Annotated in this window: 51 protein-coding genes and 2 pseudogenes (1 of these 53 only partly in view); 30 read left to right on the forward strand and 23 right to left on the reverse strand. The window is 66.1% G+C overall.

The window, feature by feature from the left end; genetic code table 11:
• Nucleotides 1–713: potassium transporter TrkG (locus DN824_RS14945; RefSeq protein WP_138409204.1), on the reverse strand; the 713-nt coding region annotated here is incomplete at its 3' end.
• A 199-nt stretch (nt 714–912) separates the two neighbouring features.
• Here DN824_RS14945 and DN824_RS14950 point away from each other — a divergent pair.
• Together DN824_RS14950 and DN824_RS14955 are read left to right on the forward strand one after the other, a co-directional pair.
• Nucleotides 913–1,284, forward strand: coding sequence for a YkgJ family cysteine cluster protein (locus DN824_RS14950; RefSeq protein ID WP_138409205.1), 372 nt, complete (start codon nt 913–915; stop codon nt 1,282–1,284).
• A 68-nt stretch (nt 1,285–1,352) separates the two neighbouring features.
• Entirely contained in the window at nt 1,353–1,913 is a 561-nt protein-coding gene (locus tag DN824_RS14955) for an NAD(P)H nitroreductase (protein ID WP_138409206.1), read from the forward strand.
• An 11-nt stretch (nt 1,914–1,924) separates the two neighbouring features.
• On the opposite strand, the gene DN824_RS14960 is transcribed toward DN824_RS14955, so the two are convergent.
• From DN824_RS14960 to DN824_RS14980, 5 genes and pseudogenes are all read right to left on the reverse strand, one after another.
• Nucleotides 1,925–3,259 carry a sensor histidine kinase gene (locus DN824_RS14960; protein WP_138409207.1) on the reverse strand — a complete coding sequence of 445 codons (1,335 nt, stop codon included), beginning with the start codon at nt 3,257–3,259 and terminating at the stop codon, nt 1,925–1,927.
• An 86-nt stretch (nt 3,260–3,345) separates the two neighbouring features.
• Nucleotides 3,346–3,768: a Spy/CpxP family protein refolding chaperone gene (locus DN824_RS14965; protein ID WP_138409208.1), complete on the reverse strand. Its 423-nt coding sequence runs from the start codon at nt 3,766–3,768 to the stop codon at nt 3,346–3,348.
• A gap of 138 nt (nt 3,769–3,906) precedes the next feature.
• On the reverse strand, nt 3,907–4,584 hold the full coding sequence (locus tag DN824_RS14970) for a response regulator transcription factor (protein WP_138409209.1): 678 nt from the start codon (nt 4,582–4,584) through the stop codon (nt 3,907–3,909).
• A 48-nt stretch (nt 4,585–4,632) separates the two neighbouring features.
• Complete coding sequence (locus DN824_RS14975) at nt 4,633–4,932, reverse strand: YciI family protein (RefSeq protein WP_138409210.1); 300 nt, start codon at nt 4,930–4,932, stop codon at nt 4,633–4,635.
• A 6-nt stretch (nt 4,933–4,938) separates the two neighbouring features.
• Nucleotides 4,939–5,073, reverse strand: a pseudogene (locus tag DN824_RS14980) (septation protein IspZ); the annotation flags it as partial.
• 178 nt (nt 5,074–5,251) lie between these two features.
• Here DN824_RS14980 and DN824_RS14985 point away from each other — a divergent pair.
• Genes DN824_RS14985 through DN824_RS15010 form a run of 6 tightly spaced genes read left to right on the forward strand, consistent with a single transcriptional unit; the run spans nt 5,252 to nt 9,869 of the window.
• Entirely contained in the window at nt 5,252–6,133 is an 882-nt protein-coding gene (locus tag DN824_RS14985) for a PHP domain-containing protein (RefSeq protein ID WP_138409212.1), read from the forward strand.
• Nucleotides 6,130–6,759, forward strand: coding sequence for an L-threonylcarbamoyladenylate synthase (locus DN824_RS14990; protein WP_138409213.1), 630 nt, complete (start codon nt 6,130–6,132; stop codon nt 6,757–6,759). The genes DN824_RS14985 and DN824_RS14990 overlap by 4 nt, the downstream gene beginning before the upstream one ends.
• Nucleotides 6,760–6,814: 55 nt before the next feature.
• Nucleotides 6,815–8,020, forward strand: coding sequence for a tryptophan--tRNA ligase (locus tag DN824_RS14995; protein ID WP_138409273.1), 1,206 nt, complete (start codon nt 6,815–6,817; stop codon nt 8,018–8,020).
• A 34-nt stretch (nt 8,021–8,054) separates the two neighbouring features.
• Nucleotides 8,055–8,864 carry a segregation and condensation protein A gene (locus DN824_RS15000; protein WP_138409214.1) on the forward strand — a complete coding sequence of 270 codons (810 nt, stop codon included), beginning with the start codon at nt 8,055–8,057 and terminating at the stop codon, nt 8,862–8,864.
• Complete coding sequence (gene scpB, locus DN824_RS15005) at nt 8,865–9,668, forward strand: SMC-Scp complex subunit ScpB (protein ID WP_138409215.1); 804 nt, start codon at nt 8,865–8,867, stop codon at nt 9,666–9,668. It begins immediately after the preceding gene.
• 15 nt (nt 9,669–9,683) lie between these two features.
• Nucleotides 9,684–9,869, forward strand: coding sequence for a DUF1289 domain-containing protein (locus tag DN824_RS15010; protein WP_138409216.1), 186 nt, complete (start codon nt 9,684–9,686; stop codon nt 9,867–9,869).
• 9 nt (nt 9,870–9,878) lie between these two features.
• Here the strand turns inward: DN824_RS15010 and DN824_RS15015 are convergent, their stop codons facing one another.
• Both DN824_RS15015 and gap read right to left on the reverse strand, forming a co-directional pair.
• Nucleotides 9,879–10,343, reverse strand: a complete 465-nt coding sequence (locus tag DN824_RS15015; RefSeq protein ID WP_138409217.1) for a methylglyoxal synthase — start codon at nt 10,341–10,343, stop codon at nt 9,879–9,881.
• 57 nt (nt 10,344–10,400) lie between these two features.
• Nucleotides 10,401–11,402: a type I glyceraldehyde-3-phosphate dehydrogenase gene (gap, locus tag DN824_RS15020; protein WP_138409218.1), complete on the reverse strand. Its 1,002-nt coding sequence runs from the start codon at nt 11,400–11,402 to the stop codon at nt 10,401–10,403.
• Between the two features lie 116 nt (nt 11,403–11,518).
• Between gap and edd the strand changes: the two genes are divergently transcribed.
• The 9 genes from edd to DN824_RS15065 all read left to right on the forward strand — a co-directional run bounded on the left by edd (nt 11,519) and on the right by DN824_RS15065 (nt 22,548).
• Entirely contained in the window at nt 11,519–13,348 is a 1,830-nt protein-coding gene (gene edd / locus DN824_RS15025) for a phosphogluconate dehydratase (protein WP_138409219.1), read from the forward strand.
• Nucleotides 13,345–14,307, forward strand: a complete 963-nt coding sequence (locus DN824_RS15030) for a glucokinase (protein ID WP_138409220.1) — start codon at nt 13,345–13,347, stop codon at nt 14,305–14,307. Before edd ends, DN824_RS15030 begins: the two co-directional genes overlap by 4 nt.
• A 132-nt stretch (nt 14,308–14,439) precedes the next feature.
• Entirely contained in the window at nt 14,440–15,171 is a 732-nt protein-coding gene (locus tag DN824_RS15035) for a response regulator (RefSeq protein ID WP_138409221.1), read from the forward strand.
• On the forward strand, nt 15,161–16,627 hold the full coding sequence (locus tag DN824_RS15040; RefSeq protein WP_138409222.1) for an ATP-binding protein: 1,467 nt from the start codon (nt 15,161–15,163) through the stop codon (nt 16,625–16,627). Before DN824_RS15035 ends, DN824_RS15040 begins: the two co-directional genes overlap by 11 nt.
• 152 nt (nt 16,628–16,779) lie before the next feature.
• Complete coding sequence (locus DN824_RS15045; protein ID WP_138409223.1) at nt 16,780–18,033, forward strand: ABC transporter substrate-binding protein; 1,254 nt, start codon at nt 16,780–16,782, stop codon at nt 18,031–18,033.
• Nucleotides 18,034–18,206: 173 nt separating this feature from the next.
• Nucleotides 18,207–19,115, forward strand: a complete 909-nt coding sequence (locus DN824_RS15050) for a carbohydrate ABC transporter permease (RefSeq protein ID WP_138409224.1) — start codon at nt 18,207–18,209, stop codon at nt 19,113–19,115.
• Nucleotides 19,108–19,953 (forward strand): carbohydrate ABC transporter permease, encoded by an 846-nt coding sequence (locus tag DN824_RS15055; RefSeq protein ID WP_138409225.1) that lies wholly within the window; start codon nt 19,108–19,110, stop codon nt 19,951–19,953. The genes DN824_RS15050 and DN824_RS15055 overlap by 8 nt, the downstream gene beginning before the upstream one ends.
• An 8-nt stretch (nt 19,954–19,961) precedes the next feature.
• Nucleotides 19,962–21,122: an ABC transporter ATP-binding protein gene (locus tag DN824_RS15060; protein WP_138409226.1), complete on the forward strand. Its 1,161-nt coding sequence runs from the start codon at nt 19,962–19,964 to the stop codon at nt 21,120–21,122.
• Between the two features lie 196 nt (nt 21,123–21,318).
• A complete protein-coding gene (locus DN824_RS15065; RefSeq protein WP_138409227.1) occupies nt 21,319–22,548 on the forward strand; it encodes a maltoporin in 1,230 nt (409 codons plus the stop codon).
• A gap of 71 nt (nt 22,549–22,619) precedes the next feature.
• Here the strand turns inward: DN824_RS15065 and DN824_RS15070 are convergent, their stop codons facing one another.
• Nucleotides 22,620–23,480, reverse strand: coding sequence for a MurR/RpiR family transcriptional regulator (locus DN824_RS15070; protein ID WP_138409228.1), 861 nt, complete (start codon nt 23,478–23,480; stop codon nt 22,620–22,622).
• Nucleotides 23,481–23,668: 188 nt separating this feature from the next.
• Between DN824_RS15070 and zwf the strand changes: the two genes are divergently transcribed.
• The 4 genes from zwf (at nt 23,669) to rluB (ending at nt 27,849) form a co-directional block, all read left to right on the forward strand.
• Nucleotides 23,669–25,138: a glucose-6-phosphate dehydrogenase gene (gene zwf / locus DN824_RS15075; protein ID WP_138409229.1), complete on the forward strand. Its 1,470-nt coding sequence runs from the start codon at nt 23,669–23,671 to the stop codon at nt 25,136–25,138.
• Nucleotides 25,125–25,838: a 6-phosphogluconolactonase gene (pgl, locus tag DN824_RS15080; protein ID WP_138409230.1), complete on the forward strand. Its 714-nt coding sequence runs from the start codon at nt 25,125–25,127 to the stop codon at nt 25,836–25,838. Before zwf ends, pgl begins: the two co-directional genes overlap by 14 nt.
• Before the next feature lie 17 nt (nt 25,839–25,855).
• Nucleotides 25,856–26,500, forward strand: a complete 645-nt coding sequence (locus DN824_RS15085) for a bifunctional 4-hydroxy-2-oxoglutarate aldolase/2-dehydro-3-deoxy-phosphogluconate aldolase (protein ID WP_138409231.1) — start codon at nt 25,856–25,858, stop codon at nt 26,498–26,500.
• Between the two features lie 188 nt (nt 26,501–26,688).
• The gene (rluB, locus tag DN824_RS15090) at nt 26,689–27,849 is read left to right on the forward strand and encodes a 23S rRNA pseudouridine(2605) synthase RluB (protein WP_138409232.1); all 1,161 of its coding nucleotides are present in this window, start codon (nt 26,689–26,691) and stop codon (nt 27,847–27,849) included.
• 79 nt (nt 27,850–27,928) lie between these two features.
• Here rluB and DN824_RS15095 read toward each other — a convergent pair whose 3' ends face one another.
• The 5 genes from DN824_RS15095 to DN824_RS15115 form a co-directional block, all read right to left on the reverse strand.
• Nucleotides 27,929–28,843 carry a GGDEF domain-containing protein gene (locus DN824_RS15095; protein WP_138409233.1) on the reverse strand — a complete coding sequence of 305 codons (915 nt, stop codon included), beginning with the start codon at nt 28,841–28,843 and terminating at the stop codon, nt 27,929–27,931.
• A 197-nt stretch (nt 28,844–29,040) separates the two neighbouring features.
• Nucleotides 29,041–29,781: a YciK family oxidoreductase gene (locus tag DN824_RS15100; RefSeq protein WP_138409234.1), complete on the reverse strand. Its 741-nt coding sequence runs from the start codon at nt 29,779–29,781 to the stop codon at nt 29,041–29,043.
• Between the two features lie 49 nt (nt 29,782–29,830).
• Entirely contained in the window at nt 29,831–30,502 is a 672-nt protein-coding gene (gene mupP / locus DN824_RS15105) for an N-acetylmuramic acid 6-phosphate phosphatase MupP (protein WP_138409235.1), read from the reverse strand.
• Nucleotides 30,502–31,200 carry a bifunctional 2-polyprenyl-6-hydroxyphenol methylase/3-demethylubiquinol 3-O-methyltransferase UbiG gene (gene ubiG, locus DN824_RS15110; RefSeq protein ID WP_138409236.1) on the reverse strand — a complete coding sequence of 233 codons (699 nt, stop codon included), beginning with the start codon at nt 31,198–31,200 and terminating at the stop codon, nt 30,502–30,504. Before ubiG ends, mupP begins: the two co-directional genes overlap by 1 nt.
• A 118-nt stretch (nt 31,201–31,318) precedes the next feature.
• Complete coding sequence (locus DN824_RS15115) at nt 31,319–32,647, reverse strand: TRZ/ATZ family hydrolase (RefSeq protein ID WP_138409237.1); 1,329 nt, start codon at nt 32,645–32,647, stop codon at nt 31,319–31,321.
• Nucleotides 32,648–32,801: 154 nt separating this feature from the next.
• On the opposite strand from DN824_RS15115, the gene mtnA reads away from it, so the two are divergent.
• The 8 genes from mtnA (at nt 32,802) to rpsA (ending at nt 45,126) form a co-directional block, all read left to right on the forward strand.
• Nucleotides 32,802–33,878, forward strand: a complete 1,077-nt coding sequence (gene mtnA / locus DN824_RS15120; protein WP_138409238.1) for an S-methyl-5-thioribose-1-phosphate isomerase — start codon at nt 32,802–32,804, stop codon at nt 33,876–33,878.
• Between the two features lie 142 nt (nt 33,879–34,020).
• A complete protein-coding gene (gene gyrA, locus DN824_RS15125; RefSeq protein ID WP_138409239.1) occupies nt 34,021–36,840 on the forward strand; it encodes a DNA gyrase subunit A in 2,820 nt (939 codons plus the stop codon).
• Nucleotides 36,841–36,937: 97 nt separating this feature from the next.
• Nucleotides 36,938–38,023, forward strand: coding sequence for a 3-phosphoserine/phosphohydroxythreonine transaminase (gene serC, locus DN824_RS15130; RefSeq protein WP_138409240.1), 1,086 nt, complete (start codon nt 36,938–36,940; stop codon nt 38,021–38,023).
• A complete protein-coding gene (pheA, locus tag DN824_RS15135; protein WP_138409241.1) occupies nt 38,023–39,120 on the forward strand; it encodes a prephenate dehydratase in 1,098 nt (365 codons plus the stop codon). The genes serC and pheA overlap by 1 nt, the downstream gene beginning before the upstream one ends.
• Before the next feature lie 118 nt (nt 39,121–39,238).
• On the forward strand, nt 39,239–40,348 hold the full coding sequence (hisC, locus tag DN824_RS15140; protein ID WP_138409242.1) for a histidinol-phosphate transaminase: 1,110 nt from the start codon (nt 39,239–39,241) through the stop codon (nt 40,346–40,348).
• 8 nt (nt 40,349–40,356) lie between these two features.
• Complete coding sequence (locus DN824_RS15145) at nt 40,357–42,588, forward strand: bifunctional prephenate dehydrogenase/3-phosphoshikimate 1-carboxyvinyltransferase (RefSeq protein ID WP_138409274.1); 2,232 nt, start codon at nt 40,357–40,359, stop codon at nt 42,586–42,588.
• Nucleotides 42,585–43,271 carry a (d)CMP kinase gene (gene cmk / locus DN824_RS15150; RefSeq protein ID WP_138409243.1) on the forward strand — a complete coding sequence of 229 codons (687 nt, stop codon included), beginning with the start codon at nt 42,585–42,587 and terminating at the stop codon, nt 43,269–43,271. Before DN824_RS15145 ends, cmk begins: the two co-directional genes overlap by 4 nt.
• Nucleotides 43,272–43,443: 172 nt before the next feature.
• Nucleotides 43,444–45,126, forward strand: coding sequence for a 30S ribosomal protein S1 (rpsA, locus tag DN824_RS15155; RefSeq protein WP_138409244.1), 1,683 nt, complete (start codon nt 43,444–43,446; stop codon nt 45,124–45,126).
• Nucleotides 45,127–45,244: 118 nt separating this feature from the next.
• Here rpsA and cobA read toward each other — a convergent pair whose 3' ends face one another.
• From cobA to DN824_RS15170, 3 genes and pseudogenes are all read right to left on the reverse strand, one after another.
• Entirely contained in the window at nt 45,245–45,982 is a 738-nt protein-coding gene (gene cobA, locus DN824_RS15160) for a uroporphyrinogen-III C-methyltransferase (protein ID WP_138409245.1), read from the reverse strand.
• Between the two features lie 48 nt (nt 45,983–46,030).
• On the reverse strand, nt 46,031–48,730 hold the full coding sequence (locus tag DN824_RS15165; RefSeq protein WP_138409246.1) for a nitrate reductase: 2,700 nt from the start codon (nt 48,728–48,730) through the stop codon (nt 46,031–46,033).
• A gap of 131 nt (nt 48,731–48,861) precedes the next feature.
• Nucleotides 48,862–50,124, reverse strand: a pseudogene (locus DN824_RS15170) (NAD(P)/FAD-dependent oxidoreductase); the annotation flags it as partial.
• A gap of 480 nt (nt 50,125–50,604) precedes the next feature.
• Here DN824_RS15170 and DN824_RS15175 point away from each other — a divergent pair.
• Nucleotides 50,605–50,907, forward strand: a complete 303-nt coding sequence (locus DN824_RS15175) for a class I SAM-dependent methyltransferase (protein ID WP_138409248.1) — start codon at nt 50,605–50,607, stop codon at nt 50,905–50,907.
• Between the two features lie 2 nt (nt 50,908–50,909).
• On the opposite strand, the gene DN824_RS15180 is transcribed toward DN824_RS15175, so the two are convergent.
• The 6 genes from DN824_RS15180 to DN824_RS15205 form a co-directional block, all read right to left on the reverse strand.
• Complete coding sequence (locus DN824_RS15180) at nt 50,910–52,583, reverse strand: bifunctional protein-serine/threonine kinase/phosphatase (RefSeq protein ID WP_138409249.1); 1,674 nt, start codon at nt 52,581–52,583, stop codon at nt 50,910–50,912.
• A 51-nt stretch (nt 52,584–52,634) separates the two neighbouring features.
• The gene (locus DN824_RS15185) at nt 52,635–53,846 is read right to left on the reverse strand and encodes a NarK family nitrate/nitrite MFS transporter (RefSeq protein ID WP_138409250.1); all 1,212 of its coding nucleotides are present in this window, start codon (nt 53,844–53,846) and stop codon (nt 52,635–52,637) included.
• 307 nt (nt 53,847–54,153) lie between these two features.
• Nucleotides 54,154–54,597 carry a thioesterase family protein gene (locus DN824_RS15190; RefSeq protein ID WP_138409251.1) on the reverse strand — a complete coding sequence of 148 codons (444 nt, stop codon included), beginning with the start codon at nt 54,595–54,597 and terminating at the stop codon, nt 54,154–54,156.
• A gap of 120 nt (nt 54,598–54,717) precedes the next feature.
• Nucleotides 54,718–55,509 (reverse strand): ABC transporter ATP-binding protein, encoded by a 792-nt coding sequence (locus DN824_RS15195; protein WP_138409252.1) that lies wholly within the window; start codon nt 55,507–55,509, stop codon nt 54,718–54,720.
• Between the two features lie 52 nt (nt 55,510–55,561).
• Nucleotides 55,562–56,413, reverse strand: a complete 852-nt coding sequence (gene ntrB / locus DN824_RS15200; RefSeq protein ID WP_138409253.1) for a nitrate ABC transporter permease — start codon at nt 56,411–56,413, stop codon at nt 55,562–55,564.
• Nucleotides 56,414–56,428: 15 nt separating this feature from the next.
• Nucleotides 56,429–56,670, reverse strand: partial view of a CmpA/NrtA family ABC transporter substrate-binding protein gene (locus DN824_RS15205; RefSeq protein WP_138409254.1) — the 3' portion only. The gene runs 1,042 nt beyond the window's last position; the window shows 242 of its 1,284 coding nt (coding positions 1,043–1,284); its start codon lies off the right edge, out of view — the gene reads right to left on this strand; its stop codon occupies nt 56,429–56,431.

Genomic DNA, 56,670 nt, shown 5'->3' on the forward strand with positions numbered 1-56,670 from the left:
TGGGCGGCCGGGCTGAAATTGCCCATCGAGCTGTCGGAGGTGGAATAGCCGCCGGTGGCGATGGTGGTCATCGCGTGGTTGACCGCCTCGAAGGGCGTCATGCCGCTCAGCCAGTAGGCCAGGCCGCAGAGGAAGGTCAGCGCGACGTAAATCAGCAGGATCGACTGGGCCATCATGTGCGAACGCGGCATGGCTTTCTGAGACCAGTCCGAGGACTCGGTCTGGAACAGCCGCATGCCGCCGACACGTAGCAACGGCAGAATCGCGACCGCCATGCCGATGAAGCCGATACCGCCGAGCCACTGCAGCATCGAGCGCCACATCAGCAGCCCGGGCGAGGCGCTGTCCAGGCCGGACAGCACGGTGGAACCGGTGGTGGTGATCCCTGACATGGTCTCGAAGAAGGCATCGGTGTAGCTGATGTGCTGGATCAGCATCATCGGCAGCGCCGCGAAGCAGCACACCACCAGCCAGCTCATGGTCGTCAGGAAGTACATGTCCCGCGGCCGCAGCTGCGTCAGCGCCGGGCGCCCCGGCATCACCAGCGCCACGCCGCAGCTGACGGTGATCAGACTGGCCCAGACGAATGCCTGGAGATCGTCGGTTTGTTCGAACACCAGCAGCGTGAACATCGGGATGAGCATGCTGGCTGCGAGCGTGACCAGGAATATGCCGAGGATGAAACCGATGATGCGCAGTGTCGGCAGGGCCATGTGGTGCTCGGCTCGAGGGTCGAAAAGAGGGCGTCATTCTACGCTCGCCGTCGCGGCTGTAAACCGCGCCAGTGCGAGGCTACAGCCGTTTGGCAGGGGGCCTGCCTATTTGTCGTGGCGCCCCTTCACAAGCGATGGGCGATGCATAGAATAGCCGCCTGGGCGCCGGCCTATTCCGGTTCTTGAGTGTGTCCTGTCCATGTCCATCGACAATCCCTGCCTGACGTGCGGCGCCTGCTGCGCATACTTCCGAGTGTCCTTCTTCTGGGGCGAGTGCGCATCGTCCGGCGGCCTGGTGCCGGATGAGCTGACCGTGCAGGTCAGCCCGTTCCACGTTGCCATGAAAGGCACTGAAGCCAAGCCGGCCCGTTGTGTCGGTCTGCTCGGCGATGTGGGGTGCGGCGTGCGCTGCACCCTGTATGAGCAGCGCTCGAGCACCTGCCGGGAATTCGAGGCGTCCTGGGCCAATGGCGAACACAACATCCATTGCGACACCGCGCGTGCGGCCCATGGCCTGCCTCCGCTCACGCCGCCTCTGCAGCCCGAGGTCTCGCCGGTTCGCGTCGCCTGACGCTCGGGCATTAGGCGCCAGGGCAGGCTGCCCCTAGAATGGGTGGTCCGGCCACTGGAGATCACCGAATGCAAGCTATCGATCTGCTGCTCAACCGCGTTTCCGTCGCGCGTCTCTGCGAACCCGCCCCCAGCGCCGAGCAGCGAGAGCTGATCTTTCGCGCGGCGCTACGGGTTCCGGATCACGGTCAGCTACAGCCCTGGCGTTTTCTGACGGTGGAGGGACAGGGCCGCGAGCGGCTGGGTCAGCTGTTCGTCGAAGCGCTGGAGCGCCGCGCGTCCGCCGCCGCCCCCGAGGCGCTGGAGAAGGCCGCGCGGATGCCGTTGCGCGCGCCGTTGCTGATCGTCGTCGTCGCCCGGTTGCAGGATCATCCCAAGGTGCCGCACAGCGAGCAGCTGCTGGCAGCCGGCTGCGCCGCCCACGCCATGTTGCTCGCGGCCCATGCGCAGAGCATCGGTGCGGTATGGCGAACCGGCGATTTCTCCTATGACCCCCATGTGGCTGAGGGCCTCGGGCTGGGGCCGGGCGAGCAGATCATCGGCTTTCTCTACATGGGCACGCCCGAGGGGCGGGTGCGGGCCGCACCCGAGCCTGCAACGGAGCCGTTCGTCCAGCGCTGGGGCGACTAGCCCGAGTCGCCTCAGCCGCGCTCTGCCGGAGTCAGCGGCAGCTCGAGGGTGGCGACGAAGCCGCCTTCCGGGTGATTGGCCAGGATCAGACGCCCGGCATGGCGCTCGATGGCGCGGCGCGCGATGGCCAGGCCCAGACCGTGGCCGTTCGCACTTTGTCCTGGCGCGCGGAAGAAGGGTTCTCCCAGTTGCGCCAGATGCGCCTGGTCGACACCGGGACCATGGTCGCGAATGCTCAGCGACAGCCAGCCGTCGTTCTCCCTGGCACGAATCTCGATCGGCTGGCCCGCCGGGTTGAAACGCAGGGCGTTGCGCAGCAGATTGTCCACCGCGCGCTCGAACATATCCGGCCAGCCCTGCAATTCGAGACGCTCCGGCGCGTCGAGCTGGATGCTCTGTTCCGGCGCCAGGAGCGTTGCGTTGTCGCGCAGTTGTTCGAGCATCGGCAACAGGGCGATGGGGCGTGAGGCGCCGGGTTCCGCGTCCAGTCGGGCGAGCTCGAGGATCTCGGCGATCAGGGCTTCGAGTCGATCGCATTCCTGTGCCAGCCTCGGCCAGATCGCTTCGCGTTCCCGTGGCCCGGCGCGCTCGGCGAGCGCCAGGGCCACACGCAGGCGAGCAAGGGGCGAGCGCAGTTCGTGGGAGACGTCGCGCAGCAGCTGGCGCTGGCTGCCGATCAAGGTCTGCAGGCGCGCGCCCATCCTGTTGAAGTCGTTGGCCAGCACGCCGAGTTCGTCGCGGCGCTTGGCCAGCCGTGCCAGCGAGTTCTGCTGGTAGGCGGTCTGGCCCAGGTCGTGAACGGCGCTGCGCAGGCGGTCCAGGGGGCGGGTGATGGAAATGGTCAGCAACAGGCTGAAACCGGTCAGCACCACCAGCGCGATCGCCAGCGCGCTGATCGGGAAGATCAGGTTCTCCCGCTGCCAGTCGCGAAGATCCTGATGGGGAATCCGGTAGATGAACAGGTAGGTTTCGCCCGTGAGCGGGCTGGTGTAGTCGGTACTCAGGCGGCGCCAGGGCAGGCGGCGTTCGTCGTTCTGCTGGCGGGCCTCGAACGCGGCCGAGCGGGCGGGGAAGGTACCGCGTACGACGGGATGGCCGGTCTCGCCGAGTACCTGGACGTCGATGCGAAAGCGCCGGCGGTATTCCTCCAGCGCCAGCTGGGCGGCGATCGGTCCCTGGCGTTCATAGACGCGGGTCCAGTTCTCGGCCAGCCGATTGACCGCCGGGTGGCGGCTGAGAATCCAGGCGTCCTGGTTGAGCACCTGGCCGAGCAGTACGGCAAGCCCTGCCGCCAGGGCGATGGCCAGCCAGAAGGTGGCGAGGATGCGCCAGAACAATGACCGCACCGGAAATCTCCATGGCAAAGCCCGGCAGGCTTCGCGAAGGGCGGTTCGCGAACGCTGCCGGGCAGGTTAAGGGTGGGCGTCGGCGATCAGCTCTTCTTGCTGTCGCGCTCGGCTTTCCACTGCTTGAATTCAGCGCGCTCGGCGCGCTTTGCTTCCATCTTCTTCTGCATTTCGTCGAACTGCTTCTGCTGCTCGGGGTTGAGCAGGGCGCGGATGTCGTTGCGGCGTTTTTCCGCGGCGGCCTTGAGTTCGTCCTGCATCGCCTTCTGCTCGGCTTCGGGCAGCTTGGCGAGGTAGCGCTGGGTGATCTCGTGGCGGTTCTTCATCTGCTCGCCCATCAGGGTGCGCATCTGGCGCTGCTGGTCCTTGGTCAGGTCCAGTTCTTTCATCATCATGTGCGGCGCGTGGTGCTTGCCACGCGGGCCTTCGTGCTTGCCGTCAGCGGGCATGGCCAGTGCGAGGGCCGGGAGGGTGCTGGCGAACATCACTGCGATCAGAGTCTTGCGCATGGTAGGTCTCTCCTGGTTCCTGGGGACCGGCTGGCTATCGAACCGTTCGAAGCCCTCTGTGGTTGCCGGATGTGCCCAGTCTAGGGCGCGCAAGGTCAAGGGCGGTCAGCCGAGCGTAAAGCATCGGTAAACCTGGTTTCAGGAGGCGTACAGGTAGCCCCGGCTGCGCAGCGCGACGATGCGGGGCCTGCCGTCGGCGTGGGGGCCGAGTTTGCGCCGGAGGTTGCTCACGTGCATGTCCAGGCTGCGGTCGTAGAGCGTCAGCTTCCGGCCCAGGGCCAGCTGAGCCAGGGATTGCTTGTCGATGGGCTCTCCCGGATTGCTCAGGAGCGCTTCGAGGATGCGACCTTCGGACAGGGTCAGGCTGACCTCGACATTGCCCAGCGTGGCGATGCCGCGGGCGGGGCTGTAGCTGAGGTCGCCCAGCCCGAGCTGGCTGGGCGTGGTGGGGTTGAGGCTGCGACGCAGCACGGCCCGCAGGCGTGCGGTCAGTTCGCGCGGGTCGCAGGGTTTGGCCAGGTAGTCGTCGGCGCCGAGTTCCAGGCCGAGGATCCGGTCGAGGGGCTCGCCCCGGGCCGAGAGCATCAGCACCGGCAGCTCCGGGTGTTCGCTGCGCAATTGCTTGAGCAGTTCCAGGCCGCTGCCGTCGGGCAGCATCACGTCGAGGATCACGGCCGCGGGCTGGCTGCTGGCCAGGGCGCTGCGGGCGCTTTGCCCGTCGTGGCAGGCCTTGGTGTCGAAGCCCTCCTGGCCGAGCCAGCTGACCAGCAACTCGCACAGTTCCTGGTCGTCGTCGATCAACAGCAGTTCACTCATGATTCGTCCGTTGCGGCTCGGTTGGTTCAGGATGAGAAGCGGGGCCGGTCAGGGCAGGACTTTCTTGAACGGCTTGACCGTCACCGACGCGTAGACGCCGGCATCATTGTACGGATCGGCCTTGGCCCATTGCTCGGCGGCCTGGAGCGACTCGAACTCGGCCACGACCAGGCTGCCGGTGAAGCCGGCTTCGCCCGGGTCGTTGCTGTCGATCGCCGGGTGCGGGCCGGCCAGCACGAGTCGACCTTCCTGCTTGAGCTGCTCCAGGCGCGCCAGGTGGGACGGACGGGTGGCAAGGCGCTTTTCGAGGGAGGCGGGGGCGTCGGTGGCAATGATGGCGTAGAGCACGGGCGTTTACTCCTTGAGATCTTTCGTTTGGGGTTCTTGAACGTAGCGATACAGAGACAGACCCTGGCCGAGCATGAACAGCAGCGTCATGCCGAGGCTGCCGAATACCTTGAAGTCGACCCAGATGGCGCGGTAGGCGAATTGTTTCACTGCGGACGCCACGGGAACGGGAGTGGCCGGCATAATAGCAAACCGCGTCCGGGGCGAAACGGGCGTGGCGGCACCGTCGCCGCATGCCGGTCGAGCGCCGTGCCGGGGCACGAGCCGCTGCCGCGGTTGTCTGAACCTTGACCGTCGTCCACCCTCGCTGGAGCTCGTATTGACCACCGTTGACCTGCATTGCCACAGCACCGCTTCCGATGGCGCCCTCGCGCCTGCCGTACTGGTGGAACGCGCCCATTCGCGAGGCGTGCAGCTGCTGGCGCTGACCGACCATGACACCCTCGACGGCCTCGACGAGGCGGAGCGGGCGACCCGGGAGCGCGGTATGCGACTGGTCAATGGCATCGAGCTGTCGTGCCTGTGGGGCGGTGCGACCATTCACGTGCTGGGCTACGGCTTTTCCCGCGAGGCGCCGGCGCTGCGGGCGTCCATCGAAGCCCTGCGCCAGGGGCGCTGGCAACGTGCGCAGCTGATCTCCGAGCGGCTGGCGGCCAAGGGAATGCCGGGCGCGCTCGAGGGTGCCCGGGCCTATCAGCAGGAGCTGGGCGACAGCGAGAACGCGCCGGCTCGCCCTCATTTCGCCGAGTTCCTGGTGCGCGCCGGGCATGTGCGCGACCGTGCCGAAGCGTTCCGCAAGTGGCTGGGGTCGGGCAAGCTCGGCGACGTGAAGCAGCACTGGCCGTCGCTCGAAGAGGTGGTGAACACGCTGCGCGAGGCCGACGCCTGGGTGAGCCTGGCGCATCCCTGGCAGTACCCCTTCACCCGCAGCAAGCGGCGCAAGCTGGTGATCGACTTCGCGCGGGCCGGAGGCCATGCACTGGAGGTGGTCAACGGCATGCAGCCGCTCGAGCAGGTCGGTGGCCTGTCGACCCTGGCACGCGAGTTCGGGCTGATGGCCAGTGTCGGCAGCGACTTCCATGCGCCGGGCGAATGGTCTGAACTGGGTCTGTATCGCACCCTGCCGGAGGACCTGCCCCGGTTGTGGGAACGTTTCAACCAGAGCCCTGCCGGCGTGCCGGCAACGAGCGAGGCGACATGAGCCAATTTTTTCAGATCCACCCCGAGAACCCGCAGGCGCGCCTGATCAAGCAGGCCGTGGAAATCCTGCGCAATGGCGGAGTGGTGATCTATCCCACCGACTCCTCCTACGCGCTGGGCTGCTCGATCGGCAACAAGACGGGCATCGAGCGTATCCGCCGGCTGCGCCAGCTCGACGACAAGCACAATTTCACGCTCGCCTGCCGCGATCTCTCCCAGCTGGGGCTGTTCGCCAAGGTCGACACCCAGTCGTTCCGCCTGCTCAAGACCCACGTGCCGGGCCCCTACACCTTCATCCTCAATGCGACGCGGGAAGTGCCGCGCATGCTGCTGCATCCCAAGCGCCGCACCATCGGGCTGCGCGTGCCGGCATTGCCGATCGCCCAGGCGCTGCTCGCCGAGCTGGGCGAGCCCCTGATGAGCGTCAGCCTGATCATGCCGGGCGAAAGCCTGCCGATGAGCGATCCGTACGAGATGCGCCAGCTGCTCGAGCATCAGGTGGACCTGATCATCGATGGCGGTTACGGTGGGCTGGAAGCGTCCACGGTGATCAACCTGGCCGACGGCGAGCCGGAGGTGGTGCGCGTCGGTTGTGGCGATCCCCAGGCGTTCGTCGAGTCGGCGTGATTGGCGCCGTGACGCACGTTCTCTCATCTTTGCAAAGGAATCTGCCTTGAGCGCCATGGATTCTCAGCGTCGGGTCGTTTCCGGCATGCGCCCGGTGGGACGGCTCCATCTTGGCCAGTACCTGGGGGTGCTCAAGAGCTGGGTGCGGCTGCAGCACGAGTACGACTGCTACTTCTGCATCGCCGACTGGCATGCACTGATCGGCTACCCCGAGCAAGCCGCGACCGTCGCGGACGATGCGCTGGAAATGGCCATCGACTGGCTCGCTGCCGGCGTCAGCCCGAGTTCGGCGGTGCTGTTCATCCAGTCCCAGGTGCCCGAGCACGCCGAACTCCACCTGCTGTTGTCGGCGCTCTGCCCGGCGCCCTGGCTCGAGCGCATGCCGGTTTACCGCGAGACCCATGCCGAGCGCCATGAGCAGGGCGCCGACAGCTATGGCTTCCTGGGTTATCCGCTGCTGCAGGCGGCCGATATCCTGCTGTATCGCGCCGGGGTGGTTCCGGTCGGTGCCGATCAGCTGCCCAACCTGGAGTTGGCGCGGGATGTCGCGCGACGCTTCAATCACCTGTTCGGACGCGAAGCGGATTTCGAGGCCAGGGCCGAGGCGGCCATCCTCAAGCTCGGCAAGAAAACCTCGCGGCTCTACAACTCCCTGCGCAAGGCCTACCAGGAACAAGGCGATCTCGAGGCGCTGAACACGGCGAGGGCGCTGCTCATGGAGCAGTCGACCATCACCCTGGGTGACCAGGAGCGCCTGTGGGGATACCTCGAAGGGGGAGGCCGGGTAATACTGCCCGAGCCCCGGCCGCTACTCGGCGAGACGCCGCGTATCACCGGCCTGGACGGTGGCAGGATGGCCGAGGCGGCCGGCAATGCGATCTACCTGCGCGACACGCCGCAACAGATCGAAGACAAGATCATCCACATGCCCACCGATCCCACGCGGGTGCGCCGCGAGGACCCGGGCGAGCCGACGCGCTGCCCGGTCTGGTCGCTGCACCAGGTCAACAGCGACGAGGCGGTGTGCCGCTGGGCCGAGCAGGGCTGTCGCAGCGCGGGCATCGGCTGCCTGGAATGCAAGGGCGCGCTGGTCGATGCGATCAGGACCGAGCTCGCACCCTTGCAGGAGCGCGCCGAGGACTACGAGCAGAACCCCGATCTGGTCCGTAGTATCCTTGGCGAAGGCGCCGAGCGCGCCCGCGACGAAGCCCGGGAAACCCTGGCCGAGGTTCGTCGCGCCATGGGCCTGCACTATCGCTAGTCGCCCGCCGTTCCCCGCTTCGCCGAGAGCTTCCATGCAGCAGGACCCCAACACCCAGACGCCCCCCGAGCAGCTGCCGCTGGCGCTGGTTTACGGCGAAGCCTTCACCGAGGTGCCGCTGGACCTCTACATCCCGCCGGACGCGCTCGAAGTCATCCTCGAGGCGTTCGAAGGGCCGCTCGACCTGCTGCTCTATCTGATCCGCAAGCAGAACATCGACATTCTTGACATCCCGGTGGCCGAGATCACCCGGCAATACATGGGCTACGTCGAGCTGATGAAGACGGTGCGTCTCGAACTCGCCGCCGAGTACCTGGTGATGGCCGCCATGCTCGCGGAGATCAAGTCGCGGATGTTGCTGCCGCGGTCGGCCGAAGCCGAGCAGGAGGAAGAGGACCCGCGCGCCGAGCTGATCCGCCGCCTGCAGGAGTACGAGCGCTTCAAGACGGCGGCCGAAGACCTCGATGGCCTGCCCCGGCTGGGCCGCGAGCTGCACGTCCCGCAGATCGAGGCACCGGAGGCGAGGGCGCGCAAGCTGCTGCCCCAGGTCAGCCTCGAAGAGCTGCTGTTGTCGATGGCCGAGGTGTTGCGCCGTGCCGACATGTTCGAAAGCCACCAGGTCACCCGGGAGGCGCTGTCCACCCGCGAGCGCATGAGCGAGGTGCTCGAGCGCCTCAAGGGCGGCGGCTTCGTCGCCTTCGTCGCCCTGTTTCGCGCCGAGGAGGGCCGGCTCGGCGTGGTGGTCACCTTCATGGCGGTGCTGGAGCTGATCAAGGAATCGCTGGTGGAACTGGTGCAGAATGAGCCCTTCGCCCCGATCCATGTCAGAGCCCGAGCCGAGTAGATGAACCTCTCCGACCCCAAAGACCTTGCCTCCCTGCTCGAAGCCTACCTGCTGGCCTCGGGCAAGCCGTTGTCGCTCGAGCGTCTCGGCGAGCTGTTCGAAGAGGTGGAGCGGCCGGAGCCGGCGCTGCTGCGCAAGGCGCTGGAGGTGCTCGACAAGTCCTGCAAGGGGCGCGCCTTCGAACTCAAGGAAGTCGCCTCCGGTTATCGCCTGCAAGTGCGTGAGCGCTATGCGCCCTGGGTCGGCCGGCTGTGGGAGGAGCGCCCGCAACGCTATTCGCGGGCACTGCTCGAAACGCTGGCCCTGATCGCCTACCGGCAGCCGATCACTCGCGGCGAGATCGAGGATATCCGCGGCGTCGCGGTGAACAGCCAGATCGTCAAGACGCTGCTCGAGCGCGAGTGGGTCCGGGTCGTTGGCCATCGCGACGTACCCGGGCGCCCGGCGATGTTCGCCACCACCAAGGCCTTTCTCGATCATTTCAACCTCAAGAGTCTCGACCAGCTGCCGCCGCTCGCGGTGCTGCGTGAGATGGAGCCCGAGCCGACGGGCGTGCTCGAAGACGACGCGCCGGTGCCCGAGTCCCTGCAGGCGCGCGCCGACCTGGCCACCGATGAGGAGGCGCCGGCGCCACGGGGCGAGCAGACCAGTTTCCGCACCCTGCTGGCCGAGCTCGACTCCATGGAACAGGGCCTGAAGATCGACTTCGAGGACCTGGCTCGCGACGAGCCCGAAGCCGACGAGGCCGATCAGGATCGCGACGCCTCCGTCTCTCTGGACGAGGACGACTCGTCGCATCGCTAACCCGGGAGGTCGACGGTGAAGAGCCCCTGCATCAAGGTCTGCGAGTTCGATCAGGACGTTTGCCGCGGTTGCGGCCGTACCCGCCAGGAAATCAAGGGCTGGAAGAAGCTCGACAAGAGCGAGGCGCGCCGGGTGCTGGCCGAGGCGGACATGCGCCTGTTGGTGCTCGAGGCCTCGGGGCGACGCAAGCGCAAGCGGTAGGCGGGCGGGTCAGTGCCTTCCGCTCAGGTAGCTGGCGTAATCGGGTATCCGATACTCGTGGGCCTGTTCGAAGAGCGGGCTGCTGAGCAGGTAGTCGGCGCTGCTCTCGTTGCTGGCCACCGGAATGTTCCATACCGCGGCTATGCGCAGCAGGGCCTTCACGTCCGGGTCGTGCGGTTGAGGCTCGAAGGGGTCCCAGAAGAAGATCAGGATGTCGATGCGCTGCTCGGCGATGCGCGCGCCGATCTGCTGGTCGCCGCCCAGCGGGCCGCTGAGCATGCTTTCCACCGGCAGCCCCAGCGCCTCGCTCACCAGCATGCCGGTGGTGCCGGTGGCGATCAGTTCGTGGCGCAGCAGCTGCTCGCGCTGGCGTTGTGCCCAGGCGAGCAGGAACGACTTGCAGTGATCGTGGGCGACCAGGGCGATGCGTTTGCGCGCCGGAAGCTCGGCATGGGTGAAGGCGATGCGGTTCATGGTGTCCCTCCCCGGGAAAAACGGGGTGGCCTGGTCGGTCGCCCCGTCTTGCCCGCTTCATGCAGCCTCGTACAGGGCCTTGCAGCTGTCCAGCATGCGGTTGGAGAAGCCCCATTCGTTGTCGTACCAGGCCATGATCTTGAGCATGCGGCCGCTGGCCTTGGTGTGGTTGGCGTCGAAGATCGACGACAGCGGGTTGTGGTTGAAGTCGCAGGAGACCAGCGGCAGGCTGTTGTAGCCCAGTACCGGCGATCGCTCGCTGGCGGCCTTGAGCATGGCGTTGACTTCGTCGGCACTGGCCTCGCGGGTGGTCATCAGGGTCAGGTCGACCAGCGACACGTTGATCACCGGGACGCGCACCGCCATGCCGGTGAACTTGCCGGCGAGCTCCGGCAGCACCAGGCCGACGGCTTCGGCCGCGCCGGTCTTGGTCGGGATCATCGACTGGGTGGCCGAGCGGGCGCGGAACGGGTCGCTGTGATAGACGTCGGAAAGGTTCTGGTCGTTGGTATAGGCGTGGATGGTGGTCATCAGGCCTTGCTCGATGCCCAGTTCCCGCTGCAGCACCTGGGCGACCGGGGCCAGGCAGTTGGTGGTGCAGGAGGCGTTGGAAATGATCTGGTGCGACTGGCGCAGGCTCTGGTGGTTGACGCCGTAGACGATGGTGGCGTCGACGTCCTTGCCGGGTGCGGAAATGATCACCTTGGAGGCGCCGGCTTCCAGATGCGCGGCCGCCTTGTCGCGCGAAGTGAACAGGCCGGTGCATTCGAACACCACGTCCACCCGGTGCTCGCGCCAGGGCAGTTCGGCCGGGTTGCGCAGCGCGGTCACCGCGATGCGGTCGCCATTGACCACCAGGTGTTGCTCTTCGACCCCGATGGTTGCGTCGAAATGGCCATGGACGCTGTCGAACTCCAGGAGATGGGCATTCATGGCCGGGCTGCCCAGGTCATTGATGGCCACGACCTGCATATCCTGGCGGTAGCTCTGGGTGTACAGGGCGCGAAGAACGTTGCGTCCGATACGGCCGAAGCCGTTGATGGCGATTCGAATGGTCATAGGCATCCGGGACGAGATTTGTTGTGGGAATTACAAGATTATTCCTGTCAAAATAGAAATCAAGGCTGAGGTTATGCGATTTTGTTGTTAAAACCATGATTAGCAGGAGTGATGACATGCACCCGCGAGTTATAGAGGTCACCGAGCGGCTCATCGAGCGCAGCCGCCCGACCCGGCAGCGCTACCTGGCGATGATGGCCGCCGCGGCCAGCGACGGGCCGCAGCGCGGCGCGCTGCAATGCGCCAATTTCGCCCATGGCGTGGCCGGTTGCGGTTCGGCCACCGACAAACAGCGCCTGCGGCTGATGGACGAGGCCAACGTGGCGATCGTGTCGGCCTATAACGACATGCTTTCGGCCCATCAGCCGTACCAGTACTTTCCGGACGTGATCAAGGAAGCGCTGCGCGAGATGGGCTCGGTCGGCCAGTTCGCCGGTGGCGTTCCGGCGATGTGCGACGGGGTGACCCAGGGCGAGGCCGGCATGGAGCTGAGCCTGGCCAGTCGCGAAGTCATTGCGCTGTCCACCGCGGTGGCGCTGTCGCACAACATGTTCGATGCCGCGCTGATGCTGGGCATCTGCGACAAGATCGTGCCGGGGCTGATGATCGGTGCGCTGCGCTTCGGCCATCTGCCCACCGTGTTCGTCCCGGGCGGCCCGATGACATCCGGCATCCCGAACAAGGAGAAGGCCGAGGTTCGCCAGCGTTACGCCGAAGGCAAGGCCAGCCGCGAAGAGCTGCTCGAATCGGAGATGAAGTCCTACCACGGGCCGGGTACCTGCACCTTCTACGGCACGGCCAATACCAACCAGGTGGTGATGGAGATCATGGGGCTGCACCTGCCCGGGTCGTCCTTCGTCAATCCGTACACGCCCCTGCGCGACGAACTCACCCGCGAGGCGGCACGCCAGGTCACGCGGATGACCAAGCAGAGCGGCAACTACCTGCCGCTGTGCCAGGTGGTCGATGAAAAATCGATCATCAACTCGGTGGTGGCCCTGTGCGCCACCGGCGGCTCGACCAATCACACCCTGCACATCCCGGCTTTCGCGCAGGCGGCCGGCATCCAGCTGACCTGGCAGGACATGGCCGACATCTCGGCGGTGGTGCCGACCCTGGCCAAGGTCTATCCCAACGGCCAGGCGGACGTGAACCACTTCCATGCGGTCGGTGGCGTGCCTTTCATGGTGCGCACCCTGCTCGAAGCCGGCCTGCTGCACGAGGATGTCTACACGGTTCTCGGCAAAGGGCTGTCGCGCTACACCCGGGAGCCCTTTCTCGAAGACGGCAGGCTGGTCTGGCGCGAAGGGCCGCTGCAAAGCCTGGACGAGGCGATCCTGCGGCCTGTGGAGCGGGCCTTTTCGCCGGAGGGCGGCTTGCGCGTGCTCGAAGGCAATCTGGGACGCGGCGTGACGAAAATTTCCGCCGTGGCGCCCGAGCACCGTGTCGTCGAGGCGCCATGCCGGGTCTTTTCCGATCAGACCGAACTGGCCCAGGCGTTCAAGGCCGGCGAGCTGGAGCGCGACTTCATCGCGGTGGTCCGCTTCCAGGGCCCCAAGGCCAACGGGATGCCGGAACTGCACAAGCTGACGCCGTTCCTCGGCGTGCTGCAGGACCGCGGCTACAAGGTCGCGCTGGTGACCGACGGACGCATGTCGGGCGCTTCGGGCAAGGTTCCGGCGGCGATCCATGTGAGCCCCGAGGCCATCGATGGCGGACCGCTCGCACGGCTTCGCGACGGCGACGTCATACGCGTCGATGCCGCGACGGGCGAATTGCGCGTGCTGGTCGACCAGGCCGAGTGGGAAGGTCGCGAAAACGCGGCGGCGCCGAGCGATCTGGGCCTGGGATGCGGACGTGAACTGTTCGGCTTCATGCGCGCGGCGTTCAGTCCGGCGGAGCGGGGCGCCAGCGCATTCACCGAGGGCTTGGAGGCACTCAAGTGAGCATTGCTCTGGTAGGAGATATCGGCGGGACCAATGCCCGCTTCGCGTTGTGGCGGGATCAGAGACTGGAGTCGATCCGCGTGCTGTCGACTGCCGCCCATGCCAACCCGGAAGCGGCGATCCGGGCCTACCTCGACGAGGTCGGGCAGTCGGTCGACTCGCTGCGGGCGGTTTGCCTGGCCTGTGCCGGGCCGGTGGAGGGCGAGGAGTTTCGCTTTACCAACAACCATTGGCGCCTGAGCCGGCGTGCGTTCTGCGAAGACCTCGGCCTGGCGGAGCTGCTGCTGGTTAACGACTTCAGCGCCATGGCGCTGGGCATGACCCGTCTGCACGAGGGTGAGCGTGTCACCGTGTGCGAGGGGGAACCGGAGGCCGGGCGCGCCCGGCTGGTGATCGGGCCAGGCACCGGGCTCGGCGTGGCCACGCTGCTGCCGCTTGAGGGTGTCGGCTGGCGGGCGCTTCCGGGCGAGGGTGGGCACGTCTGCCTGCCGATCGGCTCGCCACGCGAAGCGGCGCTGTGGGGGCTGCTGCACGAGGAGCTGGGACACGTCAACGCCGAGGCGATCCTCAGTGGAAGCGGGCTGCAGCGCCTGTACCGGACCAGCTGCCGCCTCGATGGCCGCAAGGCCGAGCTGGAATCGGCGGCGCAGATCACCGAGGCCGCGCTTGCCGGCGAGCCTTATGCGGCGCAGGTGCTGCAGCAGTTCTGCATTTGGCTGGGGCGTATCGCCGGCGACAACGTGTTGACCACCGGTGCCCGTGGCGGCGTGTACATCGTCGGCGGTATCGTGCCGCGTTTCGTCGATTTCTTCCTGGGCAGCGGCTTCCGGGAAAGTTTTTGCGACAAGGGCTTCATGACGCCTTACTTCGAGGGGATTCCGGTGTGGCTGGTCACGGCCGAGTATCCGGGGCTCGAAGGCGCCGGGGTCGCACTGCAGCAGCGGCTGGAGGGCGCCTGAGTTCGGACCCGCGACACGGAAATTCGGTCGCGCAGGGAATACCGCGCGATCTTCGTGGTCTGAGCCGTCCGGCCTGCAGATTTGCCGGTCGGACGCTACTGTTCTAGTGACAAGAACAAGAAGGGATTCATCGTGACCCATGCTGGAAAATCGATCCTGCTCGTCGACGACGATCAGGAAATCCGCGAGTTGCTGCAGGCCTACCTCAGTCGTTCCGGGTTTCAGGTGAGGGCCGTCGCCGACGGCGCGGGCTTTCGCCAGGCACTGCTGGACGAGCCGGCAAGCCTGGTGATCCTCGATGTCATGCTGCCCGACGAGGACGGCTTCAGCCTGTGCCGCTGGGTGCGCGAGCACCAGCGGTTCGCCCGCGTGCCGGTGATCATGCTCACGGCCAGTTCCGACGAGGCCGATCGCATCATCGGTCTGGAGCTGGGCGCGGACGACTATCTGGGCAAGCCCTTCAGTCCGCGCGAGCTCCTGGCGCGGATCAAGGCGCTGCTGCGCCGGGCCCAGTACGTCGAACAGCCGGCCAGCGACGTGCTGGCCTTCGACGACTGGCGCCTGGATCTGATCAGCCATCGGCTGTTCCATGTCGACGGCGAAGAGGTGTTCCTCTCCGGCGCCGACTTCGCCCTGCTCAGGCTGTTCCTCGATCATCCCCAGCACATCCTCGACCGCGACACCATCGCCAACGCGACCCGTGGGCGCGAGGTGATGCCGCTCGAGCGCATCGTCGACATGGCGGTCAGCCGGCTCCGGCAGCGCCTGCGCGATACCGGCAAGCCGCCCCGGCTGATCCGAACCGTGCGCGGCGCGGGTTATCTGCTCGCCGCCAGCGTGGTGCCCTGCAACGATGCGCACTGAGGCGGTACGCCGCGGCCTGCGCCGGCTGGTGCCGCGCTCGTTGCTCGGCAGGATGCTGCTGCTGACGTTGCTGGCGGTGTTGTTGGCCCAGACGTTGTCCAGCCTGATCTGGGTCTCGCAGCTGCGCGCCAGCCAGATGGAAGGGGTGCTCACCAGTTCGCGCAGCCTGGCCCACTCGATGGCCGCCAGCGTCAGCTACTTCCGTTCGCTGCCGCTCGGGTACCGCCCGCTGGTGCTCGACCAGTTGCGCAGCATGGGCGGCACCCGATTCTTCGTGTCGCTCAACGCCCAGCCGCTGGACATGCAGGTACTGCCGGCCACGCCGCGCAAGCGTGCCGTGCTCGAGGCGGTCGAGCAGGTTCTCCATGAGCGTCTGGGCAAGGGCATCGATCTCTCGGTGAGCTTCGTCAGCCCCGACGACCTGCGTATCTTCAACAGCGGCCTGAAGCTCGACGAGCTGCCACGCTCCTGGGCGCACTACGCCTTGAGCCTCGAGCCGCTGAACCCGCCGGTGCTGGTGACGCAGATCGAGATCGCGCCGCACGAGTGGCTCTACCTGGCCTCGCTGATGCCGGCGCCCTATGTCAGCCTCGAGGATGACGGCCTGCCGGCGCAGCAGTTGTGGTTCATCGTCTTCACCAGTCTCTTCCTGCTGCTGTTCATCGGCGTGCTGGTGCACTGGCAGAGCCGGCCCCTCAAGCGCCTGGCGCGGGCGGCGCGGGAGATGTCCCTGGGAAGCGAGATCGAGCCGCTGGCCGAGGCGGGCGGCAGCGAGGTGGTCGAGGTCAGCCGGGCGTTCAACGCCATGCGCGAGCGCATCGGCCGCTACCTGACCGAGCGCAGCCAGCTGTTCAGCGCCATCTCCCATGACCTGCGCACGCCCATCACCCGCTTGCGCCTGCGCGTCGAGCTGCTCGAGGACGAGGCGCTGCAGGCCAAGTTCACCCGCGACCTGGACGAACTCGAACTGCTGGTCAAAGGCGCGCTGCAATGCGTGAAGGACACCGATATCCACGAGAACATCGAGCCGCTGGACCTGAACCTGCTCATCGACTGCGTGACCGAGCCCTACCTCGCGCCGTCCGGGACCGGCCAGGTCACGCTGAGCGGACGCGCGGTGGCGCCTTACCCCGGCAAACCGCTGGCCCTCAAGCGTTGCCTGGGCAACCTCCTGGACAATGCCCTGAAGTACGGCGAGAAGGCGCACCTGACCATCGAGGACGATGGTCAGCTGTTCGTCCTGCATGTCGACGACGAAGGGCCCGGCGTGCCGGAGCCGCGTCTGCAACAGGTGTTCGAGCCGCATTTCAGGCTCTCGGGGCAGCAGCCGGGCTACGGGCTGGGGCTGGGTATCGCGCGCAACATCGCCCATGCCCATGGCGGGGAAATCAGCCTGCGCAACCTGCCCGAACGGGGGTTGCGGGTGACCCTGAGCCTGCCGCGAAACGGCGACTGAGCGGCGCTCGGCCGACATCCTTGGCCGTGCCGCTTTGTAACCATCCTGTGACCTTCCACCATCCATTCGTTACCCGGTCACCTCCGGGCGATGCTTACAATCGAGCAACGCAAGCGATGACTTGCCTCGATAAAAAGAAGAAAGGAACCCTCATGAACGCGATCCATCGTTTGGCCGCTGCCGTTTCTCTCGTCTCCATCCTCCCGTTTGCTGCCCACGCCGGCGAAGTCGAAGTCCTCCACTGGTGGACCTCCGGTGGCGAGAAGCGCGCCGCCGATACGCTGCAGAAACTGGTCGAAGCCCAGGGCCACACCTGGAAGGACTTCGCGGTCGCCGGTGGCGGTGGCGAAGCGGCGATGACCGTTCTCAAGACCCGCGCCGTTTCCGGCAACCCGCCTGCCGCCGCCCAGATCAAGGGGCCGGACATTCAGGAGTGGGGCGAGCTGGGTCTGCTCACCGATCTCAACGATGTCGCCGAAAAGGCCAACTGGGACGAGCTGTTGCCCGAGCAGGTCGCCGAGGTGATGAAGTACGACGGCGATTACGTGGCCGTTCCGGTCAACGTCCACCGCGTCAACTGGCTGTGGATCAACCCCGAGGTGTTCGAGAAGGCCGGCGCCACGCCGCCCAAGACCCTCGACGAATTCTTCGCCGCGGCCGACAAGCTCAAGGCCGCGGGCTTCATGCCGCTGGCCCATGGCGGCCAGCCCTGGCAGGACGGCACCGTGTTCGAGGACCTGGTCCTCTCGGTGCTCGGCCCCGATGACTACCACAAGGCGTTCGTCGACCTCGATCGCGACACCCTGACCGGCGACAAGATGGTGCAGGCCTTCACGGCGCTGAAGAAGCTGCGCGGCTACGTCGACCCCGACGCCGCTGGCCGCGACTGGAACAGCGCCACCGCGCTGGTGATCAACGGCAAGGCCGGCATGCAGATCATGGGCGACTGGGCCAAGAGCGAGTGGAGCGCCGCCAACAAGGTCGCCGGCAAGGACTACCAGTGCCTGCCGTTCCCCGGCACCCAGGGCAGCTTCGCCTACAACATCGATTCGCTGGCGATGTTCAAGCTGAGCAACGCGGACAACCGCAAGGCCCAGGAAGACCTGGCGCGCACTGTCCTGGAGCCCGAATTCCAGCAGTTCTTCAACCAGAACAAGGGCTCCATCCCGGTCCGCCTGGACCAGGACATGAGCGAGTTCGACGCCTGCGCCCAGCAGTCGATGAAGGACTTCAAGGCCGCCGCCCAGGGCGCCGGTCTGCAACCGAGCCTGGCCCACGGCATGGCCGCTTCCAGCTACGTGCAGGGCGCGGTGTTCGATGTGGTCACCAACTTCTTCAACGATCCCAACGGCGATCCCAACAAGGCTGCTCAGCAGCTCGCCGCGGCGATCGAAGCGGTTCAGTAGGGCGTTCGGGCCGCGGTCTCCGCGGTCCGCTTTTTATTCGTGAACCCACGGCGCCGCCCGGCGCCGTGTCCTGTCGCCTGCGAAAAGGGCGGGTCGCAGCGCCGCGATCAGCCAGTGCAGGCGGGCAGCAAGGCGGATAGGCGTCTTTTTCGGGTCAATCGATGGAGCTGTACATGAGCTCGACGGCTGTATTCACCAAAGCATCGCCCCTGGATGCGTTGCAGCGCTGGCTGCCCAAGCTGGTACTGGCGCCCAGCATGCTCATCGTTCTGGTCGGTTTCTACGGCTACATCTTCTGGACGTTCCTGCTGTCCTTCACCAACTCGCGCTTCATGCCGAGCTACAAATGGGTCGGGCTGCTGCAGTACGAGCGGCTCTGGAACAACGACCGCTGGTGGGTGGCGAGCAAGAACCTGTTGGTGTTCGGCGGGCTGTTCATCGCCATCAGCCTGGTCATCGGCGTGCTGCTGGCGGTGTTGCTCGATCAGCGGATTCGCCGCGAAGGCTTCATCCGCACGGTGTACCTGTACCCCATGGCGCTGTCGATGATCGTCACCGGCACGGCCTGGAAGTGGCTGCTCAACCCGGGGCTCGGCATCGACAAGATGTTGCGCGACTGGGGCTGGGAAGGGTTTCGCTTCGACTGGCTGGTCGATCCGGACCGGGTCGTCTATTGCCTGGTCATCGCCGCGGTGTGGCAGGCGTCGGGCTTCGTCATGGCGCTGTTCCTCGCAGGCCTGCGGGGCGTGGACCAGTCGATCATCCGCGCCGCGCAGGTCGATGGCGCCAGCCTGCCGAGCATCTACCTGCGCATCGTGCTGCCGAGCCTGCGGCCGGTGTTCTTCAGCGCCCTGATGATCCTCGCGCACATCGCGATCAAGAGCTTCGACCTGGTCGCGGCAATGACCGCCGGCGGCCCGGGCTATGCCTCCGACCTGCCGGCCGTGTTCATGTACGCCCACACCTTCACCCGCGGGCAGATGGGCCTCGGCGCCGCGAGCGCCATGCTGATGCTCGGCGCGGTGATGGCGATCGTGGTGCCTTACCTGTATTCGGAACTGAGGAACAAGCGCCATGACTAGTCCGGTAGGCCTGAAGCGCCTGACGTTCAGCCGGATCGCCATCTACGCGGTGCTGATCGGCGCCGCCGCCATGTACCTGGTGCCGCTGGTGGTGATGCTGCTGACCAGTTTCAAGACGCCCGAGGACATTCGTACCGGCAACCTGCTGTCGTGGCCAGACGTGCTGACGGTGATCGGCTGGGTCAAGGCCTGGGATGCGGTCGGCGGCTATTTCTGGAACTCGGTGAAGATCACCATCCCGGCGGTGATCATTTCGACGCTGCTGGGCGCCCTGAATGGCTATGTCCTGTCCATGTGGCGTTTTCGCGGGTCGCAGCTGTTCTTCGGGCTGCTGCTGTTCGGCTGCTTCCTGCCGTTCCAGGTGATCCTGCTGCCGGCCTCGTTCACGCTGGGCCAGCTTGGCCTGGCCAACACCACCCCGGGTCTGGTGCTGGTGCACCTGGTCTATGGCCTTGCCTTCACGACGCTGTTCTTTCGCAACTTCTACGTCAGCGTGCCCGATGCGCTGGTGCGGGCGGCGCGGCTCGACGGGGCGGGGTTCTTCACCATCTTCGCGAAGATCCTTCTGCCGATGTCGGTGCCGACCATCATGGTCTGCCTGATCTGGCAGTTCACCCAGATCTGGAACGACTTCCTCTTCGGTGTGGTGTTCGCCAGCGGCGACAGCCAGCCGATCACGGTGGCGCTGAACAACCTGGTCAACACCAGTACCGGCGTCAAGGAATACAACGTCGACATGGCTGCGGCGATGATCGCCGGGCTGCCTACGCTGGTGGTGTACGTCCTCGCCGGCAAGTATTTCCTGCGCGGGCTGACCGCCGGCGCCGTCAAGGGTTAGGAGCAGACATGGCATCCCTCGAACTACGCAACGTGCACAAGAGCTATGGCAGTGGTCTGGCCGACACGCTGAAGGACATCGACCTGTCGATCGGCTCGGGCGAATTCCTGATTCTCGTCGGGCCGTCGGGCTGCGGAAAATCCACCCTGATGAACTGCATCGCCGGGCTCGAGGCCATCACCGGCGGCGAGATCCTGGTCGACGGGACCGACATCAGCGGCGCCAGCCCCAAGGATCGCGACATCGCCATGGTGTTCCAGTCCTACGCGCTCTACCCGACGATGAGCGTGCGCGACAACATCGCCTTCGGCCTGAAGATGCGCAAGATGGCGCCCGCCGCCATCGAGCAGGAAGTGGCGCGGGTGGCCAAGCTGTTGCAGATCGAGCACCTGCTGTCGCGCAAGCCGTCGCAGCTGTCGGGCGGGCAGCAGCAGCGCGTGGCGATGGGGCGTGCGCTGGCGCGGCGGCCGAAGATCTACCTGTTCGACGAGCCGCTGTCGAACCTCGACGCCAAGCTGCGGGTGGAGATGCGCACCGAAATCAAGCTGATGCACCAGCGCCTGAAGACCACCACCGTCTACGTCACCCATGACCAGATCGAGGCGATGACCCTCGGCGACAAGGTGGCGGTGATGAAGGACGGCGTCATCCAGCAGTTCGGTACGCCGCAGCAGATCTACAACGACCCGGCCAACCTGTTCGTCGCCAGTTTCATCGGCTCGCCGCCGATGAACTTCATCCCATTGCGCCTGCAGCGACGTGACGGGCGGCTGGTGGCTCTGCTGGACAGCGGTCAGGCGCGCTGCGAGCTGCCGCTCGGCCTGGCCGAGGGCGAATCGCTCGACGGTCGCGACGTGATCCTGGGCATTCGTCCCGAGCAGATCGGCGTGGCCAGCGGGCAGGGCGCACTGGCCAGCATCCGCGCCGAAGTGGAAGTCACCGAGCCGACGGGGCCGGACACGCTGATCTTCGTCAAGCTCAACGACACCAAGGTCTGCTGCCGCCTGGCTCCGGATGCCGCGCCGCAGGTCGGTGAAAGCCTGCAGCTGCAGTTCGATGCGGACAAGGTGCTGCTGTTCGATGCCCAGAGCGGAGAGCGCCTGGGGCTGCTGGGAAAGCAACAGCCGGTTGAGCGGGCCGGCAAGGTCGCGCAGTTCAAGAGCCGCTGAACGGAACTAAGATCAAGCCAGGCCTCGGTAGCACTCCCGCAGGCCTCGAAGGTCGAACCGGTTCGCAGCCGCGGCGTCGGCGGCGAACCGGGGTAGACGAGCCTCCTGGGGCTCGATACGCGCGCAGTACGGGCCCATTGGCAAGGCAGCAAGCGGTACGGCCCGGTAGAACAATAAAAAAATCATCGGAGTGGATATGAACAAAACAACACGTCTAAGCCTCGCCGCGGCTGTCGCCGGTCTGGCTCTGCCCCTGTCCGGTCATGCCCTGGAATTTTCCGGCTACCTGCGTAGCGGGATCGGCGAGTCGACCAGCAGCGGCAAGCAGGCCTGCTTCCAGCTCCCCGGAGCGCAATCCAAGTACCGCCTGGGCAACGAGTGCGAGCAGTACGCCGAACTCGACCTGCGCCACGATCTGTTCACCTTCGGCGATGGTTCGGTGCTGAGCATCGAAGGCATGGCTGCGCTCTACAACGAATACAACTACTCGCCCAAGTTCACCGGCGATCACGGCTGGGCCAGGATGAACCAGCTGTATGCCGAATGGAGCAAGGTGCCGGCGCTCTACAACGGTTCGCTCTGGGCCGGTCGCCGGTTCTACAAGCGTAACGACATCCACATCTCCGACTTCTACTACTGGAACCAGAGCGCCACCGGCGCGGGTATCGAGGACATGGAAATCGGCGGCCTGAAATACAGCTATGCCTTCTCGCGCAAGGACAGCGTGTTCCAGAAGGAATACATCAACCGCCACGACTTCAACGTCGGCGGCTTCGATTCCAATCCCGGCGGGGAGCTGGAGTTCGGCATCAGCTACATCGACGATCCGGACCGCACCGACAGCAACAGCGGCTGGTCGGCGACCGTCCAGCACAAGCAGGACAACTTCCTCGGCCTGGGCGGCGGCAACACCTTCGCCGTGCAGTACGGCCGTGGTCCCGGCACTGGCCTGGGCTACACCGGCGATGTCACGCTCGATCGCAACAACAAGAGCTGGCGCGTGGTGGAGTTCTTCGACTGGCAGGTCACGCCGCGTTTCGGTGGCCAGGTCCAGGCGGTGTACCAGAAGGACACCCGCGAGAACGGGACGGACCAGGACTGGCTGTCGGTGGGTATCCGCCCCACCTACGCCTTCACCAACCAGTTCAAGCTGGTCACCGAGCTGGGCCACGATCAGGTGGACGCCGACGGCGGCACCCGCAAGCTGACCAAGTTCACCATCGCACCGACCTGGTCGCCGGCCGGTCCCGGTTTCTGGGAGCGTCCCGAAGTGCGCGTCTACTACACCTATGCCGAGTGGAACGCCGCGGCGCAGCGCGCAGCCAGCCTGATCGCGGCCGGCAGCGCGCTGTCCGACACCGGTACGTTCGGCGACGCCCGCCACGGTTCGAACTTCGGGGTGCAGGTGGAGTACTGGTGGAAATGAGCAGGGGCGAGGGAGAGCGGTAGCCTCCCGCTGAAGCCTTCCGGGTCGGGCCGCATCATGCGGCCCGATTGCTATTCCTCGTTGGGGTAACGGGTGGCCAGCAGGCTTTCCTTGATCCTGCGCAGGTGGGGCTGGAAGTCGATGCCCCGACGCAGGGTCACGCCCGTCGCCAGCACGTCGAGCACGGTGAGCTGGATGATCCGCGAGGTCATCGGCATGTAGATGTCGGTGTCCTCGGGCAGGGGAATGTCCAGGCTCAGGGTGCTCACCTTGGCCAGCGGCGAGCCCGCCGCCGTCAGGCCCAGCACCGAGGCTCCCTGGTCGCGCGCCATGCTGGCCACGTCGACCAGCTCGCGGGTGCGGCCGGTGTAGGAAATGATCACGAACAGGTCCCCGGTGTGTGCCACCGACGCGAGCATGCGCTGCATCAGCACGTCGGCGTGGGCCGTCACCGGAAGGTTGAAGCGAAAGAACTTGTGCTGCGCGTCCAGCGCCACGGGCGCGGAGGCGCCGAGGCCGAAGAAATGGATCTGCCGCGCCTGGATCATCAGGTCAACTGCGCGGCTGACCATGTCGGGGTCCAGGCTCTGGCCGGCGGCGTCGAGCGAGGCGATGGCGCTGCCGAAGATCTTCTGGGTGTAGGCGAGGGGGCCGTCGTCGGCTTCCACCGCGCGGCTGACGTACGCCGCTCCGCTGGCCAGGCTTTGCGCCAGCTGGATCTTCAGCTCCGGGTAGCCGCTGACACCGAACGAGCGGCAGAACCGGTTGACCGTCGGCTCGCTGACCTTCGCCGCCTGCGCCAGGGCCGCAATGCTGTAGCGTGTGGCTTGCTGCGGATCGCGCAGGATGATCTCGGCGACTTTTCGTTCGGCCTTGTTAAGCTCTTCGAGGCGATTTTTGATCTGCTCCAAGAGATTTTTCACGCGATCCATGTCTTTTCCTTTATACGGGAGACTGCAAGGGCATAGGCGGCGGGGACGCTGCGACGTTGGCGCGAATGATGATACCGAAAGCCATCTTAGGCAAAAAATCCCGACAATGTAGTTTTAATAACAACATTTTCTGCATAAACTGCCCGGGCAAGCTCGTCTAACAGTGTTAATTGCTTAGAATAGATATCATGCCTGCTATCAGTGTCGATGCTACAACCTTCGCTCTGTTCGGCGCCCTTGGCGATCTGGCGCTGCGCAAGCTGTTCCCAGCGCTGTATCAGCTCGACCGTGCCGGGCTGCTGCACGGTGGCACCAAGCTCCTCGCCCTGTCGCGCGACGCGGGCGATCCGCAGACCCACATGGCGACCATCGAGCAGGCGATCAGGCGCTACGTGCCCGACGCGGACATCGACGAATCGGTCATGGCCCGTTTTCTCGCGCGGATGCAGTACCTGACCATCGATTTTCGCCGGCGCGAGGATTTCGCCCCCCTGGTGCAGATGGTCGCGCCGGAGATGCCGCTGATTGCCTATTTCGCGACGCCGGCGTCGGTGTACGGTGCGATCTGCGAGAACCTCGCCCATGCCGGGCTCGCCGAGCAGACACGGGTGGTGCTGGAAAAGCCCATCGGCCACGACCTGGCGTCGTCGCGGGTGGTCAACGATGCGGTTGCCGAGTTCTTTCCCGAGAGCCGGATCTACCGGATCGACCATTACCTGGGCAAGGAAACGGTGCAGAACCTGATCGCCTTGCGGTTCGCCAACAGTCTGTTCGAAACCCAGTGGAACCAGCACCACATCTCCCACGTGGAGATCACCGTGGCCGAAACGGTCGGCATCGAAGGGCGCTGGGGTTATTTCGACCAGGCCGGGCAGCTGCGCGACATGATCCAGAACCACCTGCTGCAGCTGCTCTGCCTGATCGCCATGGACCCGCCGAGCGACCTGACCGCCGACAGCATCCGCGACGAGAAGGTCAAGGTGCTCAAGGCGCTGGCGCCGATCACGCCGGAGATGCTCAGCCAGCGCGTGGTGCGCGGGCAATACGCCTCCGGCAGCGTGAATGGCAAGACGGTGCCCGGCTACCTCGAAGAAGAGAATTCCAACGCCGAAAGCAGCACCGAAACCTTCGTCGCGCTGCGCGCCGACATCTGCAACTGGCGCTGGTCCGGCGTGCCGTTCTACCTGCGCACCGGCAAGCGCATGGCGCAGAAGGTTTCCCAGATCGTCATCCATTTCAAGGAGCCGCCGTTCTACATCTTCGCGCCGGAGCAGCGTTCGCTGATCAGCAACCGCCTGATCATTCGCCTGCAGCCGGACGAGGGCATCGCGCTGCAGGTGATGACCAAGGAGCAGGGGCTCGACAAGGGCATGCACCTTCGCAGCGGTCCGTTGCAGCTCAACTTCTCCGAAACCTACAAGCGTTCGCGGATACCCGACGCGTACGAGCGGCTGCTGCTCGAAGTCATGCAGGGCAACCAGAACCTGTTCGTGCGCAAGGACGAAATCGAATATGCCTGGAAGTGGTGCGACCAGCTGATCGACGGCTGGAGCCGGCTGGGCGATACCCCCAAGCTCTATCCGGCCGGCTCCTGGGGGCCGGTGGCGTCGATAGCGCTGATCACGCGTGATGGGAGGTCCTGGTATGGCGATCTTTGAACTCGAACTGCCTTCGGGCGTGGTAGCCCATAGCCTGGCCAATGCCGACAAGCAGGCCGAGGCCCTGGCCCGCACCGTGGCCGACGCCTTGAGCTTCGCCCTCGAGACCGATGGCTGCGCCAGCCTGGCGGTGTCCGGCGGGCGCAGCCCGATCCGCTTCCTCGAGGCGCTGTCGACCCGGCCGCTGGACTGGTCCAAGGTGCAGGTCAGCCTGGCGGACGAGCGGTGGGTGCCACCAACCCATCCCGACAGCAATGAGGCGCTGGTGCGTCGCCATCTGTTGCAGAACGAGGCCGCGAAGGCCAGTTTCATAGGGCTCTATCAGGCGGCGCCGAGCCTGGCCGAAGCCGTCGCGGCTGCCGAGCAGAGCCTGACCGCCCTCAAGCGTCCCCTCGACGTGCTGGTGCTCGGCATGGGTGACGACGGTCATACCGCCTCGCTGTTTCCCGGCAATCCGGGCCTTGGCGAGGCGCTGGAGCCGACCTGCGAGGCGGCCTGCGTGCCGATGCAGGCGCCCGCGGCTCCGCATCAGCGCATCAGCCTGACCTATCCGCTGCTGGCGGGCGCGCGCGTGCAGTGCCTGGCTATCCAGGGCGAGGCCAAGCTCGATGCGCTGCGCCGGGCGCTGACGGTCGATCCGGTACGGATGCCGATCCGCGCCTTCCTGCATTCCCCTCTCGAGATCTACTGGTGCCCGTGAGGCCCGAGGAACTTTCCATGAACATGGAACAAAAGAACGAGCTGATCGAGCGCCTCTGCGAGCGCGCCAGAATCCTCCCCGTGATCACCATCGACAGCGAGGATCAGATCCTGCCGATGGCCGATGCGCTCGCCGCCGGCGGGCTGACGACCCTGGAAGTCACCCTGCGCTCGGCCCATGGCCTGGGCGCGATCCGCCGTCTGCGCAACGAGCGACCCGACCTCTGCATCGGTGCCGGCACTGTGCTCGACCGGCGCATGCTCGACGAGGCCGAGGCGGCTGGCGCGCAGTTCATCGTCACCCCCGGTTCGACCTCCGAATTGCTCGAGGCCGGCGTCAATTGCTCGGTGCCGATGCTGCCGGGGATCAGCGATGCATCCGGCATCATGCTCGGGTATGCGCTCGGGTATCGGCGCTTCAAGCTCTTTCCGGCCGAGGTCTGCGGTGGCGTGGCGGCGCTCAAGGCGTTCGCCGGTCCGTTCGCCAACGTCAGGTTCTGCCCGACTGGCGGGGTCAATGCCGCCAATGCCCGCGACTACCTGCAGCTGCCCAACGTGATGTGCGTCGGTGGAACCTGGATGCTTAACAGCAGCTGGCTCAAGAGCGGTGACTGGGAGCAGGTCCGCCGCAGCAGCGCCGAGGCGCTGGCCGCGCTCGCCTGACCGTCCGGGCGGGCCTCGGCTCGCCCGTTGTTTGGCCAGGCGGCCGCCTCGGTTGCCTGGTTTTTTTTGCGTGTGGCGTCAGCGGCGGCCTGCCGTCGCGCGAGCGCCTACACTAGGTGATGCGAAGCCGGGTTGCGCGTATGATGCGCGGCCTTTCAATCGGAACTGCCACACCGGGAGGTGCCCAGATGACCGAACACGAACACGACGATACAACCCCCCACGTTGCCCACGGCGAAAAGCTGCAGAAGGTGCTGGCCCGCATGGGCCTGGCGTCGCGCCGCGAAGTCGAAAGCTGGATCGCCGAAGGCCGGATCAAGGTCAATGGCGCGGTCGCGGCGCTCGGGCAGCGTGTCGACCTGCATGACGCCATCGCCCTCGATGGCCGTGTGCTCAGGCGCGAGGAGGCCACCGAGGCCGTTCGTCGCGTGCTGATCTACAACAAGCCCGATGGCGAGATATGCACCCGCGACGATCCCGAAGGCCGGCCCACGGTCTTCGACCGCCTGCCGCGTCCGAAGGACGGTCGCTGGATCAACATCGGCCGGCTGGACATCAACACCACCGGACTGCTGCTGTTCACCACCGACGGTGAGTTGGCCAACCGCCTGATGCACCCGTCCTACGAGATGGATCGCGAGTACGCGGTGCGGGTGCGTGGCGAGGTGACCGAGGAGATCCTCGAGAACCTGAAGAAGGGCGTCATGCTCGAGGATGGTCCGGCCAAGTTCACCGATATCCAGGAAGCGCCCGGCGGGGAAGGCTTCAACCACTGGTATCACTGCGTGGTGATGGAAGGGCGCAACCGCGAGGTCCGCCGCCTGTGGGAATCGCAGGGGCTGGTGGTGAGCCGCCTCAAGCGCGTGCGCTTCGGTCCGGTGTTCATGACCTCCGACCTGCCCATGGGGCGCTGGCGTGAAATGAACCAGGCCGAGGTCAACATCCTCAGCGAAGAGGTGGGGCTGGCACCCATCGCGCTGCCGGAGATGAAGACCAAGATGCGCGAAAAGCTCGATCGCCTGCAGCGCAAGGCGGCCAAGCCGCTCGGCCGTGGCGAGCGCCGCTCCCGCGTGCTGCGGCCGGCGCTCGATGGTGCGTCGCCGCGTGGCGAGGAGTCGCGTGGTCGTGGCGAGAAGCCTGCGCGCAAGCCTCGGGCAGGTGGTGAGCCGGTACGTGGAACGCCGGTGGCCGAGCGTCCCGGCGACGACCGCAAGCGCGGTCCGCGTCACGAGGCCGGTACTGGCCGGCCCGCGGCGAAGAAGCCCGCACCGGCTAAGCGCCGCGGCCCGCCTGCTGCGGAGGGGCAGCGCCCGGGTTTCGGTCGTCAGGATCGGCCCAAGCGCCCCTGAGTCGATGCGCAGGCGCTGAAAAAGACGCCCCCGAGGTTCGTGCCTCGGGGGCGTTTTCGTCTGTGACCGGTCTTGCGGTTCAGCGCGCGATGCTCAACCGGTTACGGCCGCTGCGCTTGGCGCTGTAGAGCGCGGCGTCGGCGCGCTGCAGCAGCTGTTCCAGGCTCTCGGGGGGCCGATAGGTCGCACTGCCGAGGCTGATCGACAGGTGTACCGGCTGGCCGTCGACCTCGAAGGGATGCTGATCCACCGTCGCCCGCAGCCGTTCGCCGACCAGCGCCGCATCCTGGGCGTCGGTGCTCGAAAGCAATACGAGAAACTCTTCGCCACCGTAGCGGAACAGCATGTCGACGTTGCGCAGATGATGCTTGAGGCGGCTGACCACCCGCTGCAGCGCCTCGTCGCCGCCGCGGTGGCCGTGGCGGTCGTTCAGGCCCTTGAAATGATCCAGGTCGAGCATGATCAGGCTGAGCGGGTGGCCGTGCCGGCGGGCCAGTTCGATCTCCCGGGTCAGGGCCAGGTTCATCGCGGCGCGGTTGCCGGCGCCGGTCAGCTGGTCGCGCAGCGAGGCCTGGACGGCACGGCGGTAGGTCAGGGCGTTGCGCAGCGGGAACAACAGGCAGCCGAGCAGGGCCTCGAGCTGGTTGAGGCGGTGGTCATCAATGCGCTGCGTATCCTGCAGGATGAGTTCGCCCAGTTCTTCGGTCTCGTAGCGCAGCCGGTAACTGGTGGTGTGGGCGGCGGGCGAGCCCAGCGTCAGCTGGAGATCGGTCTCCTCGTGACGGTAGAGCAGCGCCGCGAAGGGAAGCAGGCCCTGGATATCGCTGAAGAACATCTCCAGCAGCCGGTCGATCTCAAGGCTGGTCTGCAGGCGCAGGCTCAGCTGGCGGTAGAGGTCGGCCAGGGTCGGTGGGTGCTTGGGTTGTCTTGCCGCCTGGCTTGCCGCCAGTAATTGCTTGCGCGCGGCTTCGAAGTCGATGGTGTTGGACAGCATGGGGTGGCCTCAGCGCAAAATGCGCGCTTGATGCCACTATTAATGCGAATTTGGTGCCAGCTTGATAATTCCTTTTAAATCAACAGGATAGACTGAGTGGCCGGGCAGAGAGCGGCAAAACATTGCCGGCTTGCCGGTGCGGTTGATGTCCTTTTGACATCCCTCTTCGGGGTCGCGCCAGAAAACCGGCTTTGCACTTACTGGGCGTCCAGCGCCTGGCCGTTCACCGCCTGGCTGTCCGGCCCCATCAGGTACAGGTACACCGGCATGATCGCCTCGGGTGTCGGGTTGACCGCGGGGTTCTCGCCCGGATAGGCGTGGGCGCGCATGTCGGTGCGCGTGGCGCCGGGGTTCACGCTGTTGGCGCGGACCGAACTGATGCCATCGACTTCTTCGGCGAGCACCTGCATCAGCCCTTCGGTGGCGAACTTGGACACCGCATAGGCGCCCCAGTAGGCGCGACCCTTGCGGCCGACGCTGCTGGACGTGAACACCACCGAGGCGTCGCTGGACAGCTTGAGCAGCGGCAGCAGGGTGCTGGTCAGCATGAACATCGCATTGACGTTGACCTGCATCACGCGCATGAAGTTGTCGCCGGAGAGCTGCTCCAGGGGCGTGCGCGGCCCGAGGATGGAGGCGTTGTGCAGGAGGCCGTCGAGGCGCCCGAACTCGGCTTCGACCATCGCCGCGAGTTCGTCGTACTGGTGGGACAGTGCCGTTTCCAGGTTGAACGGGATCACCACCGGTTGCGGGTGGCCGGCCGCTTCGATCTCGTCGTAGACGCGGTTGAGGTTTTCTTCGGTCTTGCCCAGCAGCAGGACGGTCGCGCCGTGAGCCGCGAAGGCCTTGGCGGCAGCTGCGCCGATGCCGCGTCCGGCACCGGTGACCATGATGATCCGGCCGTCGAGCAGGTTGGCTGGGGCGTTGTAGTCGAACATCGTCATCTCTCGTTCAAGGCAGGCGGCCGCGCGAGGGCGCGGCTGGCGTTCAGCAGCTGCACAGCGCTCGGTCGAGCACCGCGCGCAATTCCAGGGGGTGGTCGACGACCACGTCGGCGCCCCAGGAGCGTGGGTTGTCCTCGGGATGAATGTAGCCGTACGTGACTGCCGCGGTTCGGCTGCCGGCCGCGCGGCCGGACTCGATGTCGCGCAGGTCGTCGCCGACGAAGAGCACGCTGGAGGGGTCCAGGTCGAGTTGCTTGCAGGCGAGCAGCATCGGCTCGGGATCGGGCTTGCTGCGGGTGACGTGGTCGGGGCAGACCAGTACCGCCGAGCGCTCGGCAAGGCCGAGTCGCTGCATGATCGGCTCGGCGAAGCGCACCGGTTTGTTGGTCACAACGCCCCAGAGCAGGTTGGCCTTCTCGATGTCCTGCAGCAGGGTTTCCATGCCGTCGAACAGGCGGCTGTGCTCGGCGCAGCCGACCTGGTAGCGCTCCAGGAACTCCAGCCTGAGGGCTTCGAACTCATCGGCGAAGGGGTCGACGTCGAAGGCGTTGATCACCATCGCGCGGGCACCGCCGGAGACCACGTCGCGAACCTGGCTTTCGGCTACCCGGGGCAGGCCGCGCGCCTCGCGCATCGCCTGGATGACCGCGACGAAGTCCGGCGCGGTGTCGAGCAGCGTGCCATCCATGTCGAACAAAACAGCGCGCAGGCGCATCAGGCCTCCTTCAGGGTCTGGATCATGTAATTGACGTCGACGTCCGGGCTCAGCTTGTAGTGCTTGGTGAGCGGGTTGTAGGTGAGGCCGATGATGTCCTTGACCGCGAGGCCCGCGTCGCGGCACCAGGCGCCCAGTTCGGACGGGCGGATGAATTTCTTGAAGTCATGGGTGCCGCGCGGCAGCAGCTGCAGCACGTATTCGGCACCGACGATCGCCAGCAGGTAGGCCTTGGGGTTGCGGTTGATCGTCGAGAAGAAGACCTGGCCGCCCGGTTTCACCAGGGCATGGCAGGCGCGTATCACCGAAGCCGGGTCGGGAACGTGCTCGAGCATTTCCAGGCAGGTGACCACGTCGTACTGCCCCGGCTCCTGTTCGGCCATCGCTTCGGCGGTGATCTGCCGGTAGTCGACCTCCAGGCCCGATTCGAGCAGGTGCAGGCGGGCGACCGACAGGGGCGCCTCGCCCATGTCGATGCCGGTCACCCTGGCGCCGCGCTGAGCCATGGATTCGCTGAGGATGCCGCCACCGCAGCCGACGTCGAGCACCTTCTTTCCGGCGAGGCTGATGTGCTCCTCGATCCAGTTGACCCGCAGCGGGTTGATCTCGTGCAGGGGCTTGAACTCGCTTTCCCGGTCCCACCAGCGGTGGGCGAGGGCCTCGAATTTGGCGATTTCGGCGTGGTCGACGTTGCTCATTATCCGTTCCGTTTGAAAGCTCGAAGAGAAAGCGTTGCGTTGCGGTCGCCCATGTTGCCAGCTTACGGCTGGCGAAGGGGTGCTGGTGCCCGCGTCCGTGTATGTCAGTTTGTCACACTCATGGCCGGTCGCCGGCGCCGATCTTGCGTCCCCACTGCTGGGCGGTGGCGATCAGTTTCGCTTCGTCCATGCGGGTCAGGCGGCCGTCGTCGAGCAACTGCTTGCCGCCTACCCAGACATGGCGGACGCAGCTGCGTCCGCTGGCATAGACGAGCTGCGAGACGGGGTCGTAGATCGGCTGCTGGGCGAGGCCGGAGAGGTCGAACGCCACCAGGTCGGCGAACTTGCCCATTTCCAGCGAGCCGGTGCAGTCGTCGATGCCCAGGGCGCGTGCGCCGTTCAGTGTCGCCATGCGCAGCGCGCGATGGGCGTCCAGCGCAGTGGCCGAGCCGGCGACCGCCTTGGCCAGCAGGGCGGCGGTACGGGTTTCGCCGAGCAGGTCCAGGTCGTTGTTGCTGGCCGCGCCGTCGGTGCCGATGGCCACGTTCACGCCCGCCGTCCAGAGTCGCTCGACCGGGCAGAAGCCGCTGGCGAGCTTGAGGTTGGACTCCGGGCAATGGATCACGCTGCAGTTGTTTTCCACCAGCAGGCGCAGGTCCTCGTCGTCGACCTGGGTCATGTGCACGGCCTGGAAGCGCGGGCCGAGCAGCTGCATCCGCGCCAGGCGGGCCAGCGGGCGTTCCCCGTGATCGGCCAGCGCCTGCTGTACTTCATGGGCGGTTTCGTGGACGTGCATGTGAATGGCGACGTCCATTTCGGCGACCAGCACGCGAATGGTCTCGAACTTCTCGTCGCTGACCGAGTAGGGTGCATGAGGCCCGAGCGCGATATTGATGCGGGGGTGGTGCTTGAGGTCGTCGAACAGCGCCACGCCCTTGCGCAGGGCCTCGTCGGCGGTGCGCGCGCCGGGAATCGGGAAGTCCAGGATGGGCACGCAGATCTGGGCGCGGATGCCGCTCTCGTGGACCTGCTCGCTGATGATTTCCGGAAAGAAGTACATGTCGGAGAAACAGGTCACCCCGCCTTGCAGCTGTTCGGCGATGGCGAGTTCGGTGCCGTCCCGGGCGAAGCTTTCGTCGACCCATTTCGCCTCGGCCGGCCAGATGTGTTCCTGCAGCCAGGTCATCAGTGGCAGGTCGTCGGCCAGCCCGCGAAACAGCGTCATCGCGCCATGGCCGTGGGCGTTCACCAGGCCGGGCGCGAGCAGCATGCCGGGCAGCTCCCGGCGCTCGTGCGCCTGATGCCTGAGCGCCTGCTCGCGAGGGGCGATCAGGGCGATGCGCCCGTCGCGGATGCACAGCGCATGGTTTTCGAGCACCACGCCCGCCGGCTCCACGGGTACCAGCCAGGTCGGTAGGAGGATCAGGTCGAACGGGGCGTCGGGCATCGGTGGAGTTCCAGGAGGGCGGGCGATCAAGTGTATTAAAGCAGTTGGGGGCTGGAAACCGTGGATCGGCTGCCTCGGAGCGATGCCCCATCCGAGGGCGTTCGTTTTTGGCGTATAATGGCCGGCTTTTTGTTTCCGTATGGCGAGGAAGATGATGCGCGAGCGACTGCTGGCAGCGGAGAAGGTCAAGGCGATCGAGTGGCGGGAAGGTGCCCTGCAACTGCTCGATCAGCGCGTGCTGCCCTTGCAGAGCGTCTGGCGCCGCTACGGCGATGCGCCTGCCGTGGCCGATGCGATCCGCGAGATGGTGGTTCGCGGCGCGCCTGCGATCGGTATCGCCGCCGCCTATGGGGTCGTCCTGAGTGCCCGGGTTCGCCTGGCCGAGGGCGGCGACTGGCGCGCCGCGCTGGAAGCCGACTTCCAGGTGCTGGCCGACTCGCGGCCCACGGCGGTCAACCTGTTCTGGGCGCTCAACCGCATGCGCGACCGGCTCGGCAGGCTCAAGCCCGAAGACGACGTGGTGGCGGCGCTCGAGGCGGTGGCCGTCAGCATTCACCAGAGCGATCGCGAAGCCAACCTCACCATGGCCCAGCTGGGCGCCGAGCTGATTCGCAAGAACCAGGGCAATCCGCAGAACCTGTTGACCCACTGCAACACCGGCGCGCTGGCCACCGGCGGCTTCGGAACGGCCCTGGGCGTGATCCGGGCGGCGCACCTGGAGGGCATGGTCGAGCGGGTCTATGCCGACGAAACGCGCCCCTGGCTGCAGGGCTCGCGTCTCACGGCCTGGGAACTGGCGGGCGAGGGGATTCCGGTGAGCCTCAATGCCGACTCGGCCGCCGCGCACCTGATGAAGACCCGCGGGATCACCTGGGTGATCGTCGGCGCCGACCGGATCACCGCCAACGGCGACGTCGCCAACAAGATCGGTACCTATCAGCTGGCGGTGACGGCCATGCACCATGGCGTGCGTTTCATGGTCGTGGCGCCCAGCTCCACCATCGACATGAGCCTCGAAAGCGGCGAGGACATCCCGATCGAGGAGCGGCCGGGCCACGAGCTGCTCGAGGTCAACGGCCAGCGCTTCGCCGCCGACGTCGAGGCGGTCAATCCGGTGTTCGACGTCACCCCCGCCGACCTGATCGATGTGATCGTCACCGAGAAGGGCATCGTCGAGCGCCCGGATGCGGCGAAGATGGCGGCGCTGATGAGCCGCAGCCGGCTGCACTGATCGCGCACGCCGGGCGCCTTGCCCGTCGAAGGGTGCCGTGCGACGCCGCAAAGCGTGCCGCGCGGCAGCCTCCCGCGGCTCCCTTGTGTTACCATCCCGCGCTTAATGTAGGACCCTGCAGACTATAAGGAACCAGGCTTCCATGGGCGAACTGGCCAAAGAAATCCTCCCGGTCAATATCGAAGACGAGCTCAAGCAGTCCTACCTCGATTACGCCATGAGCGTAATCGTCGGGCGGGCGCTGCCGGATGCGCGCGATGGCTTGAAGCCGGTGCATCGCCGCGTGCTCTTTGCCATGAGCGAGCTGGGCAACGACTGGAACAAGCCGTACAAGAAGTCCGCGCGCGTCGTCGGTGACGTGATCGGTAAGTACCACCCCCACGGCGACTCGGCGGTGTACGACACCATCGTGCGCATGGCCCAGCCGTTCTCGCTGCGCTACCTGCTGGTCGACGGCCAGGGCAACTTCGGTTCGGTGGACGGCGACAACGCCGCGGCCATGCGATACACCGAAGTGCGCATGGCCAAGCTCGCCCACGAGCTGCTGGCCGACCTGGAAAAGGAAACGGTCGACTGGGTGCCCAACTACGACGGCACCGAGCAGATCCCCGCGGTGATGCCGACCAAGATCCCCAACCTGCTGGTCAACGGCTCGTCGGGTATCGCGGTGGGCATGGCGACCAACATTCCGCCGCACAACCTCGGCGAAGTCATCGACGGCTGCCTGGCGCTGATCGAGAACCCGGACATCAGCATTGACGAACTGATGGGCTTCATTCCCGGTCCCGACTTCCCGACCGCCGGCATCATCAACGGCCGCGCCGGGATCATCGAAGCCTACCGCACCGGTCGTGGCCGCATCTATATCCGCGCCCGGGCCGACATCGAGGACATCGACAAGGTCGGTGGCCGCCAGCAGATCGTCATCACCGAGCTGCCTTACCAGCTGAACAAGGCGCGTCTGATCGAGAAGATCGCCGAGCTGGTCAAGGAGAAGAAGCTCGAGGGCATCACCGAGCTGCGCGACGAGTCCGACAAGGACGGCATGCGCGTGGTCATCGAGCTGCGTCGCGGCGAAGTGCCCGAGGTGATCCTCAACAACCTCTACGCCCAGACCCAGCTGCAGAGCGTATTCGGTATCAACGTCGTGGCCCTGGTCGATGGCCAGCCGCGCACGCTGAACCTCAAGGAACTGCTCGAAGCCTTCGTGCGCCACCGCCGCGAAGTGGTCACCCGCCGGACCGTCTACGAACTGCGCAAGGCGCGTGAGCGTGGCCACATCCTCGAAGGCCAGGCGGTCGCGCTGTCGAACATCGACCCGGTGATCGAGCTGATCAAGAGTTCGCCGACCCCGGCCGAAGCGAAGGAGAAGCTGATCGCCGAGGCCTGGGAGTCCAGCGCCGTGGAAGCGATGGTCGAGCGTGCGGGCGCCGACTCCTGCCGTCCGGAAGGGCTCGATCCGCAGTACGGGCTGCGCGACGGCAAGTATTTCCTGTCGCCGGAACAGGCCCAGGCGATCCTCGATTTGCGCCTGCACCGCCTGACCGGTCTCGAGCACGAGAAGCTGCTCACCGAGTACCAGGAAATCCTCACCCAGATCGGCGAGCTGATCCGCATCCTGACCAACCCCGTGCGCCTGATGGAAGTCATCCGCGAGGAGCTCGAAGGCGTCAGGAAGGAATTCGGCGACGCGCGTCGTACCGAGATCCTGGAATCCCGCCTGGACCTGACCCTGGCCGACCTGATCACCGAAGAGGAGCGGGTCGTCACCATCTCCCACGGTGGCTACGCCAAGTCCCAGCCGCTGACCGCCTACCAGGCACAGCGTCGCGGCGGCCGCGGTCGCAGCGCCACGGGGGTCAAGGAAGAGGATTACGTCGAGCACCTGCTGGTCGCCAACAGCCACGCCACCCTGTTGCTGTTCTCCAGCAAGGGCAAGGTCTACTGGCTCAAGACCTACGAGATTCCCGAAGCGTCCCGCGCCGCCCGCGGCCGTCCGCTGGTCAACCTGCTGCCGCTGAGCGAGGGCGAGCACATCACCGCCATGCTGCAGGTGGACCTTGAAGCCGTGCGTCGGCAGGCTCCTGCCGGGGACGACGAGGCCGAGGATGCCGACATCGTTTCGGCCGAGGGTGAAGAACTCGAAGAGCTGGGCGAAGGCGACGATTCGGAGACCCTCTCGGTCGAAGATGCCATGTCCACTGGCGCCTACATCTTCATGGCCACCGCCAACGGCACCGTGAAGAAGACCCCGCTGGTGCAGTTCAGCCGTCCGCGCAGCGTCGGCCTGATCGCCCTGACCCTCGAAGAGGGCGATACGCTGATCGCGGCGGCGGTAACCGATGGCGCCCGTGAAGTGATGCTGTTCTCCGATGGCGGCAAGGTCATCCGCTTCAAGGAAAGCCATGTCCGCACCATGGGCCGCAACGCTCGCGGCGTGCGTGGCATGCGCCTGGGCGAAGGGCAGAAGCTGATCTCCATGCTGATTCCCGAGCCCCATGCGCAGATCCTCACCGCGTCGGAACGCGGCTACGGCAAGCGCACGGCCATCGAGGAGTTCCCGCGCCGCGGTCGCGGCGGTCAGGGCGTCATCGCCATGGTCAGCAACGAGCGCAACGGGCAACTGGTCGGCGCCATCCAGGTCCAGGACGGCGAAGAGATCATGCTCATCTCCGACCAGGGCACCCTGGTGCGCACGCGGGTCGCCGAAGTCTCGTCGCTGGGCCGCAACACCCAGGGCGTGACCCTGATCAAGCTGGCCAAGGACGAGAAGCTGGTCGGCCTGGAGCGCGTCCAGGAACCTTCCATGGAGGAAGAGCTGGAAGAGATCGAAGGCTCGCTGGACGAGGCGCTGCTGGAGAAGGAAATGCCGGTCGTCAGCACCGAGCCGAGCGAAGACGAGCTGCTCGGTGGTGGCGGGGACGTCCCGCCGGACGTGGTGCCGACCGACGACGAGGACTGAGCCTGCGGGCGCTCCCTGTTCGCCAGGGCGCGCCGGGCCTGCGGTAAGGCAGCCGGGATCACTCCCGGCGATCTAAGACGAGTTGAGAGAACACGACGTGAGCAAACGCGCCTTCAATTTCTGCGCCGGCCCAGCGGCCCTTCCCGAAGCCGTGCTGCAGCGCGCACAGGCCGAACTTCTCGACTGGCAGGGCCGCGGCCTGTCGGTGATGGAAATGAGTCATCGCAGCGATGACTACATGGCCATCGCCAGCAAGGCCGAGCAGGACCTGCGCGACCTGCTGTCGATTCCGTCGAACTACAAGGTGTTGTTCCTGCAGGGCGGGGCCAGCCAGCAGTTCGCCGAGATCCCGCTGAACCTGCTGCCCGAGGATGGCGTCGCCGACTACGTCGACACCGGCATCTGGTCGCGCAAGGGCATCGACGAGGCGCGCCGTTTCGGCACCGTCAACGTCGCGGCCAGCGCCAAGGGCTACGACTATTTCGCGATCCCGGGCCAGAACGAATGGCAGCTCAGCGACAACGCCGCCTATCTGCACTACGCCTCCAACGAAACCATCGGCGGGCTGCAGTTCGACTGGGTGCCCGAGCTTGGCGACACGCCGCTGGTGGTCGACATGTCTTCCGACATCCTGTCCCGTTCGATAGACGTCTCGAAGTTCGGCCTGATCTACGCCGGCGCGCAGAAGAACATCGGCCCCAGTGGCCTGGTGGTGGTCATCGTCCGTGAAGACCTCCTCGGCCGGGCCCGCTCCAGCTGCCCGACCATGCTCGACTACAAGATCGCCGCCGACAACGGCTCGATGTACAACACCCCGGCGACCTTCTCCTGGTACCTCTCCGGCCTGGTCTTCGAATGGCTGAAGGAGCAGGGCGGTGTCGCCGCGATGGAGCAGCGCAACCGGGCCAAGAAGGACCTGCTGTATGGGTTCATCGATTCCAGCGCCTTCTATACCAACCCCATCTCCAGCAACGCCCGCTCCTGGATGAACGTGCCGTTCCGCCTTGCCGACGAGCGTCTGGACAAGACCTTCCTCGCCGGCGCCGACGCGCGCGGCCTGCTCAACCTCAAGGGGCATCGTTCGGTCGGCGGCATGCGCGCCTCGATCTACAACGCGGTGGGCCTCGACGCGGTTGAAGCGCTGGTGGGCTACATGACCGAGTTCGAGAAGGAGCACGGCTGATGAGCGACGCCGATCAGCTCAAGGCGCTGCGTGTCCGGATCGACAGCCTCGACGAGAAGATCCTCGGGCTGATCAGCGAACGCGCGCGCTGCGCCCAGGAAGTCGCCCGGGTCAAGACCGCGTCGCTGGCCGAAGGCGAGTCGCCGGTGTTCTACCGTCCGGAGCGCGAGGCCTGGGTGCTCAAGCACATCATGGAACTCAACCGCGGCCCGCTCGATAACGAAGAGATCGCCCGGCTGTTCCGTGAAATCATGTCTTCGTGCCTCGCCCTCGAGCAACCGCTGCAGGTCGCCTACCTCGGCCCCGAGGGCACCTTCACCCAGGCGGCCGCGCTCAAGCACTTTGGCCATGCGGTGGTGAGCAAGCCGATGGCGGCAATCGACGAGGTGTTCCGCGAGGTGGCTGCCGGGGCGGTCAACTTCGGCGTGGTACCGGTGGAGAACTCCACCGAGGGTGCCGTCAACCACACCCTCGACAGCTTCCTCGAGCACGACATGGTCATCTGTGGCGAAGTCGAGCTGCGTATCCATCATCATCTGCTGGTCGGCGAGACCACGCAGACCGAGCGGATCACCCGCATCTATTCCCACGCGCAGTCACTGGCCCAGTGCCGCAAGTGGCTCGATGCGCACTATCCGAACGTCGAGCGCGTCGCCGTGTCCAGCAATGCGGACGCCGCCAAGCGGGTCAAGAGCGAGTGGAATTCGGCCGCCATCGCCGGCGACATGGCCGCGCAGCTCTACGGCCTGACGCGTCTGGCCGAGAAGATCGAGGACCGCCCGGACAACTCCACCCGCTTCTTCATCATCGGGAACCAGGAAGTGCCGCCGACCGGCGACGACAAGACGTCGATCATCGTCTCGATGAGCAACAAGCCGGGCGCGCTGCACGAGCTGCTGGTGCCGTTCCACGCCAACGGCATCGACCTGACGCGTATCGAGACGCGGCCTTCGCGCAGCGGCAAATGGACCTACGTGTTCTTCATCGATTTCCAGGGTCACCACCAGGACCCGCTGATCAAGGATGTGCTCGAGCGCATCGGCCAGGAAGCGGTCGCCCTGAAGGTGCTGGGGTCCTATCCCAAAGCCGTGCTTTGAACCCAGCCACAGGCTTCAAGCCGAAGAGCGCGCAGCATCGTTCTGCACGCGGCTTGAAGCTCGATGCTGACGGCCCGTTGTGAGTTGGCTCTTTTCTTGAAGCTTGAGGCTTGTAGCTATGCCCTGTGATTTTCTCGCCCTGGCCCAGCCGGGCGTACAGCAGCTGTCTCCCTATGTTCCTGGCAAGCCGGTCGACGAGCTGGCCCGCGAGCTGGACCTGGACCCGGCCGGCATCGTCAAGCTGGCCAGCAACGAGAACCCGCTCGGCCCCAGCCCCAAGGCCCTGCTGGCCATTCAGGCGGCGCTGCCGGAGCTCGCCCGCTATCCCGACGGCAATGGCTTCGAGCTCAAGCGGCGCCTGGCCGAGCGCTATGGCGTCGAGCTGGCGCAGGTAACCCTGGGCAACGGCTCCAACGACATCCTCGAGCTGGTGGCGCGCGCCTATCTGGCGCCCGGGCTCAACGCGGTGTTCAGCGCTCATGCCTTCGCCGTCTATCCCATCGCGACCCAGGCCGTCGGTGCCCAGAGCAAGGTGGTGCCCGCGAAGGACTGGGGGCACGATCTGGATGCCATGCTGGCCGCCATCGACGAGCACACCCGCGTGGTGTTCATTGCCAACCCGAACAACCCGACCGGCACCTGGTTCGATACGGCGGCGCTTGAACGCTTCCTGGCGAGGGTTCCGGAGCGGGTGCTGGTGGTGCTGGACGAGGCCTACATCGAATACGCCACCGGTGGCGAGCTGCCGGACGGCGTGCGTTACCTGGCGCAGTATTCCAACCTGCTGGTGTCGCGCACCTTTTCCAAGGCCTACGGGCTGGCTGCGCTGCGGGTGGGCTATGCGCTCAGCTCGGCGACCATCGCCGATGTGCTCAACCGGGTGCGTCAGCCGTTCAACGTCAACTCGCTCGCCCAGGCGGCCGCCTGCGCTGCGCTCGATGATCTCGACTATCTGCAGCGCAGTCGCGCGCTCAACGATGCCGGCATGGCCCAGCTGGAAGCCGGTTTCGCCGAGCTCGGGCTCGGCTGGATTCCCTCGAAGGGCAACTTCATCGCGGTCGACTGCGGCCGTGATGCCGGACCGATCAACCAGGCGCTGCTGCGCGCCGGGGTGATCGTGCGTCCGGTGGCCGGATACGGCATGCCGACCTTCCTGCGCGTGACCATCGGCACCGAGGCGGAGAATCGTCGCTTCCTCCAGGCCTTGCGCGAGGCGCTCGGCCAGTGAGCGATGTCATGTCGGTGCAACGCGCCGAGCCCATCATCGGTCGCCTGGTGGTGATCGGACTGGGGCTGATCGGTGGCTCCTTCGCCAAGGGGCTGCGCGAGAGTGGCGCCTGCGCCGAGGTGGTGGGGTTCGACATGGATGCGCCGTCGCGTGCCCTGGCGGTCGAACTCGGCGTGGTGGACCGCTGTGCGGAGTCATTGCAGGACGCCTGCCGCGGCGCTGACGTGATCCAGCTGGCGGTGCCGATCCTGGCGATGGAAAAGCTGCTCGCGCAACTGGCGACGCTGGACCTCGGCCAGGCGGTGCTCACCGATGTGGGCAGCGCCAAGGGCAACGTGGTCGCCTGCGCGGCGAAGGTCTTCGGCGCGATGCCGCGGCGCTTCGTTCCGGGGCATCCCATTGCGGGCTCGGAGCAGAGCGGGGTGCAGGCGGCCAAGTCGACGCTGTTTCGCCGGCACAAGGTCATCCTCACCCCGCTGGCCGACACCGACCCGGCGGCGCTTGGAGTGGTCGACGCGCTGTGGCGGCAGCTCGGCGCGGACGTGGAGCACATGGAGGTCCGGCATCATGACGAGGTTCTGGCTGCGACCAGCCACCTGCCTCATTTGCTGGCCTTCGGCCTGGTGGACTCGTTGGCCAAGCGCAACGAGAACCTGGAGATATTCCGCTACGCCGCCGGGGGCTTTCGTGACTTCACTCGGATCGCCGGCAGCGACCCGGTGATGTGGCATGACATCTTTCTCGCCAACCGCGAGGCGGTGCTGCACACGCTGGACGATTTTCGCCATGACCTCGATGCGTTGCGCGCGGCCGTGGACGAAGGAGATGGGCATCAGTTGCTGGGTGTCTTCACCCGCGCCCGTGCCGCCCGGGAGCACTTCAGCAAGATTCTGGCGCGCAGGGCCTATGTGGACGTGATGGATTCGAACGACCTGATCTTCGTCGCCAAGCCGGGCGGGAAACTCGACGGCTCGCTGCGGGTGCCCGGCGACAAGTCGATCTCGCACCGCTCGATCATGCTCGGTTCGCTGGCCGAAGGTACGACCGAGGTCGAGGGGTTTCTCGAAGGTGAGGATGCCCTGGCGACCATCCAGGCGTTTCGCGACATGGGCGTGGTGATCGAAGGGCCGCAGCAGGGCAAGGTCACCGTCCACGGTGTCGGCCTGCGTGGTTTGCAGGCGCCGCCCGGGCCGCTCTATCTCGGCAATTCCGGAACCTCCATGCGCCTGCTGGCCGGGCTGCTGGCGGCGCAGCCCTTCGACAGCGTCCTGACCGGTGACGCGTCGTTGTCCAGGCGGCCGATGAACCGCATCGCCAAGCCGCTGCGCGCGATGGGGGCGGTCATCGAGACGGCGCCGGAAGGGCGTCCTCCGCTGACGATCCGGGGCGGCCAGCGGCTGTCCGGCATGCATTACGCCATGCCGATGGCCAGCGCCCAGGTCAAATCCTGCCTGTTGCTGGCCGGGCTCTACGCGGCCGGGGAAACCGCGGTCACCGAGCCGGCACCGACCCGCGACCATACCGAGCGGATGCTGCGCGGCTTCGGCTACCCGGTCAGGATCGAGGGCGCGACGGCCTCGGTCGAGCCCGGGCATCGCCTGAGCGCGACCCGGATCGAAGTGCCGGGCGATATCTCGTCGGCGGCGTTCTTCCTGGTCGCGGCGAGCATCGCCGAGGGCTCCGACCTGCTGCTCGAGCACGTCGGCGTCAACCCGACCCGCACCGGCGTGATCAGCATCCTCAAGCTGATGGGCGCCAGCATCGAACTGCAGAATCTGCGCGAGGTCGGTGGAGAGCCGGTCGCCGACATTCGGGTACGCTCGGCGCGGCTGCGGGGCATCGACATTCCCGAAGACCTGGTGCCGCTGGCGATCGACGAGTTCCCGGTGCTGTTCGTCGCCGCCAGCTGTGCCGAGGGGCGCACCGTGCTGCGCGGCGCCGAGGAATTGCGCGTCAAGGAGTCGGATCGCATCCAGGTGATGGCCGATGGGCTGCAGGCGCTCGGCGTCGATGCCAGGCCCACGCCTGACGGTATAGTGATCCAGGGCGGGCCGATCGGCGGTGGCGAGGTGTGGTCCCATGGCGATCATCGTGTCGCCATGTCGTTCAGCGTCGCGGCGCTTCGTGCCAGGGCGCCGATCCGTATTCACGATTGCGCCGCCGTGGCGACGTCGTTTCCGAATTTTCTGGCCTTGGCCAAGCAAGCCGGCATGACTGTCGGTGAAGAGGACAACTCATGAACAATCCGCCGGTCATCACCATCGACGGTCCCAGCGGTTCGGGCAAGGGCACCATCGCCGCGCTGCTGGCCAAGAAGCTTGGCTGGAATCTGCTCGATTCCGGCGCGCTCTATCGCTTGCTGGCGTTCGCCGCGCGCAACCACGGCGTCGACCTGACCAACGAGGAAGCGCTCAAGGTTCTGGCCGCCCACCTGGACGTGCAGTTCGGCTCGGGCAAGGACGGGCATGGCCTGAGCATCACGCTCGAGGGCGAGGACGTCACCCATGCGATCCGCAACGAGCAGGTCGGTGCCGGCGCGTCCCAGGTGGCCTCCCTGCCGGCAGTGCGCGAAGCGCTGCTGCAGCGTCAGCGTGTTTTCCTCGAAGCCCCGGGTCTGGTGGCCGACGGACGCGACATGGGGACCGTGGTGTTTCCCGCCGCCGAACTCAAGGTCTTTCTCACCGCAAGCGCCGAGGAGCGTGCCCGTCGGCGCTATCTGCAGTTGAAGGGGAGTGGGGATGATGTTAATCTCGCGAGTCTTCTCGATGAGATCGAGGCTCGCGACGAGCGAGACAGGGCGCGCGAAGTGGCGCCGCTGAAGCCAGCCGACGATGCGATCATGCTGGATTCGACCTCACTTTCCATCGAGCAGGTACTGGACAGCATTCTGAGCGAGGTCGCCAAACGCGACATCGCCGGGTGAAAGGAACCCCGAAAGGTGTTCCGTCAGGCCGCGGCAAGAGCCCTGCCTGGTAACAAGGAGGCATGCGGGAGACCAGATAGCGTCCCGCAGGCCTTTTTTTATATAAACGAACCCATGCCATCTGGGGTGTGGAAGTTGGGCGGATCCTCGCCCGAAAACAGCAGGAATCAACATGAGCGAAAGCTTCGCAGAACTTTTTGAAGAAAGCCTGAAATCCCTCGACATGCAGCCGGGCGCCATCATCACCGGCATCGTGGTCGACATCGATGGTGACTGGGTCACCGTCCATGCTGGCTTGAAATCCGAGGGCGTCATCCCGGTCGAGCAGTTCTACAACGAACAAGGCGAGCTGACCATCAAGGTGGGTGACGAGGTCCACGTTGCTCTGGACGCGGTTGAAGATGGCTTCGGTGAAACCAAGCTGTCCCGCGAAAAAGCCAAGCGCGCGGAATCCTGGATTGTTCTGGAAGCGGCTTTCGCTGCAGAAGAAGTGGTCAAGGGCGTCATCAACGGCAAGGTCAAGGGCGGTTTCACCGTCGACGTCAACGGCATCCGCGCGTTCCTGCCGGGTTCGCTGGTCGATGTCCGTCCGGTGCGCGACACCACCCACCTGGAAGGCAAAGAGCTCGAGTTCAAGGTCATCAAGCTCGACCAGAAGCGCAACAACGTTGTCGTTTCCCGTCGCAGCGTGCTGGAAGCCGAGAACAGCGCCGAGCGTGAAGCTCTGCTCGAATCCCTGCAGGAAGGCCAGCAGGTCAAGGGCGTGGTCAAGAACCTCACCGACTACGGCGCATTCGTCGACCTGGGCGGCGTGGACGGCCTGCTGCACATCACCGACATGGCCTGGAAGCGCATCAAGCATCCGTCGGAAATCGTCAACGTCGGCGACGAGATCGACGTCAAGGTCCTCAAGTACGATCGCGAGCGTAACCGCGTATCGCTGGGCCTGAAGCAGCTGGGCGAAGACCCATGGGTCGCCATCAAGGCTCGCTACCCGGAAAACACCCGCGTCATGGCCCGCGTCACCAACCTCACCGACTACGGCTGCTTCGCCGAGCTGGAAGAGGGCGTGGAAGGCCTGGTACACGTCTCCGAAATGGACTGGACCAACAAGAACATCCACCCGTCGAAGGTCGTTCAGGTCGGCGACGAAGTGGAAGTCATGGTTCTGGACATCGACGAAGAGCGTCGTCGTATCTCCCTGGGCATCAAGCAGTGCAAGTCCAACCCGTGGGAAGACTTCTCCAGCCAGTTCAACAAGGGCGACAAGATCTCCGGCACCATCAAGTCGATCACCGATTTCGGTATCTTCATCGGCCTGGACGGCGGCATCGACGGTCTGGTTCACCTGTCGGACATCTCCTGGAACGAAGTGGGCGAAGAAGCCGTTCGCCGCTTCAAGAAGGGCGACGAGCTGGAAACCGTCATCCTGTCGGTCGACCCGGAGCGTGAGCGCATCTCCCTGGGCATCAAGCAGCTGGAAGACGATCCGTTCTCCAACTACGTGTCCCTGAACGACAAGGGCACCATCGTCCGCGGTACCGTCAAGGAAGTGGACGCCAAGGGTGCTGTGATCGACCTGGGCAATGACATCGAAGCGACCCTGAAGGCTTCCGAAATCAGCCGCGACCGCGTTGAAGACGCCCGCAACGTGCTGAAGGAAGGCGAAGAAGTCGAAGCGAAGATCATCAACATCGATCGCAAGAGCCGCGTGATCAATCTCTCCATCAAGTCGAAAGACGTCGAGGACGAGAAGGACGCGATGAAGGAACTGCGTACCAAGCAGGAAGTTGAAAGCACCGGCCCGACCACCATTGGTGATCTGATCCGTGCTCAGATGGAAAACCAGAACTAAGTTCGGGTAATCCATGAAAAAGGGCGACTTCGGTCGCCCTTTTTTGTGCCTGCTGAAAAGTCCATTTTGCTGCTTCATCCCGCCGGCCGGCGCCGGCTGGCTCGGCAGTCGTTGGGGTTCAGGCGCTCCGCTGCAGCGCGGCCAGGGCCGCCTGTGCGGCGACCTCGCCGATGACCAGGATCGCCGGGCTCTTCAGCGCGAAGGTACGCGCATCGACCAGCATGTCGCCGAGGCGCGACCGGCATTCACGTTGCTCGGGCAACGAGGCGTTCTCGATCATCGCCACCGGTGTCTCGCTCGCCATGCCGCCGGCCAGCAGCCCGCTCCGTACCTCGTCCAGCTTGCTGACGCCCATGTAGACCACCAGCGTGGTACCGCTCTGCGCCAATGCCGGCCATTGGGGGCCACCGTCATCCAGGGTGTGGGCGGTCACCAGGGTCACGCCCCGGGCGACGCCACGATGGGTCAGCGGGATACCGCAGCGGGTGGCACCAGCCAGTCCGGCGGTGATGCCGTTGACCAGCTCCGTCTCGATGCCGCGGGCGGCGAGCCATTGGGCTTCCTCACCGCCGCGACCGAAGATGCAGGGGTCGCCGCCCTTCAGGCGCACCACGCATTTGCCCTGACGGGCGTAACGCAGCATCAGCCGATGGATGAACGCCTGGGGCGTCGAACGACAGCCTCCGCGCTTGCCGACACGGATCACCCGGGCGCCAGGACAGTGCTCCAGCACGGCGGGGTTGACCAGGTCGTCGATCATCACCACCTGCGCTTCGCCCAGGGCGCGCACGGCCTTGAGCGTCAACAGCTCCGGATCGCCCGGGCCCGCACCGACCAGCCAGACTTTTGCACTCATTGCTTCACCTCACTCGATGCGACTGCCGCAAGGATGTCGAAAAAGGATTCAGGCCGGCTCCGGTTGGCGGGCCAGCATTCGCTTGATTTCCGGGACGCAAGAACCGCAACTGGTGCCGCAGCCCAACTCACGCTTGAGTCCGTCCAGGTCCATTCCGGCTGCGATGCCTCGGGCCACCGCCTGTTGGCTGACGTTCATGCAGTTGCACAGCGTTCGCTCCACGGCCGCGATCGTCTCACCCGGAGGGGCGCTGAGGGGCGCCAGGAGCCAGCGCCGGGTTTCGGCATCGACCTGGCCGCTTTGCCACAGACCCTTGAGCCAGTCGCGCGCCGCCGTTTCGCCCGCCAGGCGAAGGGAGACGATACGGCCAGCTTCGATACGCACCCGTTTGCCGATGGCGCGTCGGGGGTCGTCGTAGCTCAGTACCGCTCCTTCGTCGAGGCCGAGCAGCTGGTCCATGCGCTCCAGCTGCGCGGCATCAGGCGCCTGGCTGACAGCGGCATGGATGATCAGCGCCGGGCGATCGCGACCGGCCAGACTGAAGCTTGCGTAGTCGAATGCTTCGAACAGGGGACGCAGCGCGCTGAATCGGCTCTGCACGTCCTGCTCGACGAGGGCGAAGAACTGCCAGGGCAAGTCGACCCGTTCGACCTCGACCGCAGCGTGCTTGAGCTCGGGCTGTTTCGAAAGCGGGTCGTGCTCGGGCAGCGTCAGGACGTTGCAGCCCAGGCCCTTGAGAAAGCGGTCGCCCCAGTGCATCGGCAGGAAGGCCTGGCCAGCCTGCAGCCTGTCGTCCGCGGTCACTGGCAGGACGAGACTGCCGCGGCGGCTGCGCAGCCGGACCAGCTGGCCTTCGAGCAGACGCCTATGCGTCATGTCGTCCGGATGCAGCCCGAGCAGTGCTTGCTCGACGTGGCCGAAGAGCTGCGCGGCGGTACCGGTTCGGCTCATGCCATGCCACTGGTCGCGCAGGCGCCCGGTATTGAGTATCAGGGGGTAGTGCGCCTCGCGCAGTTCCCGGGGCGGCTGGTACGGCTCGGCGATGAAGCGGGCGCGTCCAGTGGCGGTGGGAAATATCCGGTTCGTGTAGAGGCGTGGCGTGCCGGCTTCGCTGCCAGCCGGGAACGGCCACTGTTGCGGGCCGATCCGCTCGATCAGGGCGTAGCTCAGCCCGGAGAGATCCAGGTCCCGGCCGCGCGTCAGCGCCTTGTATTCGTCGAACAGCTGATCGGGCCGCTCGTAATCGAAGCGGCTCGGCTGCCCGGGCCGCAGGCGCTTTTCCAGACGCCGGGCAAAATCGCAGGTGATCGCCCAGTCGGCGCGCGCCTCGCCCGGTGCCGGTACCGCGCGGCGTACCCGGCTGACGCGGCGTTCGGAGTTAGTCACCGAGCCCTCTTTCTCGCCCCAGCTGGCCGCCGGCAGCAGCAGGTCGGCATGGCGGCATGTCTCGGTGGTGAAGAAGGCTTCCTGCACGACGACGAAGGGGCAGGTGGCGAGCGCCTCCTGTACGCCGCGCTGATCCGGTAGCGACTGGGCCGGGTTGGTGCAGGCGATCCACAAGGCCTTGATCTTGCCGGCACGAACCTTTTCGAAGAGTTCGATGGCGGGTAGCCCGGGCGTTTCCGGAAGCTGCTCGACGCCCCAGTAGGCGGCCACTTCCTGGCGATGCTCGGGGTTGCCCGCGTCACGATGACCGGGCAGCAGATTGCTCAGGCTTCCGGTTTCCCGGCCGCCCATGGCGTTGGGCTGTCCGGTCAGGGAAAAAGGCCCGGCGCCTGGCCGTCCGATCTGGCCGGTGGCCAGGTGCAGGTTGATCAGCGCGCTGTTCTTCGCGCTGCCGGCGGTGGATTGGTTCAGCCCCATGCACCAGAGCGAGAGAAAGCTCGGGGCGTCGCCGATCAGGCGGGCACACCGCTGCAGCGCCTCGGCCGGGATGGCGCAGCGCTCGGCGACCACCGACGGGCTGTAGTCGCGCACCAGTGCGTCGAGGGCCTCGAACCCTTCGGTATGAGCGTCGATGAAGTCCCGGTCGACCTGGCCCTCGCGCAGCAGGATGTGCATCAACCCGTGGAACAGCGCCACGTCGCTGCCGGGCTGGATCGCCAGGTGCAGGTCGGCCAGGTCGCAGGTGTCGGTGCGCCGTGGATCGACGACGATGATGCGCATCTGCGGGCGTCTCGCCTTGGCTTCCTCCAGCCGCCGGAAGAGCACCGGGTGGGCATAGGCCATGTTGCTGCCGACGATCAGCAGGCAGTCGCTCAGCTCGATGTCTTCGTAGGAGCAGGGCGGGGCGTCGGCGCCCAGGCTGCGCTTGTAGCCGACCACGGCCGAGGACATGCACAGGCGCGAGTTGCTGTCGATGTTGTTGGTTCCGACCAGGGCGCGTGCCAGCTTGTTGAAGGCGTAGTAGTCCTCGGTCAGCAGCTGGCCGGAAATGTAGAACGCGACGCTGTCCGGACCGTGCTCGCGGATGGCGTCGGCGAAGCGCTCGGCGGCGTGTTCCAGCGCGCTGTCCCAGTCGGTTCGGGCACGCGCCAGCGCTTTGCCCAGGCGCAGTTCCGGATGGAGGCCACGTGCGGCGATGTCACCGGTCAGGTGCAGGGTCGAGCCCTTGCTGCAGAGTTTGCCGAAATTGGCCGGATGGTCCGGGTCACCCGCGACATCGTGGATGCGCGTTCCGTCGTGCTCGATCAGAACGCCACAGCCGACGCCGCAATAGCAGCAGGTGGACGCGGTTGTCTGATGCATGGCGGCATCTCCTGGCAGGTCAGTCATGGCTAAAGAGGCGAAAGCGCGGTGCGTGACGCGCCATGGTTGCGCGGCGGCAGGATCGAGGGCTCGATCTCTTCGGTACGGGGAGGGCATGGGGTCTTGGTGCCGGCCGTCAGCGGCAGGGGCGCACTCGGTCCCTTGCCCAGGGTGGCGCCCTGGCCCAGCGCGGCGGCCCCGAACATGAGTTGATCACGGACCCCGGCAATCTCGCGGCGCTCGCGGATCTGACGCAGGTACCAGCCGCCGTCGGCGGTGTCGCCGTACAGGCAGGCGCCCACCAGTACGTCGTCCTTGATCACCAGCTTCTTGTAGATGCCGCCGACAGGGTCCTTCAGGGTGATGGTTTCGGTGCCTTCGGCGCCCAGGAAGTCGCCGGCCGAGAACAGATCGATGCCGGTGACCTTGAGCTTGGTCGAGGTCACCGAACCCGGGTAGCGCGAGAAGCCCAGCATCGCCAGGTGGTTGGCGCAGACCCTGGCCTGCTCGTACAGCGGCGCCACCAGCCCGTAAGCGGTGCCGCGGTGGCTGGCGCATTCGCCGACGGCATAGATGCGCGGATCGTAGGTCTGCAGGGTATCGCTGACCAGAATCCCCCGGTTGCAGGGGATGCCCGCCTGTTCGGCGAGCTCGCAGTTGGGGCGGATGCCCGCGGCCATGACGACCAGGTCCGCCGGGACCTCTTCACCGTCGGTGAACCTGACCGCCCGGACGCGCCCTTCGCCGTCATCGACCAGCTCGGCGGTGTGCCTGGAGAGTAGGAACCTGAGCCCGCGCGCCTCAAGCGCATCCTGCAGCAGGCGGCCGGCGGTACGGTCGAGCTGGCGCTCCATCAGGGATTCGCCGATGTGCACCACGCTGACGTCCATGCCGCGCAGCTGCAACCCGTTGGCGGCCTCCAGGCCGAGCAGGCCGCCGCCGATGACCACGGCGTGACGGTGGGTGGCGGCGGTTTCCATCATCGTGCGGGTGTCGGCGATGTCGCGATAGCCGATCACGCCCCGCAGGGTATTGCCGGGCACCGGCAGCATGAAGGGCGTGGAGCCGGTGGCGATCAGCAACCGGTCGTATTCGGCCTCGCTGCCGTCCTGGGCGATGACGCGCCGCCCGGCGCGGTCGATCCGGACGACCTTGCTGTTCATGCGCAGCGCGATGCCGTGATCGCAGTACCACTGCAGGTCGTTGAGGACGATGTCTTCGAAATTCTGCTCCCCGGCCAGCACCGGCGACAGCAGGATGCGGTTGTAATTGGGGTGCGGCTCGGCACCGAAGACGGTGATGTCGTACAGGTCCGGGGCGAGCTTGAGCAGCTCTTCCAGGGTCCGTACACCGGCCATGCCGTTGCCGATCATCACCAGCTTGAGTTTCTTCATGCCGATCTCCACCGCGTGCCGGCCATCGCGCCGGCGTACTGAAAAGCAAAAACAAAAAGGCGTCCCACTGGTTACCCAGTGAGGACGCCTTTGTCCGGTCCCGTTCTCGGGAAGCACGGCCCTCGTCGTTGAAGGCCTGGCTTTATGTCGATTGCGTCGAGAGCGATGCAGGGGGTGTGCCAGTTGATGCTTTTCCGCTAAATCAGTGGGTTAGGCGGTTATCCTCGAAAGTAACTAAGTTCGCGATGCACCTTGCTGAGGCGTCATGCGCAGCGATGGTGCAGCCTCGGCGGCCCTCGCATCGCCCGAGTCAGGGCGTTGACAGCCTTCGCCGAGTTTCAATAGAGTTGGGTCTTGCGCCGATTTAGTCAGCTACTTGCGGGGCGCCAGGATCGAGAGATCCCGAAATACCGCTAAAGCGCTGGTTCGGTGTCGCCTCTCACCGCTGCCCAGCGGAACCCTCGAGGCGGGACCCCATCGATGAATGCAAAACTTCCTTCCTTCTGCCTGGCCCCGGCCGCACAGAACCCTTCCAGCCGCAAAATCCTGCTGATCGGCAGCCATCAGCCGGCGCTGCTCCGTTGCCTGGACGGATGGCCGAGACACCGCGGCAAGCCGCGCGCGTTGCTCATCCAGTTCAATGCCGATACCCGTTCGCTGGCCGACTACCCGACCGATGCCTTTGATCTGGCCGTGGTGCAGGCGCCGGCCGCCGAGGCCCTCGATCACTGCATTCGCGAGCTGACCCGCGTGGCACGGCAGGGGCTGATCACCCGGCGCTGATCTCAGCCGCGGCCGATCAGCCAGATCAACCCTGCGAGGTTGAGGAACAACGAGGCGAGGGCGATCGCGCGCCAGGTTTTCAGCGGTTCGCGTTCGAGCAGCGGGTGGGTGCCGTCGGAGGAGATGCTTTGTTCTCCCTGTTCGAAGCCCAGCAGCCACTCCTCGGCGGTTTCGAATCGCTGTGCCGGATCGGCCGCCAGGCTTCGCAACAGCAGCCTGTCCAGCCAGTCGGGCAGGTCCGGGCGGTAGCGCGACGGCGGCACGGCCGTGCTGAAGCGCGGGCGCTGGAAGGCTTCGACCTCCCCGTAGGGGTAATGCCCGGTGAGCAGGTAGTAGAGGGTCACTCCGGCGGCATAGAGGTCCTGCTGCGCGCTTGGCGGCTCGCCCCTGAAGGCCTCCGGCGCGATGAAGCTCGGCGTGCCGGGCAGGCTGTTGGGCTCGTCACGCGACAGGCCGGGGCAGTACGCCAGGCCGAAGTCGAGCAGGCGCAGCTCGCCGTCGTCCCCCAGGTGCAGGTTCTCCGGTTTGACGTCGCGGTGCAGGATGTTGCGCCGGTGCAGCATGCCGAGGGCGCGGATTATCCGTGGCGCGGTGTCCAGCCACTGCGGCAGGGGCATCGGACCCTGCTGCCGGAACAGTTGCGCCAGGCTTTGCCCCGCGTATTCGCGCTGCACGTAGTACAGATGCTGGCGCTGCGCGAGGCTGTGCAATTCCGGAAAGCAGCGCCCGGCCACACGGCGCAGGAACCATTCCTCCTGCAGCAGCGCAGGGCCGGCCGATGGATCGTCGGCGCGGCTCGGGGGCAGCGTTTTCAGCAGCCACGGACGCGTTTGTGCGTCGGTGACACGATAGATCAGCGACTGCCGCGACTCGGCCAGCAGCCCCTCGACCGTCCAGCCTTCGAACCCCTGTCCGGCGCGCAGCTTCGGCGGCAGGGGCCATTGCTCCAGCTGGGCGAGGTTGTCGGCCAGGCCCGCCTCGGGCAGCGCCTGTACCCGTACCAGGACGGCGCTGGCGTTATCGCCGCTGCCGGCCAGGTGCGCGGCCTTCACCAGGGTGCTGGCGGCGCGGGAAAGGTCGGTCTCGGTCTGCAGCACTTCGGCGATGTCGCGTTCGGGCAGCACCGCCCAGACGCCGTCGCTGAGGATCACGAAGCAGTCGCCTTCGCGCAGCGCGCCTTCGAGAAAATCCACCACCAGGTGCTGGTCCAGCCCCAGGGCCCGCTTGAGCACATGCTGCATGCCCGGTTGCTGCCAGACGTGGTCTTCGCTGAGGCGTTCGAGCGTGGCGTCGGCCCAGAGATACGCCCGGCAGTCGCCCACATGGGCCAGGGTGAAGCGGGTGCCGCGCAGCACCAGGGCGGTGAGCGTGGTCAGCAGCGGTTGGCCATTGCCGTTGGCCTGCAGCCAGCGGTTCTGCGCCGTGAGCAGCCGCTCGAGCGCATGGGTGACGGCCCAGGTTTCGGGTGTCGAGTAATAGTCGAGCGCCAGCGCCTGCAAGGTGGCGCGGGCGGCCAGGGCACCGTCGGCGCAATGGCTGACGCCGTCGGCCAGCGCCAATAGGAAGCCCTTGCTCAGGGCGAGCGAGGGTGCCGGCGTGACGACGCGGATGGCGTCCTGGTTTTCGTTGCGCGGGCCGGTGGCGCTGGCTTCGCCGAAGGTCAGTTGCAGGGGCATGGGGCGTTCCGCAGAGGGCGGCAGCCACCGGTCGCGGCGGCTGCGTCAGGTTCAGACCCGGGCGGCGGTCACCGCGGCCGAACCCCAGGTGGTCCTCCAGCGCTGCTTGACGCTGTACAGGCCGATCCAGGCTAGCACGCCGAGGCTGGCGAACAGCCAGAGGCCGAGCTGATAGTCGCCGGTGGCCTGCTTGACGGCGCCGAGGCCGGCGGTCAGCAGGAAGCCACCGATGCCGCCGGCCATCCCCACCAGGCCGGTCATCACGCCGATTTCCCGGTGGAAGCGCTGCGGTACCAGCTGGAACACCGCACCGTTGCCGGCGCCCAGGCTGAGCATCGCGACCACGAACAGCGCCAGGGCGGCGGTCGAGCTGGACAGGTTGATGCCGACCGCGGCGATGCACAGGGCCGCCACGGTGTACATCACCAGCAGCGAGCGGATGCCTCCGATGCGGTCGGCCAGGGCGCCGCCGAGCGGGCGCATCATGCTGCCGGCGAAGACGCAGGCCGCGGTGTAGTAGCCGGCCTTGACCGGATCGAAGCCGTACTGGTCGTAGAAGTAGCCGGGCAGGGTGCTGGCCAGACCGAGGAAGCCGCCGAAGGTCACGCTGTAGAAGAACATGAACCACCAGCTGTCCGGGTCGCCCAGTGCCTTCATGTAGTCGGCCATCGACTTGGGTTTCGGGCGGTTGGGCGCGTTGCGTGCCATCCCGGCGAACAGCACCAGGACCAGCACCAGCGGCACCAGTGCCAGGCCGAACACGTTGTTCCAGCCGAACAGGGCGGCGAGCCCCGGGGCGAAGAGCGCGGCCAGCACCGTGCCCGAGTTGCCCGCGCCGGCGATGCCCATGGCCTTGCCCTGATGCTCGGCCGGGTACCACTGGGAGGCCAGCGGCAGCGCGACGGCGAAGGAGGCGCCGGCGAAACCGAGGAACAGGCCGAGCAGCAGCGCCTGCTCGTAGCTGCGAATGCCGAACGACCAGGCCAGCGCCAGCGCGACGATGACCATCACCTGGCCGAACAATCCCGCCGTCTTGGGCGAGGTGCGGTCGGCCAGCATGCCGAGCGCGAGGCGCAGGACGGCACCGGAGAGAATCGGGGTCGCCACCATGAAGGCGCGCTGCTGAGTGGTCAGGCCGAGGTCGGCGGCGATCTGCACCCCGAGCGGCCCGAGCACGTACCAGACCATGAAGCTCAGGTCGAAGTAGAGAAAGGCGACGAACAGGGTAGGCGCATGGCCCGCTTTCCAGAAACTCGTATTCATCTTGCACACCTCACCGTCATGGGCCGACCTGCGCTGTGATGGGGCGCTGGCCGGATGTACCGCTTGCTGCCCAGGCGTAGAACGAAAAAGGCGCCGCGCACTTGCCGGAAATTCCGGCAAGCGACGCGACGCCTTTGTCTGCATAGGGTGCAACCCTCGTTGGTTGCACCTTGGCCGGAGCAAGATCCCTGCCAGATGCGCAGGTTGCCTTCAGCTGGCACTTGCGGCCAATGGTGGAGGGGCAGCTCCAGGCGAATCGTGCACGAAAGCGGGGCGCATCCTGCGGCTCATGCCTCCCGATGGCGCATCAGTCGAGGCGGTTGACCCGGGGGAAGTGGCTGGAGAAGTCATCCGGCATCGGTGCGACCCGTGCCGCCGAATAGTCGTAGAAGACGAACCCGGACTTGGCCATGGCGATCAGGCGCTGGTCGGCCGGGCGGGTGACGCGAAACGTGATGTCGCCGCCGTAGCGGTTGAAATCCATGACGCCGACCTCGAACAGCAGGGCGTCGCGGGCATGGGCCTCTGCCCGGTACATGGTCGCCAGGTCGGTGACGATGATGCCGACGCCCCGGCCGTTGGTCTCGCGGATGCCATAGGCGAAGAGAAACCGGGCGCGGGCTTCGGAAATCATCGAGATCATCGAGTCGTTGCCCAGGTGATTGGCGCCGTTGATGTCGGTGACCCGTACCGTCATCTGGGTGGAAAAGTAGTACTGGTCGTCGGGGAACTGCAGTTGTAGACGGGCCATGGTGCGCTCATGCCGGAATCGGGGTGGCCATTGTAGGGCCCTGCCGGACGATCGTTGTCCATTCGGCGCGCAAATGGTGCCGGGCGCCGACCAGCCGCTGCGAGGCTGGCCGGCGGGCAATCAGGCGGCGGGTCGTTGCTGGCGCTGGTAGAGGAATTCCAGCACGGCGGCGCGGTACTCGTGGTAGCGCCCGTCATGGGCCAGCGCCATGCGATCGCGCGGGCGATCCAGTTCCACGTCGAGGATCTCGCCGATGGTCGCCGCCGGGCCGTTGGTCATCATCACGATGCGGTCGGACAGCAGCACGGCTTCGTCGACGTCGTGGGTGACCATCACCACCGTGCTCTGCGTCTGGCCGACGATGCGCAGCAGTTCGTCCTGCAGGTGGGCGCGGGTCAGGGCGTCGAGCGCGCCGAAGGGCTCGTCCATCAGCAGCACCTTGGGTTCCATCGCCAGCGCCCGGGCGATACCCACGCGCTGCTTCATCCCGCCGGATATCTCGCTGGGATGCTTGTGGATGGCGTGGCCGAGGCCGACCATGTTCAGCGCAGCCTCCGTGCGTGCCTTGAGTTGGGCCTTGTTTTCGCGCTTGCCGAAAACCTTCTCGACGGCCAGATGGACGTTGCCATAGCAGGTCATCCAGGGCAGCAGGCTGTGGTTCTGGAACACCACCGCGCGCTCTGGGCCCGGGCCGTCGATTTCGCGGCCGTTGCAGATCAGGCCGCCTTCGCTGGCTTCGAGCAGGCCGGCAATGAGGTTGAGCACGGTGGACTTGCCGCAACCGGAGTGGCCGATCAGCGACACGAATTCGCCGCGGCGGATGGCGAGGTTGATGTTGGTCAGCGCCTGGAAGCGGCCCTTCTTGGTATCGAAATGCTTGCTGACCTGGGTCAGTTCGACGAATTTTTCCATCTCGGTTCTCCTGCCTGCGGCGCCTCGGACGCCGCAGGAATGGTTGGCGACGTTAGCTGGCGTAGTCGAAGCGTCGGGCGAGCAGCAGCAGGCTCTGTTCGAGCAGCAGGCCGATCAGCCCGACGACGATGATGGCGATGAGGATGTGTTCGACGTTGAGGTTGTTCCATTCGTCCCACACCCAGAAGCCGAGGCCCGTGCCGCCTGTGAGCATTTCGGCGGCGACGATCACCAGCCAGGCGACGCCGATGGCCAGGCGGATGCCGGTCATCAGGTGCGGCAGTACCGACGGGAAGAGGATCCGGGTGAGCACCTTCCACTCGCTCAGCTTGAGCACCTTCGCCACGTTCAGGTAGTCCTGCGGGACGCTGGCCACCCCGGCGGCGGTGTTGAGGATGATCGGCCAGATCGAACTGATGAAGATCACCCAGATCGACGCGGGGCCAGCGGCCTCGAAGACCAGCAGGCCGATCGGCAGCCAGGCCAGGGGCGAGACCGGCCGCAGCAGGCTGATGATCGGCGAGAGCATGCCGGACAGGAAGGCGAAACGGCCGATGGCGAAGCCCAGCGGTATGCCGATCAGCGCCGCGAGGCCGAAGCCCACGCCGACCCGGGCCAGCGAATGGAGGATGTTCCAGCCGATGCCCATGTCGTTCGGTCCGTTGTCATAGAACGGATCGGAGAACAGCGCCACCGCCGCCGTCCAGGTTGGCCCGGGGCCCGGCAGGCCGTCGCTGCGCGCGGCGATCAGCGCCCAGACGCCGAGAAACAGCAGGATGCCCAGCAGCGGTGGCAGCACGGCCCTGACGGCCGTCGCGCCGCGCTGGCCGATGAGGCTCGTGAGGCGGTTCTTGCTGCGCGGCTCGGCTTTTTCCAGCAGGGGTAATTTCACGGGTGCGTTCATCGTATGGCCCTCCGGTCAGGCCTTGACGGCGAAGGAAGCCGCATAGGCGGCTGGGTTGGAACCATCCCAGACGACGCCGTCGAGCAGGGTGCTCGAGCGCATCGGGCTGCTCGGCACGGCCAGCTTGAGCTGGCTGGCGGCTTCGCCGTAGAGGGCGGTCTGGTTGATCGAGCGGGCGATGGCCTGGTAGTCGGGGTCTTCCTTGATCAGGCCCCAGCGGCGGAACTGGGTCAGGAACCACATGCCGTCCGACAGGT

Source organism: Stutzerimonas nosocomialis, assembly GCF_005876855.1.
Classification (GTDB): Bacteria; Pseudomonadota; Gammaproteobacteria; order Pseudomonadales; family Pseudomonadaceae; genus Stutzerimonas; species Stutzerimonas nosocomialis.

Coding starts and splice junctions, on each gene's coding strand:
- hisC (WP_138409242.1), top strand. CDS start 39,239: ATGCCCTGTGATTTTCTCGCCCTGGCCCAGCCGGGCGTACAGCAGCTG.
- DN824_RS15145 (WP_138409274.1), top strand. CDS start 40,357: ATGTCGGTGCAACGCGCCGAGCCCATCATCGGTCGCCTGGTGGTGATC.
- DN824_RS15040 (WP_138409222.1), top strand. CDS start 15,161: ATGCGCACTGAGGCGGTACGCCGCGGCCTGCGCCGGCTGGTGCCGCGC.
- gap (WP_138409218.1), bottom strand. CDS start 11,402: ATGACCATTCGAATCGCCATCAACGGCTTCGGCCGTATCGGACGCAAC.
- DN824_RS15100 (WP_138409234.1), bottom strand. CDS start 29,781: ATGTTCGACTACAACGCCCCAGCCAACCTGCTCGACGGCCGGATCATC.
- ntrB (WP_138409253.1), bottom strand. CDS start 56,413: ATGAACGCACCCGTGAAATTACCCCTGCTGGAAAAAGCCGAGCCGCGC.
- DN824_RS15190 (WP_138409251.1), bottom strand. CDS start 54,597: ATGGCCCGTCTACAACTGCAGTTCCCCGACGACCAGTACTACTTTTCC.
- DN824_RS15165 (WP_138409246.1), bottom strand. CDS start 48,730: ATGCATCAGACAACCGCGTCCACCTGCTGCTATTGCGGCGTCGGCTGT.
- DN824_RS15085 (WP_138409231.1), top strand. CDS start 25,856: ATGAACATGGAACAAAAGAACGAGCTGATCGAGCGCCTCTGCGAGCGC.
- DN824_RS15000 (WP_138409214.1), top strand. CDS start 8,055: ATGCAGCAGGACCCCAACACCCAGACGCCCCCCGAGCAGCTGCCGCTG.
- DN824_RS15050 (WP_138409224.1), top strand. CDS start 18,207: ATGAGCTCGACGGCTGTATTCACCAAAGCATCGCCCCTGGATGCGTTG.
- DN824_RS15115 (WP_138409237.1), bottom strand. CDS start 32,647: ATGCCCGACGCCCCGTTCGACCTGATCCTCCTACCGACCTGGCTGGTA.
- DN824_RS15070 (WP_138409228.1), bottom strand. CDS start 23,480: ATGGATCGCGTGAAAAATCTCTTGGAGCAGATCAAAAATCGCCTCGAA.
- rluB (WP_138409232.1), top strand. CDS start 26,689: ATGACCGAACACGAACACGACGATACAACCCCCCACGTTGCCCACGGC.
- pheA (WP_138409241.1), top strand. CDS start 38,023: ATGAGCGACGCCGATCAGCTCAAGGCGCTGCGTGTCCGGATCGACAGC.
- rpsA (WP_138409244.1), top strand. CDS start 43,444: ATGAGCGAAAGCTTCGCAGAACTTTTTGAAGAAAGCCTGAAATCCCTC.
- DN824_RS14965 (WP_138409208.1), bottom strand. CDS start 3,768: ATGCGCAAGACTCTGATCGCAGTGATGTTCGCCAGCACCCTCCCGGCC.
- DN824_RS14995 (WP_138409273.1), top strand. CDS start 6,815: ATGGATTCTCAGCGTCGGGTCGTTTCCGGCATGCGCCCGGTGGGACGG.
- DN824_RS15180 (WP_138409249.1), bottom strand. CDS start 52,583: ATGCCCCTGCAACTGACCTTCGGCGAAGCCAGCGCCACCGGCCCGCGC.
- DN824_RS15185 (WP_138409250.1), bottom strand. CDS start 53,846: ATGAATACGAGTTTCTGGAAAGCGGGCCATGCGCCTACCCTGTTCGTC.
- DN824_RS15055 (WP_138409225.1), top strand. CDS start 19,108: ATGACTAGTCCGGTAGGCCTGAAGCGCCTGACGTTCAGCCGGATCGCC.
- edd (WP_138409219.1), top strand. CDS start 11,519: ATGCACCCGCGAGTTATAGAGGTCACCGAGCGGCTCATCGAGCGCAGC.
- pgl (WP_138409230.1), top strand. CDS start 25,125: ATGGCGATCTTTGAACTCGAACTGCCTTCGGGCGTGGTAGCCCATAGC.
- DN824_RS15015 (WP_138409217.1), bottom strand. CDS start 10,343: ATGAACCGCATCGCCTTCACCCATGCCGAGCTTCCGGCGCGCAAACGC.
- DN824_RS15095 (WP_138409233.1), bottom strand. CDS start 28,843: ATGCTGTCCAACACCATCGACTTCGAAGCCGCGCGCAAGCAATTACTG.
- scpB (WP_138409215.1), top strand. CDS start 8,865: ATGAACCTCTCCGACCCCAAAGACCTTGCCTCCCTGCTCGAAGCCTAC.
- cmk (WP_138409243.1), top strand. CDS start 42,585: ATGAACAATCCGCCGGTCATCACCATCGACGGTCCCAGCGGTTCGGGC.
- mtnA (WP_138409238.1), top strand. CDS start 32,802: ATGCGCGAGCGACTGCTGGCAGCGGAGAAGGTCAAGGCGATCGAGTGG.
- mupP (WP_138409235.1), bottom strand. CDS start 30,502: ATGCGCCTGCGCGCTGTTTTGTTCGACATGGATGGCACGCTGCTCGAC.
- gyrA (WP_138409239.1), top strand. CDS start 34,021: ATGGGCGAACTGGCCAAAGAAATCCTCCCGGTCAATATCGAAGACGAG.
- zwf (WP_138409229.1), top strand. CDS start 23,669: ATGCCTGCTATCAGTGTCGATGCTACAACCTTCGCTCTGTTCGGCGCC.
- DN824_RS14970 (WP_138409209.1), bottom strand. CDS start 4,584: ATGAGTGAACTGCTGTTGATCGACGACGACCAGGAACTGTGCGAGTTG.
- ubiG (WP_138409236.1), bottom strand. CDS start 31,200: ATGAGCAACGTCGACCACGCCGAAATCGCCAAATTCGAGGCCCTCGCC.
- DN824_RS14955 (WP_138409206.1), top strand. CDS start 1,353: ATGCAAGCTATCGATCTGCTGCTCAACCGCGTTTCCGTCGCGCGTCTC.
- DN824_RS14950 (WP_138409205.1), top strand. CDS start 913: ATGTCCATCGACAATCCCTGCCTGACGTGCGGCGCCTGCTGCGCATAC.
- DN824_RS14990 (WP_138409213.1), top strand. CDS start 6,130: ATGAGCCAATTTTTTCAGATCCACCCCGAGAACCCGCAGGCGCGCCTG.
- DN824_RS15065 (WP_138409227.1), top strand. CDS start 21,319: ATGAACAAAACAACACGTCTAAGCCTCGCCGCGGCTGTCGCCGGTCTG.
- DN824_RS15195 (WP_138409252.1), bottom strand. CDS start 55,509: ATGGAAAAATTCGTCGAACTGACCCAGGTCAGCAAGCATTTCGATACC.
- DN824_RS15060 (WP_138409226.1), top strand. CDS start 19,962: ATGGCATCCCTCGAACTACGCAACGTGCACAAGAGCTATGGCAGTGGT.
- cobA (WP_138409245.1), bottom strand. CDS start 45,982: ATGAGTGCAAAAGTCTGGCTGGTCGGTGCGGGCCCGGGCGATCCGGAG.
- DN824_RS15175 (WP_138409248.1), top strand. CDS start 50,605: ATGAATGCAAAACTTCCTTCCTTCTGCCTGGCCCCGGCCGCACAGAAC.
- DN824_RS15045 (WP_138409223.1), top strand. CDS start 16,780: ATGAACGCGATCCATCGTTTGGCCGCTGCCGTTTCTCTCGTCTCCATC.